Origin of the sequence: Dyella sp. SG562 (assembly GCF_011759495.1) — a bacterium.
Lineage (GTDB): Bacteria > Pseudomonadota > Gammaproteobacteria > Xanthomonadales > Rhodanobacteraceae > Dyella_D > Dyella_D marensis.
In genome coordinates, this window is sequence record NZ_JAAOYS010000005.1 from 287,719 (window position 1) to 344,108 (window position 56,390).

52 protein-coding genes, 1 tRNA gene and 1 pseudogene (2 of these 54 only partly in view) are annotated in these 56,390 nt (G+C 66.6%); 21 read left to right on the forward strand and 33 right to left on the reverse strand.

Features of this window, described 5'->3' with window-relative positions; translation table 11 throughout:
- The 4 genes in view from FHW84_RS12120 to prmB are tightly spaced (at most 46 nt apart) and all read right to left on the reverse strand, a layout consistent with a single transcriptional unit that may run on beyond the window.
- Positions 1–956 carry the 5' portion of a D-glycerate dehydrogenase gene (locus FHW84_RS12120; protein ID WP_167255790.1) on the reverse strand. Its footprint begins 49 nt before the window's first position, so only the first 956 of its 1,005 coding nucleotides appear in the window; it begins with the start codon at positions 954–956; its stop codon lies off the left edge, out of view.
- 46 nt (positions 957–1,002) lie between these two features.
- The gene (gene aroC / locus FHW84_RS12125) at positions 1,003–2,091 is read right to left on the reverse strand and encodes a chorismate synthase (RefSeq protein WP_167255792.1); all 1,089 of its coding nucleotides are present in this window, start codon (positions 2,089–2,091) and stop codon (positions 1,003–1,005) included.
- A 31-nt stretch (positions 2,092–2,122) separates the two neighbouring features.
- Positions 2,123–2,677, reverse strand: a complete 555-nt coding sequence (locus tag FHW84_RS12130; RefSeq protein WP_167255794.1) for a GNAT family N-acetyltransferase — start codon at positions 2,675–2,677, stop codon at positions 2,123–2,125.
- Between the two features lie 3 nt (positions 2,678–2,680).
- Entirely contained in the window at positions 2,681–3,604 is a 924-nt protein-coding gene (prmB, locus tag FHW84_RS12135) for a 50S ribosomal protein L3 N(5)-glutamine methyltransferase (RefSeq protein ID WP_167255796.1), read from the reverse strand.
- A 174-nt stretch (positions 3,605–3,778) separates the two neighbouring features.
- Between prmB and asd the strand changes: the two genes are divergently transcribed.
- Positions 3,779–4,621 (forward strand): archaetidylserine decarboxylase, encoded by an 843-nt coding sequence (gene asd / locus FHW84_RS12140; RefSeq protein WP_167255798.1) that lies wholly within the window; start codon positions 3,779–3,781, stop codon positions 4,619–4,621.
- 137 nt (positions 4,622–4,758) lie between these two features.
- A complete protein-coding gene (locus FHW84_RS12145) occupies positions 4,759–5,199 on the forward strand; it encodes a hypothetical protein (RefSeq protein ID WP_167255800.1) in 441 nt (146 codons plus the stop codon).
- A 111-nt stretch (positions 5,200–5,310) separates the two neighbouring features.
- On the opposite strand, the gene FHW84_RS12150 is transcribed toward FHW84_RS12145, so the two are convergent.
- A complete protein-coding gene (locus FHW84_RS12150) occupies positions 5,311–6,810 on the reverse strand; it encodes a transglycosylase SLT domain-containing protein (RefSeq protein ID WP_167255802.1) in 1,500 nt (499 codons plus the stop codon).
- A gap of 178 nt (positions 6,811–6,988) precedes the next feature.
- Between FHW84_RS12150 and FHW84_RS12155 the strand changes: the two genes are divergently transcribed.
- Genes FHW84_RS12155 through greB form a run of 3 tightly spaced genes read left to right on the forward strand, consistent with a single transcriptional unit; the run spans position 6,989 to position 10,252 of the window.
- Entirely contained in the window at positions 6,989–8,485 is a 1,497-nt protein-coding gene (locus FHW84_RS12155; protein WP_167255804.1) for a helicase HerA-like domain-containing protein, read from the forward strand.
- 10 nt (positions 8,486–8,495) lie between these two features.
- Positions 8,496–9,758, forward strand: a complete 1,263-nt coding sequence (locus FHW84_RS12160) for a hypothetical protein (RefSeq protein WP_167255806.1) — start codon at positions 8,496–8,498, stop codon at positions 9,756–9,758.
- Entirely contained in the window at positions 9,755–10,252 is a 498-nt protein-coding gene (greB, locus tag FHW84_RS12165) for a transcription elongation factor GreB (RefSeq protein ID WP_167255808.1), read from the forward strand. The genes FHW84_RS12160 and greB overlap by 4 nt, the downstream gene beginning before the upstream one ends.
- Positions 10,253–10,451: 199 nt before the next feature.
- Here the strand turns inward: greB and FHW84_RS12170 are convergent, their stop codons facing one another.
- The 6 genes from FHW84_RS12170 to FHW84_RS12195 form a co-directional block, all read right to left on the reverse strand.
- A complete protein-coding gene (locus FHW84_RS12170) occupies positions 10,452–11,042 on the reverse strand; it encodes a hypothetical protein (protein ID WP_167255810.1) in 591 nt (196 codons plus the stop codon).
- 116 nt (positions 11,043–11,158) lie between these two features.
- Complete coding sequence (gene phnD, locus FHW84_RS12175; RefSeq protein ID WP_167255812.1) at positions 11,159–12,178, reverse strand: phosphate/phosphite/phosphonate ABC transporter substrate-binding protein; 1,020 nt, start codon at positions 12,176–12,178, stop codon at positions 11,159–11,161.
- A 73-nt stretch (positions 12,179–12,251) separates the two neighbouring features.
- Positions 12,252–13,076 (reverse strand): DUF3025 domain-containing protein, encoded by an 825-nt coding sequence (locus FHW84_RS12180; protein WP_167255814.1) that lies wholly within the window; start codon positions 13,074–13,076, stop codon positions 12,252–12,254.
- A gap of 6 nt (positions 13,077–13,082) precedes the next feature.
- Entirely contained in the window at positions 13,083–14,447 is a 1,365-nt protein-coding gene (gene rimO, locus FHW84_RS12185; protein ID WP_167255816.1) for a 30S ribosomal protein S12 methylthiotransferase RimO, read from the reverse strand.
- A gap of 83 nt (positions 14,448–14,530) precedes the next feature.
- Positions 14,531–15,517, reverse strand: a complete 987-nt coding sequence (locus tag FHW84_RS12190) for a phytanoyl-CoA dioxygenase family protein (RefSeq protein ID WP_167255818.1) — start codon at positions 15,515–15,517, stop codon at positions 14,531–14,533.
- Between the two features lie 45 nt (positions 15,518–15,562).
- The gene (locus FHW84_RS12195; RefSeq protein ID WP_167255820.1) at positions 15,563–16,204 is read right to left on the reverse strand and encodes a DUF6348 family protein; all 642 of its coding nucleotides are present in this window, start codon (positions 16,202–16,204) and stop codon (positions 15,563–15,565) included.
- A 97-nt stretch (positions 16,205–16,301) separates the two neighbouring features.
- Between FHW84_RS12195 and FHW84_RS12200 the strand changes: the two genes are divergently transcribed.
- Together FHW84_RS12200 and FHW84_RS12205 are read left to right on the forward strand one after the other, a co-directional pair.
- A complete protein-coding gene (locus FHW84_RS12200) occupies positions 16,302–16,970 on the forward strand; it encodes a dienelactone hydrolase family protein (RefSeq protein ID WP_167255823.1) in 669 nt (222 codons plus the stop codon).
- Positions 16,967–17,443, forward strand: a complete 477-nt coding sequence (locus FHW84_RS12205) for an HIT family protein (protein ID WP_167255825.1) — start codon at positions 16,967–16,969, stop codon at positions 17,441–17,443. Before FHW84_RS12200 ends, FHW84_RS12205 begins: the two co-directional genes overlap by 4 nt.
- Here FHW84_RS12205 and FHW84_RS12210 read toward each other — a convergent pair.
- The gene (locus tag FHW84_RS12210; protein WP_167255827.1) at positions 17,422–17,916 is read right to left on the reverse strand and encodes a hypothetical protein; all 495 of its coding nucleotides are present in this window, start codon (positions 17,914–17,916) and stop codon (positions 17,422–17,424) included. The two genes, FHW84_RS12205 and FHW84_RS12210, sit on opposite strands and share 22 nt — an antisense overlap.
- Positions 17,917–18,037: 121 nt before the next feature.
- On the reverse strand, positions 18,038–18,604 hold the full coding sequence (dcd, locus tag FHW84_RS12215; protein WP_167255829.1) for a dCTP deaminase: 567 nt from the start codon (positions 18,602–18,604) through the stop codon (positions 18,038–18,040).
- A 355-nt stretch (positions 18,605–18,959) separates the two neighbouring features.
- Here dcd and FHW84_RS12220 point away from each other — a divergent pair, with 355 nt between their 5' ends.
- Positions 18,960–19,559: a hypothetical protein gene (locus FHW84_RS12220; RefSeq protein WP_167255831.1), complete on the forward strand. Its 600-nt coding sequence runs from the start codon at positions 18,960–18,962 to the stop codon at positions 19,557–19,559.
- 45 nt (positions 19,560–19,604) lie between these two features.
- Here the strand turns inward: FHW84_RS12220 and FHW84_RS12225 are convergent, their stop codons facing one another.
- Together FHW84_RS12225 and apbC are read right to left on the reverse strand one after the other, a co-directional pair.
- Positions 19,605–19,871, reverse strand: a complete 267-nt coding sequence (locus tag FHW84_RS12225; RefSeq protein ID WP_167255833.1) for a hypothetical protein — start codon at positions 19,869–19,871, stop codon at positions 19,605–19,607.
- Entirely contained in the window at positions 19,868–20,962 is a 1,095-nt protein-coding gene (gene apbC, locus FHW84_RS12230) for an iron-sulfur cluster carrier protein ApbC (RefSeq protein ID WP_167255835.1), read from the reverse strand. The genes FHW84_RS12225 and apbC overlap by 4 nt, the downstream gene beginning before the upstream one ends.
- Before the next feature lie 158 nt (positions 20,963–21,120).
- On the opposite strand from apbC, the gene FHW84_RS12235 reads away from it, so the two are divergent.
- Complete coding sequence (locus FHW84_RS12235) at positions 21,121–21,567, forward strand: DUF2147 domain-containing protein (RefSeq protein ID WP_167255837.1); 447 nt, start codon at positions 21,121–21,123, stop codon at positions 21,565–21,567.
- A 111-nt stretch (positions 21,568–21,678) separates the two neighbouring features.
- Here FHW84_RS12235 and FHW84_RS12240 read toward each other — a convergent pair whose 3' ends face one another.
- From FHW84_RS12240 to FHW84_RS12250, 3 genes are read right to left on the reverse strand one after another with little or no spacing between them, the layout of a single operon-like run.
- Entirely contained in the window at positions 21,679–22,491 is an 813-nt protein-coding gene (locus tag FHW84_RS12240; protein ID WP_167255839.1) for a DeoR/GlpR family DNA-binding transcription regulator, read from the reverse strand.
- Entirely contained in the window at positions 22,488–23,108 is a 621-nt protein-coding gene (locus FHW84_RS12245; RefSeq protein ID WP_243868080.1) for an HAD family phosphatase, read from the reverse strand. Before FHW84_RS12245 ends, FHW84_RS12240 begins: the two co-directional genes overlap by 4 nt.
- A gap of 14 nt (positions 23,109–23,122) precedes the next feature.
- Positions 23,123–24,283: an MFS transporter gene (locus tag FHW84_RS12250; RefSeq protein ID WP_167255843.1), complete on the reverse strand. Its 1,161-nt coding sequence runs from the start codon at positions 24,281–24,283 to the stop codon at positions 23,123–23,125.
- A gap of 243 nt (positions 24,284–24,526) precedes the next feature.
- On the opposite strand from FHW84_RS12250, the pseudogene FHW84_RS12255 reads away from it, so the two are divergent.
- The 4 genes and pseudogenes from FHW84_RS12255 (at position 24,527) to nth (ending at position 28,571) form a co-directional block, all read left to right on the forward strand.
- A pseudogene (locus FHW84_RS12255) lies at positions 24,527–25,065 on the forward strand (metal-dependent hydrolase).
- 29 nt (positions 25,066–25,094) lie between these two features.
- Positions 25,095–27,197, forward strand: coding sequence for a methionine--tRNA ligase (metG, locus tag FHW84_RS12260; protein WP_167255845.1), 2,103 nt, complete (start codon positions 25,095–25,097; stop codon positions 27,195–27,197).
- A gap of 61 nt (positions 27,198–27,258) precedes the next feature.
- Positions 27,259–27,867, forward strand: coding sequence for an RnfABCDGE type electron transport complex subunit B (locus FHW84_RS12265; RefSeq protein WP_167255847.1), 609 nt, complete (start codon positions 27,259–27,261; stop codon positions 27,865–27,867).
- Positions 27,864–28,571: an endonuclease III gene (gene nth / locus FHW84_RS12270; protein WP_167255849.1), complete on the forward strand. Its 708-nt coding sequence runs from the start codon at positions 27,864–27,866 to the stop codon at positions 28,569–28,571. Before FHW84_RS12265 ends, nth begins: the two co-directional genes overlap by 4 nt.
- 100 nt (positions 28,572–28,671) lie before the next feature.
- Here the strand turns inward: nth and FHW84_RS12275 are convergent, their stop codons facing one another.
- From FHW84_RS12275 to FHW84_RS12290, 4 genes are all read right to left on the reverse strand, one after another.
- Entirely contained in the window at positions 28,672–29,151 is a 480-nt protein-coding gene (locus tag FHW84_RS12275; protein ID WP_167255851.1) for a hypothetical protein, read from the reverse strand.
- A gap of 84 nt (positions 29,152–29,235) precedes the next feature.
- Positions 29,236–30,765: a SulP family inorganic anion transporter gene (locus tag FHW84_RS12280; protein WP_167255853.1), complete on the reverse strand. Its 1,530-nt coding sequence runs from the start codon at positions 30,763–30,765 to the stop codon at positions 29,236–29,238.
- Positions 30,766–30,778: 13 nt separating this feature from the next.
- Positions 30,779–31,459 carry a carbonic anhydrase gene (locus tag FHW84_RS12285; RefSeq protein ID WP_167255855.1) on the reverse strand — a complete coding sequence of 227 codons (681 nt, stop codon included), beginning with the start codon at positions 31,457–31,459 and terminating at the stop codon, positions 30,779–30,781.
- Positions 31,460–31,632: 173 nt separating this feature from the next.
- Positions 31,633–31,977, reverse strand: coding sequence for a hypothetical protein (locus tag FHW84_RS12290; RefSeq protein WP_167255857.1), 345 nt, complete (start codon positions 31,975–31,977; stop codon positions 31,633–31,635).
- Between the two features lie 329 nt (positions 31,978–32,306).
- On the opposite strand from FHW84_RS12290, the gene FHW84_RS12295 reads away from it, so the two are divergent.
- Positions 32,307–33,725, forward strand: a complete 1,419-nt coding sequence (locus tag FHW84_RS12295; RefSeq protein WP_167255859.1) for a porin — start codon at positions 32,307–32,309, stop codon at positions 33,723–33,725.
- A 117-nt stretch (positions 33,726–33,842) separates the two neighbouring features.
- Here the strand turns inward: FHW84_RS12295 and FHW84_RS12300 are convergent, their stop codons facing one another.
- Positions 33,843–35,219, reverse strand: a complete 1,377-nt coding sequence (locus FHW84_RS12300; protein ID WP_167255861.1) for a porin — start codon at positions 35,217–35,219, stop codon at positions 33,843–33,845.
- 197 nt (positions 35,220–35,416) lie between these two features.
- Between FHW84_RS12300 and rnt the strand changes: the two genes are divergently transcribed.
- The 6 genes from rnt to phoU all read left to right on the forward strand — a co-directional run bounded on the left by rnt (position 35,417) and on the right by phoU (position 41,084).
- A complete protein-coding gene (rnt, locus tag FHW84_RS12305) occupies positions 35,417–36,085 on the forward strand; it encodes a ribonuclease T (RefSeq protein ID WP_167255863.1) in 669 nt (222 codons plus the stop codon).
- Positions 36,086–36,330: 245 nt separating this feature from the next.
- Positions 36,331–37,365 carry a phosphate ABC transporter substrate-binding protein PstS gene (gene pstS / locus FHW84_RS12310; RefSeq protein ID WP_343203598.1) on the forward strand — a complete coding sequence of 345 codons (1,035 nt, stop codon included), beginning with the start codon at positions 36,331–36,333 and terminating at the stop codon, positions 37,363–37,365.
- A gap of 173 nt (positions 37,366–37,538) precedes the next feature.
- Positions 37,539–38,558 (forward strand): phosphate ABC transporter permease subunit PstC, encoded by a 1,020-nt coding sequence (pstC, locus tag FHW84_RS12315; protein ID WP_167255865.1) that lies wholly within the window; start codon positions 37,539–37,541, stop codon positions 38,556–38,558.
- A complete protein-coding gene (pstA, locus tag FHW84_RS12320; protein ID WP_167255867.1) occupies positions 38,558–39,430 on the forward strand; it encodes a phosphate ABC transporter permease PstA in 873 nt (290 codons plus the stop codon). Before pstC ends, pstA begins: the two co-directional genes overlap by 1 nt.
- Positions 39,423–40,229, forward strand: coding sequence for a phosphate ABC transporter ATP-binding protein PstB (gene pstB / locus FHW84_RS12325; protein ID WP_035322032.1), 807 nt, complete (start codon positions 39,423–39,425; stop codon positions 40,227–40,229). The genes pstA and pstB overlap by 8 nt, the downstream gene beginning before the upstream one ends.
- Positions 40,230–40,352: 123 nt before the next feature.
- Entirely contained in the window at positions 40,353–41,084 is a 732-nt protein-coding gene (gene phoU / locus FHW84_RS12330; protein WP_167255869.1) for a phosphate signaling complex protein PhoU, read from the forward strand.
- Between the two features lie 121 nt (positions 41,085–41,205).
- Here the strand turns inward: phoU and sugE are convergent, their stop codons facing one another.
- The 4 genes from sugE to rnr all read right to left on the reverse strand — a co-directional run bounded on the left by sugE (position 41,206) and on the right by rnr (position 45,275).
- Complete coding sequence (sugE, locus tag FHW84_RS12335) at positions 41,206–41,529, reverse strand: quaternary ammonium compound efflux SMR transporter SugE (protein ID WP_167255871.1); 324 nt, start codon at positions 41,527–41,529, stop codon at positions 41,206–41,208.
- 172 nt (positions 41,530–41,701) lie between these two features.
- Positions 41,702–41,983, reverse strand: a complete 282-nt coding sequence (locus FHW84_RS12340; protein WP_167255873.1) for a hypothetical protein — start codon at positions 41,981–41,983, stop codon at positions 41,702–41,704.
- The gene (rlmB, locus tag FHW84_RS12345) at positions 41,980–42,726 is read right to left on the reverse strand and encodes a 23S rRNA (guanosine(2251)-2'-O)-methyltransferase RlmB (protein WP_167255875.1); all 747 of its coding nucleotides are present in this window, start codon (positions 42,724–42,726) and stop codon (positions 41,980–41,982) included. The genes FHW84_RS12340 and rlmB overlap by 4 nt, the downstream gene beginning before the upstream one ends.
- The gene (rnr, locus tag FHW84_RS12350) at positions 42,723–45,275 is read right to left on the reverse strand and encodes a ribonuclease R (protein WP_167255876.1); all 2,553 of its coding nucleotides are present in this window, start codon (positions 45,273–45,275) and stop codon (positions 42,723–42,725) included. The genes rlmB and rnr overlap by 4 nt, the downstream gene beginning before the upstream one ends.
- A 138-nt stretch (positions 45,276–45,413) precedes the next feature.
- On the opposite strand from rnr, the gene FHW84_RS12355 reads away from it, so the two are divergent.
- Positions 45,414–45,498: transfer RNA gene (locus tag FHW84_RS12355), tRNA-Leu, on the forward strand.
- Between the two features lie 107 nt (positions 45,499–45,605).
- On the opposite strand, the gene FHW84_RS12360 is transcribed toward FHW84_RS12355, so the two are convergent.
- The 6 genes in view from FHW84_RS12360 to FHW84_RS12385 are tightly spaced (at most 60 nt apart) and all read right to left on the reverse strand, a layout consistent with a single transcriptional unit that may run on beyond the window.
- The gene (locus FHW84_RS12360; RefSeq protein ID WP_167255878.1) at positions 45,606–45,875 is read right to left on the reverse strand and encodes a hypothetical protein; all 270 of its coding nucleotides are present in this window, start codon (positions 45,873–45,875) and stop codon (positions 45,606–45,608) included.
- Positions 45,876–45,917: 42 nt separating this feature from the next.
- A complete protein-coding gene (locus FHW84_RS12365; protein ID WP_167255880.1) occupies positions 45,918–47,039 on the reverse strand; it encodes an acyltransferase in 1,122 nt (373 codons plus the stop codon).
- 38 nt (positions 47,040–47,077) lie between these two features.
- On the reverse strand, positions 47,078–49,189 hold the full coding sequence (locus tag FHW84_RS12370; protein WP_167255882.1) for a hypothetical protein: 2,112 nt from the start codon (positions 49,187–49,189) through the stop codon (positions 47,078–47,080).
- 60 nt (positions 49,190–49,249) lie between these two features.
- Complete coding sequence (locus FHW84_RS12375; protein ID WP_167255884.1) at positions 49,250–51,790, reverse strand: hypothetical protein; 2,541 nt, start codon at positions 51,788–51,790, stop codon at positions 49,250–49,252.
- Positions 51,787–54,468, reverse strand: coding sequence for a zeta toxin family protein (locus FHW84_RS12380; protein WP_167255886.1), 2,682 nt, complete (start codon positions 54,466–54,468; stop codon positions 51,787–51,789). The genes FHW84_RS12375 and FHW84_RS12380 overlap by 4 nt, the downstream gene beginning before the upstream one ends.
- A protein-coding gene (locus tag FHW84_RS12385; RefSeq protein ID WP_167255888.1) for a hypothetical protein crosses the window boundary here: on the reverse strand, positions 54,461–56,390 show its 3' portion. The gene runs 818 nt beyond the window's last position; the window shows 1,930 of its 2,748 coding nt (coding positions 819–2,748); its start codon lies off the right edge, out of view — the gene reads right to left on this strand; it ends in the stop codon at positions 54,461–54,463. The genes FHW84_RS12380 and FHW84_RS12385 overlap by 8 nt, the downstream gene beginning before the upstream one ends.

Below are 56,390 nucleotides of genomic sequence, written 5' to 3' on the forward strand. Positions count from 1 at the left end.
CCGGCGCGCGGTCCGTGGCCCAGCGCGGCCAGCACATTATCGGCGGCCAGGGCGGCCATGGCGCGGCGCGTATCCGCGCTGGCGCTGGCGATATGCGGGCTGAGCAGGACATTCTCGAGACGCAGCAGGTCCGCATGCAGCGCCGGCTCGCCCTCGAACACGTCCAGCCCCGCGGCCGCCAGCCGCCCCTCGCGCAGCGCGGCGGCCAGCGCCGCGTCGTCCACGATGCCGCCGCGGGCCACGTTCACCAGCACCGCGGTGGGTTTCATCAGCGCGAGTTCCGCCGCGCCGACGGCGTGGTGGCTTTCGCGCGAATACGGCAGCACCAGGATCAGGTGATCGGCGCGGCGCAGCAGTTCGGCCTTGTCGACCAGGCTGGCGCGGCATTCGCGCTCCACCGGCTCGGGCAGACGCGAGCGGTTGTGATAGAGCACGTGCATGTCGAAGCCGGCCGCGCGGCGCGCGATGGCCTGGCCGATGCGGCCCATGCCCAGGATGCCCAGCGTCTTGCCGTGCACGTCGACGCCCAGCCAGTCGTCGAAGCGCATGCCGCCCTGCCACTGCCCCGCGCGCAGCCAGCGTTCGGCGGCGCCGACGCGGCGCGCGGCTCCCAGCATCAGCGCCCAGGCGTAGTCGGCCACGGTCTCGTTGAGCACGTCGGGGGTGTTGCAGGCGAGGATGCCGGCGCGGGTCAGCGCCGGCACGTCGAGGTTGTTGTAGCCCACCGCCAGGTTGGCGATCACGCGCAGGCGCTGGTTGCCTTCCACCACCGCCGCGCCCACCGGGTCGGCCAGGCCGATGATGGCCCCATCCACGCCGGACAGGTGCTCGCGCAGCGCTTCCGGCGCATGCCGGCGCTCGATCGCCTCGGCCTGCACGTCGACGTATTCGGACAGCCGCGCCAGCACTTCCGGAAACAAGGGGCGCGACACCCACACTTTCTGTCTTGCGCTCATGTACTCACATCAGTCTTGCCGCGCCGGCGGTGCACGCAAAGCGCGCTCACGCCAGGCGCGGACTCACCTCGCCCACGTCGCCGCACTGGGCGCGATGGCGCAAGGCGTGGTCCATCAGCACCAGGGCCATCATGGCCTCGGCGATCGGCGTGGCGCGGATGCCCACGCAGGGATCGTGGCGGCCCTTGGTGACCACCTCGACCGGTTCGCCTGCCAGGTTCACGCTGTGGCCGGGAATCAGAATGCTCGACGTCGGTTTCAGCGCGATCGAAGCGGTCACCGCCTGCCCCGTGCTGATGCCGCCGAGGATGCCGCCGGCATGGTTCGAGGCGAAACCGGCGGGGCTCATTTCGTCGCGATGCTCGCTGCCGCGCTGGGCCACCGCGGCGAAGCCGTCGCCGATCTCCACGCCCTTCACCGCATTGATCGACATCATGGCGGCGGCGAGGTCGCCGTCGAGCTTGCCGTAGATCGGCTCGCCCCAGCCCGGCGGCACGCCCTCGGCCACCACGTTGACGCGCGCGCCGACGGAGTCGCCGGACTTGCGCAGCGCGTCCATGGTCTTCTCAAGTTCGGGCACCTGCGCCGCGTGCGGCCAGAAGAACGGGTTCTGCTCCACCGCGTCCCAGTCGAAACCCTGCGGCGCGATGCCGCCCAGTTGCGCGAGATAGCCGCGCACGCGCACGCCGTAGCGCTCGGCCAGCCATTTCTTGGCGATCACCGCGGCGGCCACGCGCATGGTGGTTTCGCGCGCGGACGAGCGCCCGCCGCCGCGCGGATCGCGGATGCCGTACTTCTGCCAGTAGCTGTAGTCGGCGTGGCCGGGGCGGAAGGTGCTGACGATGTCGCCGTAGTCCTTGCTGCGCTGGTCGGTATTGCGGATCAGCAGCGCGATCGGCGTGCCGGTGGTGCGGCCTTCGTAGACGCCGGAGAGGATCTCCACGTCGTCCGCTTCGCGCCGCTGCGAGGTGTGGCGGCTCTTGCCGGTGGCGCGCCGGTCGAGGTCGGCGCGGAATTCGCTCTCTTCGATCGGCAGCCCCGGCGGGCAGCCGTCGATCACGCAGCCGATGGCCGGGCCATGGCTCTCGCCGAACGTGGTGACGGTGAAGATCTTGCCGAAGGAATTGCTGGACACGGGGCTTTTCCTGGGGGCTAACCGGCCAAGCTTAGCGTGTACGGGCCGCCGGGTCTGCGCCGGCGCGCCATTCGCGCGCCAGCAGGGCGAACACCAGGTCGTCCGCCCATTCGCCGCGCAGCCAGTAGCTTTCGCGGAAATGCGCTTCCTGGCGCATGCCCAGCGAGCACAGCAGCGCCACGCTGGCGGTGTTGCGCGGATCGACCGAAGCGGTGGCGCGGTTGGCGCCGCGGGCGAAGGCCCAGTCCAGGGCGGCGCGCAGCGCTTCGGCGGCATAGCCCCTGCCCTGATAGGGCGGTGCGATGGTGATGCCGAGTTCCACGCCGCCTTTCTCATCTGCGGCCAGGCCCAGGCCGAGGTCGCCGATCAGCTCGCCGCTGTCGCGCAGGCGGATGGCGCGCTGCCACCAGTGGCCCGGCGCGGGTTCGGCGGCCAACGCCTCGATCCATTCCGCCGCCTCATCCAGCGAGGCGGGCTGCCAGCCCTGGTAGCGCGCGACCTCGGGGTCGCCGCGATAGGCATACAGCGCCGCGGCGTCGCCAGAGGCCAAGGCATCCAGGCGCAGGCGCGGCGTCAGCAGGTCCACGGCTCAGCCGTGGCGGGCGCGCGCCGCGGCGCGGATGGCGTCGGCGTGCTCGACCAGGTCGCGGCGCTCCAGCGCGAACACGCCCATGGCGCCGACCTTGAACTCGATCCACACGAACGGGACTTCCGGCAGCAGCTCCACCAGCGCGTGCTCGCTCTCGCCCACTTCGACGATCAGCAGGCCGTCCTCGCTCAGGTATCCGGCCGCTTCGTCCAGCATGCGCAGGCACAGGTCCAGGCCGTCTTCGCCGGAGGTCAGGCCGAGCTTGGGCTCGTGGCTGTACTCGCCCGGCAGCGCGGCGTATTCGGCTTCGGTGACATAGGGCGGGTTGGACACGATCAGGTCGTAGACGCGGCCCTTCACGCCGTTGAACAGGTCGGACTTCACCGCCTCGACGCGCCCTTCCACGTGCTGGAACACGATGTTCTCGCGCGCCAGCGACAGCGCGTCGTCGCTGACGTCGACGATGTCGACCCGCCAGTCCGGGTTGTACTCGGCCATGGCGATGCCGATGCAGCCGGAGCCGGTGCACAGGTCGAGCGCGCGCTCGACGTGGCGGTGCTCCAGCCACGGCTGGAAGCCGGATTCGATCAGCTCGGCGATCGGCGAGCGCGGCACCAGGGCGCGGCGGTCGCTCTTGAACTTCAGCCCGGCGAACCAGGTTTCGCCGACCAGGTAGGCCACCGGCAGGCGCTCGTTGATGCGGCGCTCGATCAGCGCCAGCACGCGCTCGCGCTCTTCGCCGGTGAGCTTGCCGGCGCCGTAGGCCGGCGGGATGTCCGGCGGCAGGTGCAGGCTGGCCAGCACCAGGTGGGTGGCCTCGTCGATCGGGTTGTCGTGGCTGTGGCCGAAAGTCAGCCCGGCGGCCGAGAAGCGGCTGGCGCCGTAGCGGATGAAATCGATGATGGAGGCGAGTTCGGCGGTCACGGCGGCCAGGGTCTGCGGCTGGAGGATCGCGAAGTATAGCGGGCCGGGGAACGGGGAACGGGGAACGGGGAACGGGGAACGGGGAACGGCAAGAGCATCGCAGCCACGGCGTTCATATCAACCCACCTGTTCCCCATTCCCTGTTCCCCGTTCCCTACCCGATATACTGGCCGAATGACTTTCAAAGTGCTCCTGCAATACCTCCTGCCCCACCGCGCGCTGTCGCGGGTGGTCTACTGGGCCACGCGCTGGACCTTCGTGCCGTGGAAGAACTTCCTGATCGGGCAGATCGTGCGCCGCTATCAGGTGGACATGGCCCAGGCCGCCCAGCCCGATCCGTTCGCCTACCAGCACTTCAATGCCTTCTTCACCCGCAAGCTGCGGCCGGACGCGCGCCGCGCCGATGCCGACCCGCAGGCTCTGCTCAGCCCCGCCGACGGGCGCATCAGCCAGTCCGGCCGCATCGTGGACGGGCGCATCTTCCAGGCCAAGGGCCAGGAATACACCTCCGCCGAACTGCTGGGCGACGAGGCCGCTGCCGCGCCGTACCGCAACGGCCGCTTCGCCACCATCTATCTGTCGCCGCGCGACTACCACCGCGTGCACATGCCGCTGGCCGGCACGCTGAAGGAAACCGTGCACGTGCCGGGGCGCATCTTCAGCGTGGCGCCGTTCGCGGTGGAGGCGATCCCGCGCCTGTTCGCGCGCAACGAGCGCCTGGTCTGCCACTTCGAGAGCGAGCGCGGCCCGTTCGTCGCCGTGATGGTGGGAGCGATCCTGGTGTCGTCCGTGGCCACCGTGTGGGACGGCCTGGTGATTCCGCCGTACGCGCCGGCGATCCGCCGCAAGTCCTTCGCCGGGCAGAACATTTCGCTGGAGCGCTTCGCCGAGATGGCGCGCTTCAACATGGGCTCGACGGTGATCCTGCTGCTGCCCGACGGCATGGCGGAATTCGACGAGCTGCAGCCGCAGCAAGTGGTGCAAGTGGGCCAGCGTCTCGGTCGCTGTACGAACTGACGCACAGATCCGAGTGACGCTTTTCGTCGTTTTGTGACTTTTTTGGCGCAAGGCGAAGCGAGGCGTCGCTATCCTCACCCGTATTCGCCGCAGCGCGCAGCCGCGCCGCATCCCGAATCCGCGACCGGAGGAACCGCATGCGCATCGTCAGCCAGATCATCGCCCTGAGCCGCAGCCGGCAGCTGGGTCGTCAGTTCCGCGAGATCGAGCGCATCGTCGACAGCCTGCCACGCCGCACGCGCGTCCAGCTCGGCACGCTGACTCTCCGCGAGATCGGCCAGGCCTCGCGCAGCGAGTTCCCGCATCTCTATGGCACCTCGCCGGAACAGCGCTATCTGCCCTGGGGCGAGGGTACCGACGTCGGCTATGCGCGCGCGCGGTCGGACAATGCCGAAGTCGCCATCCGCGGCGTGGCGCTGTGGCTGGCGGTGGCCTACCACGAGACCAAGGATTCCCCGCACCTCAAGCTGCAGCTGCAGCACCGCCATCTGCTGAAGGTGCTGCATGGCTTGAAGGAAGCCCACCGCAACGGCACCGAGGCGGCGCCGACCCGCGGCAACAGCCTCGCCGCGGCGTAAGCAACGCTGGCGTAGGTTGGGGTGAGCCGCAGGCGAACCCCAACATCGAGCGCCACGCATCGTTGGGGTTCGCCTGCGGCTCACCCCAACCTACGTCCCATTACGTCCGGCTCAGCGGCACGCGGGCAGTTTGAGCGTCTGCCCCGGCTTGATGTGCTGCTGCCTGATGCCGTTGAGCTGGGCCACTTCCTGCACGTCCGAGCAGCCGAGCTTGCGCACGATGCCGGCCAGGGTGTCGCCGCGCTTCACCGTATAGCTGCGCGACTTCGACGGCGCGGAACGCGAAGGCGTCGGATCCGGCGTCGAGGCCACCACCGGCACCACCGCGGTATGCAGGTCGTTGGCCAGGATCGGCCAGGGGCCATCGGCGCAGCGCGCCGCATAGGACGGCTCGATCAGCTTCGGCACCACCAGCTTGGTGCCCTGCGGCAGCGCCGCCTGCGGATCGACGCGCGGATTGAGATTGCGCAAGGTGCGGAACCAGCCGCTCTCCATGCCGCCGGCCGAACCCAGGCACACCGTGAGCTCGCTCAGCGAGGCCGGCCGCTTCAGCACCACGCTGCCCGGCACGCCGTCCACCTTGGGGAAGCGCAGGTTGTAGCTGTCCGGATGCAGGAACAGCCACGCGGCCGCCAGCACCGCCGGCACGTAGTCGCGGGTTTCCTGCGACAACTGGTTGTAGATGCGCGGGTCGTAGAAGCTCACCGAAGTGTCGTCGCCGACCAGACGGCGCATGCGGCCCTCGCCGCCGTTGTAGGCGGCCAGCGTCACTTCCAGGTTGTTGTTGAAGATGCCGAGCTGCTCGTCCAGGTATTCGGCGTTGGCGCGCGCGGCCAGCGCCGGATCGAAGCGCTCGTCGAAGCCGCCGTCGCTGCTGAGGCCGAAGCGCAGGCCGGTGGCGTACATGAACTGCAGCGGGCCCGCCGCGCCGGAGCGCGACACCGCATGCACCTTGCCGCCGGACTCCTTGGCCATGATGCCGAACAGCACCGCCTCGGGCAGGTCGCGGCTCTGGTAGGCCGGCCACATCTGGTAGCGCATGTACTGATAATTGACGTAGGCGTCCATCAGGTTGGAGCGCCACTGGGTCAGCCACATCTCCAGCGCCGCCTTCACCGGGCCGTTCATGGCGATCAGCTCCGACAGCTTCTGGCCGTGCAGCAGGGTCACGCTGCGCTGCGCCTGCGGCAGGCTGGCGGCGCCGGTCTTGCCGGTGCCGGCGCTGCCCTCGGGCGTCTGCTCGCCGCTGACCTCCACGTCGTCGCCGAGCGAGAAGCTGCCGTCCTTCAGGCGCAGCAGGCGGTCGTACACGGCGAAGAAGCGCTGCGGATCGCAGCCCGGGCTGCTGCCGCACTGCGCCGAAGCGCGCTTGAGCTGCTCCAGCGAGGTGGACAGCGTCTGCTGCGAAGCCTGCGCGTCGCCGGCGCGCGCCTGCTGCAGCGCCGTGTCGTAGCCCTTGCTGGCCTGGTCCAGCTGCGCGTACAGCGCGTTCACCTGGGCCGAGGGCGCCGCCGCCTTGGTGCCGCCGCCGCTCGCGCAGGCGCTCAGCGCGGCCAGCGCCGCGAACAGGGGAAGCAGGCGCAGGGAGCGCGCGGAAGCGGTTGACGGCATGGGGAAAGTCGCGTGTCGAAAGCGACGACAATAGCTTGAGAGCGGGGAACGGGGAACAGGGAGCGGGGAACATGCGGGTCGATATGAAGGATGGGGCTGCGACGCTCCTGCCGTTCCCCGTTCCCCGTTCCCCGTTCCCTGCTCCTACAATCGCCGCGCCCCTACCGGACGGACCCTCATGACTGACATCCTCATCGGCCGCAACGACAGCGCCACCGTCAACCTCGACCCGCATTACGGCAACCGGCACGGCATGATCGCCGGCGCCACCGGCACCGGCAAATCGGTCTCGCTGATGGTGCTGGCCGAAGGCTTCTCGCGCCTGGGCGTGCCCTGCTTCCTGGCCGATGCCAAGGGCGACCTCGCGGGCCTGGCGATGGCCGCCGGCGAGCCGGGCGACAAGCTCAAAGCGCGCCTGGCCAAGCTCGACCTGAAGGACTGGAAGCCGCAGGCCAATCCGGTGATCTTCTGGGACATCTACGGCAAGCTCGGCCACCCCGTGCGCGCCACCATCAGCGAGATGGGCCCCACCCTGCTCGGCCGCATCCTGGAATTGAACGACACCCAGGAAGGCGTGCTCGAAGTCGTTTTCAAAGTGGCCGACGACAACGGCTGGCTGCTGCTGGACCTGGCCGACCTGCGCGCCCTGCTCGGCTTCGCCGCCGAACACGCCAAGGACATCTCCACCCAGTACGGCCTGATCAGCACGCAGAGCATCGCCGCGATCCAGCGCGCGGTGCTGAAGCTGGAACAGGACGGCGCCGACCAGTTCTTCGGCGAGCCGGCGCTGGAGCTGGCCGACCTGATGCGCCAGGACATGAGCGGCCGCGGCGTGATCAACGTGCTGGCGGCCGACCAGCTGATCCTCAAACCCCGCCTGTATTCCACCTTCCTGCTGTGGCTGCTGTCGGAGCTGTTCGAGCAGCTGCCGGAAGTGGGCGACCTGGAGCAGCCGAAGATGGTGTTCTTCTTCGACGAGGCGCACCTGCTGTTCGACGACGCCCCGGCCGCGCTGCTGCAGCGCGTGGAACAGGTGGTGCGGCTGATCCGCTCCAAGGGCGTGGGCGTGTATTTCTGCTCGCAGAATCCGGACGACGTGCCCGGCAATATCCTCGGCCAGCTCGGCAACCGCGTGCAGCACGCGCTGCGCGCGTTCACGCCGCGCGACCAGAAAGCGGTGAAGGCCGCGGCCGAAACCTTCGCGCCGAATCCGAAGCTCGACGTCACCGACGCCATCACCAAGCTCGCCGTCGGCGAGGCCCTGGCCTCCACTCTGCGCGACGGCGGCGTGCCCTCGCCGGTGGAACAGGTGCTGGTGGCCTCGCCCACCGCGCGCATCGGCGCGATCACCGAGGCCGAGCGCGCCACGGTGCGCCAGCGTTCGCCGGTGGGCGCCAAGTACGACACCGCGGTGAACCGCGAATCGGCGGCCGAGATGCTGGCGGCGCGCGCGGGCGAGAAAGTCGCTTCCGCCACCCCGGCCGGCAAGGGCGCGCCCGCCGCGGCCGAAGGCCCCGGCTGGGGCGACGCGGTGCGCGACGTGCTGCTGGGCAACGGCCGCCGCCAGGGCGTGATCGAGGCGATGGCCAAGTCGGCCACGCGCAGCATCGGCTCGCGCCTGGGCACGCAGATCGTGCGCGGCGTGCTGGGCAGCATCTTCGGCGGCAAGCGCTGAGCGCGGCACCATGCCGAAGATCCCCACGGTCGCCGCCGACAAACCCTTTGCCGAACGCCTGCCCGCGGCGTTCGCCTATCCCTTGCGCGGTGCCGCGCTGGCCAGTTGCGCGGCGATGGCGCTGGCGCACCTCGTCGTCGGTCTGCTGCCGGCGCTGCTCGGCGGCATCTGCACCCTGGCGATATGGGCGGCCACATGGCGCTACGCCGCGGACTGCATGCTGCACACCGCCAACGGTTTCGCCGACCCACCGGACGTCAGCCTGGGCGGCAATGAATCCTCCGGCTGGGCGCTGACTGCAATCCACCTGTTCCTGGCCGCGCTGTGCATACTCGCGGCGGTGTTCTTTCCGCGTGCGCTGTGGCCGATCCTGCTGGTATCGGTGCTGATTCTGCCGGCGATCGACATGACGCTGGCATTCGAGGGCAACCTCGCCGACGCGCTCAATCCGCTGCAGATGCTGCGCGTGATCGGCGGCTTCGGCCTGGCCTACCTGATTCCCGTGACGATCAACCTTATCGTGGCGGGGCTGATCGTGCTGGCCGGAGCGGCCACCGGTGTGCTGCCGCGGCTGGTCGCGCAGCCGCTGTATGCGTTCGCCTACACCTATCTGATCGTGCTCGGCTTCCATCTGATGGGCGCGATGATCCACGAGCGCCACGAGCAGTTCGGCATGGCGCCCGAGGCCGAGCGCCTGGTCGCCGCGAGCGGCCAGGACGAGGACAGCCGCCTGCTCGCCGCCGTGCAGCAGCGCGCCGCGGAACAACCGCGGGCCGCCATCGACATGCTGGTGGGCCGCCTGCAGGACCGCAGCGCGCCGGCCTCGCTGCACCTGGCCTATCGCCAGCTGCTGCGCCAGGAAGGCCTGCGCGAGGCCTTGCTGGTGCACGGGCAGATCTGGACCGCCGCCCTGCTCGCCAATAACGAAGGCAAGCGCGCGCTGGGACTGGTGCAGGAATGCATGGAGATCGATCCGGCCTTCCTGCCCGACGACCCGGCCACCGCCGGCCCACTGGCCGAACTGGCCGCACGCATGGGCATGAGCCGGCTCGCGGTGAAGCTGTGCAAAGGCTATCTTTCCAAGTGGCCGCGCACGCCCGAAGCGCCGCGCATCGGCCTGCTCGCCGCGCAGCAGCTCGGCCTGCGGCTGGACCAGCCCGCCGAAGCGCTGGTGCTGCTGCGCAAGCTCGCCGCCGCATTTCCGGACCACCCGGTGCACGCGGAACTGCTCGCCCTGGAACGACAACTGCTGGATACCCCTCAAGCCCGATGAGCCGCTGGCGCCCACCTTCCCCTTCCTCGACCGCGATCATCACCCGCGAAGGCTTCGAGAAGCTCAAAGCCGAACTGGACCACCTCTGGCACACGCTGCGGCCGGAAGTGGTGAAGGCGCTCGCGGCCGCCGCGGCCGAAGGCGACCGTTCGGAGAATGCCGAATACACCTATCGCAAGAAGCAGCTCGGCGAGATCGATCGCCGCGTGCGTTACCTGAGCAAGCGGATTCCCGCGCTGAAGGTGGCGGAAGGCGCACCGGCGGATCGCGCCGTGGTGTTCTTCGGCGCACGCATCGAGCTGGAGAATGTGGACAGCGGGGAGACGGTGATCTATCGCATCGTCGGCCCCGACGAGACCGACGCGAAAGCCGGCTGGATCAGCATCGATTCGCCGATGGCGCGGGCGGCGCTGAAGAAGCGCGTGGACGACGAATTCGACGCGGAGCTGCCGGGCGGGCGTACGCGGTTTGCGATTGTGTCGGTGGGGTACTGATACGCCCTACCGAGCCGGCGCGACATACATCGAAGCCGTCATCCCGGCGCAGGCCGGGATCCAGTAACGACACCGCTCGGTCGTCGGCACAACGCTGAAAACAGCTGTTTGACGTAGCGACCACGACCCAACGTGGTCGCCACTGGATCCCGGCCTGCGCCGGGATGACGATCAAAAGCGAAACGCCGCGCTTCCGCGGTTACTTCGCCCCTTCGCTCATCTGCGCCGCAATCTGCTGCTGGTGTGACTCGAAGAACGCCACATTGGCCGGATTCACCTTCGACTGGTCGATGGTCTTGGCCAGGTTGGGATCGCTGCGCGCCTGCACCGCCAGCGCCGCGTTCATCAGCGCGAGATTGGCCAGCAGGAATTCCTTGGGCGTGAAGCCGTGCTTCTGCACCAGCGGCGCGAGCTTGCTGTCGCCGCCGACCGCGTAATTGGCCAGATCGTCCAGGTTGCGCACCTTGGCGGGATCCGGCGCCGGCTGCGGGCGGATGTCCTGCGCACGCGCTTCCTTGGTTACCGCCATCAGGCGGCCGAGCACGTCTTCGTTGAGCGTGTAATTCCTGATCGCCAGCTGGTCGGCGGCGGGCAGTTCGGGACCGCTCGCGCTCGCCGGTGACTGGCCGGACTGGCGCTGCGGCGCCGCCTGCGGCTGCGGTGCCGCTTGCGGGCGGGGGCTGGCCTGCGCCGAGGCCGACAGCGGCGACAGCGCGGCGGCGCCCATCATCGAGAGCGCGAACAGCCAGCGCATGGAGGCGCCGCGGCGGCGGGCGTGGTGCTGAGTCATGCGAGATCTCCTGGTGGCATGAACGCCTCACCCTACGGATAAAGGATGAACCTCACCTGCCCAGGCGGGCTGAGCAAGATTGAATTTCCGACGCCGGGAAAGGGGGTTCCCGGCTCTCAATGCGCCTGCAATTGCTGCAGCACCTGCTTGTGATCCGCCTCGATCTGCCGCAGCCGCGCATCGCGCGCCGCGTCGCTGACCCAGCGCCCGTGCTGGGCCTGCTGCCGCTGCAAGGTGTATTCCATGTCCGAGAACGGACGCAGCACCAGGCTGTTGGCGGGTACGAAACCGGCGAGATCGGGAATGCGTGCCAGGTTGTCGCGCTCGCGCTCGCCCGCCGTGCCGCCGCCCTTGCCGTAGCCCAGCATGAAATCGGTCAGCTGCTTGCGCAGCTTCGGCTCCATGCCGGCACGCACCACCAGCACGCCGGAGGGAATCAGGCTGGAGCGCCAGATCACCTTCAGCTGCGCGGCCTGGTCGGGGAAATTGCGGCGGAACAGGTCCAGGTCCGGGTTGTTGCCGCTGCACACATCCACTTCGCCGTTGACCACGGCCAGCGCATTGTTCTGGTGATTGCCCACGCGCACGCGGGCGAAGAAGGTGTCGGAGTTGAGTCCGCGCGGCGCGAACACTTCGGCTTCCGGCGCGACATAGCCGGTCACCGACAAGGGCTCGCCGCGCGCATAGCGCCAGCGGCCGGGATGCGCCAGCAGGCCGCTCAGGTCGTGGATGGGGCCGTCCGCGCGCACCACCAGCAAGGCCACGTTGCCCTTGGCGCCGTCGCTGCGCTCGAACTGCGCGAACACGCTCATCTGCTGGCGCAGCACCGCTTCGATGGCCAGCCGGCCGGACAGGAAGGCGATATCCACGCGTTGCTCGCCGATCGCGCCGGAAAGGCCGGCATAGCTGCTCACCGAAACGGTGGTGATCGGATGGCCCAGCCGCTTTTCCAGGTCGGCCAGCAGCGGACGCCACTGCTCGCGCGATTCCGCCGCGCTGCCGATCGGCAGGATGCCGAAGCGGATCGGCTCCGCCGGCACGGCTTCGGCCGCCGGCGCGGCGAGCGGCAGCCAGCAAACCAGTCCGAGCAGCCAGGATCCGATCCAGTGCCAACGCCCCGACGTTCCGGCTGTCATAAGAACCGCCCCCGATTTGCCCCCGGCGTTTATATAGCCGCGAAACCCATGCGCCGGCAATTGCCGCGACAGTTCATGACGGCGGCGAGGCGGCGGCCGGCACCGGCGGCGGATAGCGTCGCCCATGGCGCAGGGGCTGGTAGCACTCGGCGCCGCGGTGAAAAGCCTCGCTGCCGTTGTGCGCATGCCAGCCGGGAATGCCGGACAGCGGCAGCGGGCGCAGTTCGAGCGGATCGCGCAGCAGCGTGCCGTCCGCGATGCCGGCGGCGCAGCGCTGCGCCAGCGCGGCCTCGCCCCGGTCGCCGCAGGCGAACACCAGGGCCTTGCCCACCAGCAGCTTGCCGTCCGTCAGCGCGTGCTCCAGCAGCGCATGGCCGAACACCTCGGCATGGATCGAACCGTCCAGCCAGGCCTCGCGGCGGCGCCAGAACAGGCCGTGCCAGTCGTGCGCGTCCCACAGCGCCAGCAGCGAAGGATCGCGCACGGCCACCAGCACGCCGGCTTCGTCGAAATGAGTGAGCGCGTATTGCGGCCGCGAGCGCGTGCGCGGCCCCATCTGCGCGATCCCGGCCACCTGCTGCGCATTCAGCGCGCGCTTGATCCCCGGATAGCGCAGCCAGGCCAGCGCATTGAACAGGTCGTGCCAGTTGGCGGCGCGCGTGGCGATGGCGCCCTGCGTGTGGATGCGCTGCTCGTAGTGCAGGCCGTCGTCCAGCACGGCGCGCGTCTGCGCCACGAAGCGCTCGCGCTGCTGCGGCGGCAGCAGCGCATCGAGCCGGGCGACGTCGGGCCAGTCAGGCCCGCACAGCAGGTCGGCGTACTCGCGCCAGGCCGCCAGCGGCGGCCGCTGGAACACGGCCGGATCGACCGAGCCGCGCGCGGGCGCCACGTAGCGCATGGGGAATCAGCCGGCGAGGCGCGCGTGCAGATCGTGCTCGTCGGCGGCTTCGACCACCACGTCGACGAACTGGCCCGGCTTCAGCGGCTGGCCGGGTTTGGCCGGGTCGAGCGCGATGCGCACCAGGCCGTCGATCTCCGGCGCGTCGGCGGCGGAACGCGCGACCGCGCCGTGCGCGTCGGCTTCGTCCACCAGCACCCGGATGGTGCGGCCGATCTTGCGCTGCAGCTTGGCCGCCGAGATTTCCGCCTGCACCGCCATGAACTGCTCCAGGCGGTCTTCCTTCAATTCCTCGGACACCGCGCCCGGCAGCTCGTTGGCCTTGGCGCCGTCCACCGGCGAATAGGCGAAGGCGCCGACGCGGTCCAGTTCCGCCTCGCGCAGGAAATCCAGCAGCTCTTCGAATTCGGCGTCCGTCTCGCCGGGGAAGCCGACGATAAACGTGCTGCGGATGGTCAGGTCCGGCACCGCCTTGCGCCAGTTGCGCACGCGCTCCAGCGTCTTGTCGATGTTGCCCGGGCGCTTCATCAGCTTGAGGATGCGCGGGCTGGCGTGCTGGAACGGGATGTCCAGGTACGGCAGCAGCTTGCCGTCCGCCATCAGCTGCATCACTTCGTCCACGTGCGGATACGGGTAGACGTAGTGCAGGCGCGTCCACACGCCCAGCTCCGACAGGCCTTCGCACAGCTCGGTCATGCGCGTGCGCCAGCTCCTGTCGCGCCACTGGCGCTCGGCGTACTTCAGGTCCACGCCGTAGGCGCTGGTGTCCTGCGAGATCACCAGCAGTTCCTTCACGCCGCCCTTCACCAGGCGCTCGGCTTCGAGCAGCACTTCGTCGACCGGACGCGAGACCAGGTCGCCGCGCATCGAGGGGATGATGCAGAAGCTGCAGCGGTGGTTGCAGCCTTCCGAGATCTTCAGGTACGCGTAGTGCTTCGGCGTGAGCTTGATCCCGACCGAGTCATCGCCTTGGGCGCCAAGGCGCCCAAGCGGAATGATGTCCAGCAGCGGATTGCGCTTCGGCGGCAAGGTGGCATGCACCGCGTTCATCACGCTGGCGTAGTCCTGCGGACCGGTAATCGCCAGCACGTCCGGATAGGCCTCGCGGATCAGCTCCGAGCGCTTGCCCAGGCAGCCGGTGACGATGACCTTGCCGTTCTCGTGCAGCGCCTCGCCGATCGCATCCAGCGACTCCTGCACCGCCGCGTCGATAAAGCCGCAGGTGTTGACCACCACCGCATCGGCCGCGCCGTAGCTGGGCACGATCTCGTAGCCTTCGACCTTGAGCTGGGTAAGGATGCGCTCGGAATCGACCAGGGCCTTGGGGCAGCCGAGGCTGACGAAACCGATCTTCTGGGTGGCCTGGGACATGACCTGGGGACCGTTAAGAGGTTGGCAAACCGGGAATTATAGCCGAACCCGCCTGCCCCGTCCGGACCGGTTCCCCACCGCGGTCAGGACTTCCATTCCTCGGTATAGGCATAGCGCGTGGGCCGCAGCGACATGTACTGCACCACGCGCGGGCGCCGCGCCCGGTTCGGGCTGCTGCCGTGCGGCAGCAGGTGGTGCCAGATCACCATGTCGCCGCGGTGGGCGGCGATCGGCTGCAGGGCCAGGGTGCGGCGCGCATGGTCGTTCGGATTCACGCCGGCCGGAACGGTCTTCAGCCACTGCTTCAGCTCGCGATGGAAGCCCGGCACGCAGCTGAAGGCGCCCTGGTCGGGCGCCACGTCGGCGAGATAGAGGATGCCCTGCAGCTCCAGATGGTGCGGTTCGGCCAGCGTGGAATCCCAGTGCAGATGCGGGCCGGGAAACATCCATTCGGGGCGCTCGGGCGGATTGAAGCCGACCTGGTCGACGGTGACCCACAGGTCCTCGCGGCCCCACAGCTGCGCATGCGCCTTGTGGATGCGCGGCGAGCGGCGGTTCGCCACCACCGCCGGATGGTGCAGCAGCGGCACCCAGATCGAGTGGCCGAGCGACGGGCGGTACCAGGACTCGGGATCGTCGCGGTCCATGCCGAGAAAATCGTAGATGGCCGCTTCGGTGGTCCGCGCCGCTTCCGGCGCAATGGCGTTGCGCAGGATGACGTAGCCGTGCTCGTCCCAATGCGCGAGGTCGTCGGCGCTCAAGCCTTCGACGTGGTCGAGAGCGCCGACTTCCGCGCCGACCGCCTCGCCCGCCAGCGCGCGCCGCAGGCGATCGACCGCCGCTTCGTCCAGCTCGCCGCCATGGCGCTCGCCGATCCACGCTTCGAACTGCGCGAAGCTCGGCTTGTGCTGATGCAGGTAACGCAGGGTTTCCAGCACGTTGAGGCGCAGGCCGGCGAGCAGGGTTTTCACGACGTCCTGCGGCAGCGGCGCCACCGAACCCGGCGCGCACTGGCAAGCCCAGTACGTGTGCAACTGCTCGATACCCAGGCCTGCCGCCGTTTCGATCATCGTGCCCCCGACACTTCACAGATGTTTCCGCTGCGCCGCGGCGCTTCAATAATCGCGAATATCCAGCGTGATGAAGCAGCGCGCGCTGTAGCCCGGCCCGCCCGACTGCCAGGCCAGCTGGGCCAGCAGGCGGTCGCCGCCCGGCCAGGGCTGGTTGTCCAGCAGTGCTTCGGCCAGCACCGCGCCATCGTCGGCGCGGCGATAGAACAGGCGGATCCAGTGCAGCTCGCCGCTCAGCGACTCGTTGCGCAGCGCTTCGTGCAAACCCTGCAGCAAGCCATCCGGAGCGGCCACGTCGTCGCGGCTCATCGCCAGCGGGCCGACGAAGATGTCCCAGCTGCGCAGGCCCAGTTCCCAGTTCTGCAGTTGAAGGCGCCGGTCGTCGGTGACGTACCAGCACGAGGCCAGCAGGACGTACAAGGCATTGCGCTCGAACGCCTTCAGCGCATCGCGCATGCCCGCGTCGCCGCGGCTCTGGCCGGCGAAGCTTTCCTCGATATGGCGCTCTTCGCTGATCACCACGTCGACGTCGAGCCGGCCCGGCGCGTCGCCCGCGCCTTCGTGCCAGGTGGCGCGGATGGCCGGGAAATCACCGTCGGTGACCAGCCATTCCTCGTCCGGTTCGAGTTCCACCTCGTGGCGCTCGAACAGGCGCAGCAGGTCGGTTTGCACGGATTGGCCGTTCATCGAAACATCCTTGAAAATAAGCCGCGATAGCCTCTCATAAATGCAGGGCCGCTCCCATCCGCCTAAACTTGCCGCTTTGCGGCAGCGAGAAAGCGTCATGGGCCAGAACATCAACCTTCCCACCTCCGGCACCCAGTGCATCGGCGCCTATCTGGCCAAGCCCGAAGGCAAGCCCAAGGGCGGCATCGTGGTGATCCAGGAAATCTTCGGCGTGAACGCGCATATCCGCAGCGTCGCCGACCGCCTCGCCGCGGCGGGCTACGTTGCCGTGGCGCCGCATTTCTTCGATTACCTGGAGAGCGGCGTGGAGATGGACTACAACGCCGACACCATGGCGCGCGGCAAGGCGCTGGTGAACGAGCTGGGCATGGATCGCGCCGTCGAGGCCGTGGGCAGCGCGGCCGCATCGATCGCCTCCGCCGGCAACATCGGCACCGTGGGCTTCTGCTGGGGCGGCACGGTGGCGCTGCTGGCGGCGATCCGGCTGGGACTGCCCTCGGTGAGCTACTACGGTGCGCGCAACCTGCCCTATCTCGACCAGCCGCCGCAGGCGCCGGTGATGTTCCACTTCGGCGAACTCGACAGGAGCATCCCGCCGGAGATGGTGGCCAGGCACCGCGAGAAACTGCCGCAGATGGAGATCTACACCTACCCGGCCGACCACGCCTTCAACCGCGACATCGGCGCGCAATACCACGAGCCCAGCGCGACGCTGGCCTGGGACCGCAGCATGGGTTTCTTCGCGCGCGAACTGGCCGGCGCATGAGCGGGCACTTCGCGCTGGACGGCCGCCTCGCCGCCGACACCCGCCACGTCGCCAGCCTGCCGCTGTGCGAGCTGCTGCTGATGAACGATGCACGCTTCGCCTGGCTGGTGCTGGTGCCGCGCAAGGCCGGCATGGTGGAGATCGCGGACCTCGCGGACACCGAGCAGCGCACGCTGTGGAGCGAAGTGAATCAGGCGGCGGCCGCGCTGCGCGCTTGCGCGCCTTGCGACAAGCTCAACCTGGGTGCGCTGGGCAATATCGTGCGGCAGCTGCACGTGCACGTGGTGGCGCGGCGCGAAGGCGATGCGGCCTGGCCGGGACCGGTGTGGGGCAGCGGTGCGGCGCAGGCGTATGCGCCGGAGGCGCTGGCCCAGCTCATCGCCAACCTGCGCCAGCGGAAAATAAAAAAGCCCGCGATCGCTCGCGGGCTTCTTGCCGGACCGAAGCGCGCTCAGCGCTGCGACGGATCGTAGCCGCCGCCGCTCGCTTCCTTGCCCTTCAGCTCGTCGTTCATCTTGACCGGAGCGTGGTAGTCCTCCAGCGCGCGCGCCTTGGTCTCCACCGGGTTGATCTTCTTCAGCGTGCCGCCGTCGTCGTAGTACACGGCGAAGCCGTAATCCAGCTGCATGCGCGCCATGAACTCCAGATGCGCCTTGCGCACCTTGGACTCGTCGCTGGGAGTGAGCAGCACGGTCTTGGGCAGCTTGCCCTGGTCCTTCAGATAGGCGAAGTGGCTGCCGGTGTCGAGCGCCGAGAGCACCGCGCCGTCGACCACGAACTGGCCGCTCTTGTAGGCCTCCACCGTGGCGTCGAACTGGCCCTGCATCTGGGCCGTCTTGATGGCCTCGTCCTTGGTGGCGCCGCGATGGCAACCGGCCAGGACCAGCATGCTGCCCAGCAGGACGGCGGCAGCGCTGCGGCTGAGTAGCGTGGATAGACGAATCATGTGCATCTCCGGCAATTCAATTCAGGTGAAGACAACGAAGCGAGTGTAGCGCCGGCCCCCTGGCCTGCACCGGCGCGGGGCGACGGCCGTTCAGCTGCCGCCCCGCGCGAATTCCTGCGAATCAGGTGCGCGGCAGCGTGACGCCGAGCTGGCCCTGGTATTTGCCGCCGCGGTCGCGGTAGCTGGTCTCGCATTCCTCGTCGGATTCGAGGAACAGCATCTGCGCCACGCCTTCATTGGCATAGATCTTGGCCGGCAGCGGCGTGGTGTTGGAGAACTCCAGCGTGACGTGGCCTTCCCACTCCGGCTCCAGCGGCGTCACGTTGACGATGATGCCGCAGCGCGCGTAGGTGCTCTTGCCCAGGCAGATGGTCAGCACGCTGCGCGGAATACGGAAGTACTCCACCGTGCGCGCCAGCGCGAACGAGTTCGGCGGGATGATGCACACGTCCGCCTCCACGTCGACGAAGCTGGTCGGGTCGAACGCCTTCGGGTCGACGATGGTGGAGTTGATGTTGGTGAAGATCTTGAATTCGCGCGCGCAGCGCACGTCGTAGCCGTAGCTGGAAGTGCCGTAGGAGACCAGCTTGTTGCCGTCGCGGAGCTTGATCTGGCCCGGCTCGTACGGCTCGATCATGCCCTTCTGCTCGGCCATGCGCCGGATCCACTTGTCGGATTTGATGCTCACTCGGACTCCCGTTGCGATCTGCTGGTCCGGCCGCGCGCGAACGCCGGGCCGAAAGCGGAAAAACATAGCGGATCGCCCTGGGTCCCGCCAGTCGCGGCGGCGGGCCGGCGGATTTGCCGGCGACCGCTCCGGCGATGCGGGACGCTGCCGCGCACGAGGCCGATCATCGTCAGCCAGCCGCAAGCCAGGAAAGACAAACCACTGATTCGAAGAGATTTTCAGAACAGACCAATCGAAACCCAGGCTGAGCGCCGGCTAAATCCGCCCTGCCCGCGTCCGTCAACACGCCCTCCGGCCTCCCGTTCTCCGCAGCACCCGGGCACGCAGTTCCACCATTCCAAAGAGGAGAACGTCCATGCAGCATCGCATCAGCTTCCGCCGTCTCGCGCTCGCCGGCTTCATCGCCGCCGCCTTCGGCGCCGCTGCCCACGCGCAGGAGGCACCGGTCAATCAGGACGTGCAGCGCAACGTCAACCAGCAGCAGCGCATCGAGAACGGCGTCAAGGATGGCCAGCTGACCACCCGCGAAGCCTCGCAGCTGGAACAGGGCCAGGCCCACGTCGACCGCATGGAGCAGCGCGACCTGAAGAAGGGTCCGCTGACCAGCCAGGAACAGGCCCAGATACAGCACGCCGAGAACGTGCAGAGCCGCGACATCTACCGCGACGCGCACAACGGCCGCACGCAGAACCCCGACTCCGTTTCCTCGCGCCGCATGGCCGCCGACGTGCAGCGCAACGTCAACCAGGAGAAGCGCATCGACCAGGGCGTGCGCAGCGGCTCGCTCAACGACAACCAGGTGGCGCACCTGCAGGGCCGCGAGGCGCACGTCGACCACGAGGAGCACAACGCCGGCGCCAACGGCCATGTGAGCCGCGGCGAGCAGCGGCATATCCAGCGCACGGAGAATCGCGACAGCCGGGCGATCCATCGGCAGAAGAAGGCTGGTGGCTGATCCGGATGACGGAGACACGACGGGCGCCGCGAGGCGCCCGTTTTTTTATGCGGCGAGTATGGCGAACGGGCGGGACAACGCGGCGCGGATGCGTTCCACGTGGCCGGCATCGCCGAGCAGGGCTTCCGCCGAACAGCCTGCGCCGCGACCCGAGGCGTTCCATTGCGCGACCGGCTTGTCCGGGAATTCCAGGCTGGACACCAGCCGGCCGGCGCAGGTCGGGGTGAGCGCAGCGAACCCCAACAGCCCCGTACCGCGGTCGCCATGTTGGGGTTCGCTGCGCTCACCCCAACCTACGCCGTGGCTGGTCATGCCGTCGGCGTGCCCTGCACGATGATCTTGCCCAGCCCCAGCGACTTGTTGCGCGGCTGGCGCGACAGGCGCCCCGCCGCATTGCGCGCGATCTGGCGATAGCGCGCGGCCAGGTCGGAATCCGGAATCGCCGCCACGGTGGGCGTGCCGCTGTCGGCCTGCTCGCGGATGCGGATGTCCAGCGGCAGCGAGCCCAGATAGGCCACGTGGTACTGCTCGGCCATGCGCGCGCCGCCGCCCTCGCCGAAGATCGGTTCCTCGTGCCCGCAGTTAGTGCACACGTGGGTGGCCATGTTCTCCACCACGCCCAGCACCGGCACCTCGACCTTCTCGAACATCTTCAGCGCCTTGCGCGCATCCAGCAGGGCGATGTCCTGCGGCGTGGTGACGATCACCGCGCCGGCCACCGGCACCTTCTGCGACAGCGTGAGCTGGATGTCGCCGGTGCCGGGCGGCAGGTCGATCACCAGATAGTCGAGCTGCTCCCAGCGCGAGTCGTTGAGCAGCTGCATCATGGCCTGGGTGACCATGGGGCCGCGCCAGATCATCGGCGTCTCTTCGTCGACCAGGAAACCGATCGACATCGCCTGCAGGCCATGCGCCTGCAGCGGGGTGATGGTCTTGCCGTCCGGCGATTCCGGCTTGCCGCCGATGCCGAGCATGCGCGGCTGGCTGGGGCCGTAGATGTCCGCATCGAGCACGCCGACCTTGGCGCCCTCGGCGGCCAGCGCCAGCGCGAGGTTGGCGGACACGGTGGACTTGCCCACGCCGCCCTTGCCCGAGGCGACCACGATGATGTTCTTCACGTTGGGCAGCGGCGCCAGCGTGCCCTGCACCTTGTGCGCGTAGATGCGGCTGCCTGCCGACACCGCGGCGGCCTCGATCGCCGGGTCCGCTTCCAGCGCCTGCTTCGCCAGCGCGGCGATCGCGTCCACGGCGCCCGCGGCGGGATAGCCCAGCTGCAGGTCGACCGAGACGCGCGCTCCGTCCACGCCCACGGCGCGCAGGCTGTCGGCGAGCGGCGCGCCGGTGTGGGGGTCGATCGTGTCGCCGAGGATGCGGCGTACCAGGGCTTCGCTTGCCTGCGTCATGGAAGGGATTTGCTGCGGGAGAGAGCGGCCATTATGCCAGCCCATGGCCCCATTACTGAGCTGCCGCGGCCTCCAGGCCGAGCTTGCGCATTGCAGCTTGACGGGCCGGCGGGGCCTCGTCAGGCTCCGTCCATACCGTTTCGTATGGGAGGGACTGCATGAAGCCTTTGATCCGCCTCGCCACCGCCGCCGGCCTGCTCTTCGCCGCCGGCGCCGCCCTGGCCGCCAGCAACTCGCCGGTGGGCACCTGGAAGACCATCGACGACAAGACCCACCAGCCCAAGTCCATCGTGGAGATCACCGAGGTCAACGGCGAGCTGCAGGGCAAGGTGCTGCACGTGCTGCAGTCCGACCATGGCCCGAACCCGAAGTGCGAGGAATGCGACGGCGCGCGCAAGGACCAGCCGATCGAAGGCATGGTGATCATGTGGGGCGTCAAGCAGGACGGCGACGAGTGGGACGGCGGCAAGATCCTCGATCCCAAGAACGGCAAGACCTACAAGGTCAAGCTGAAGGTGCTGGAGAACGGCGCCAAGCTCGACGTGCACGGCTACATCGGCTTCTCGCTGATCGGGCGCAGCCAGGTGTGGGAACGCCAGGAGTGAGCGGCTTTCGTCGCCCCTGGGAATAGGGAATCGGGAATAGGGAATAGAGAATCGGAGCGCGCCCCGCAAGTATTGCGGGGCGCGCTTTTTCTATTCCCGATTCCCGATTCCCTATTCCCGATTCCCAGCCTCCGCACGATGCACCGTCACGCCGCGGGCGGTGTAGGCCGCCCGCGTCGCCTTGTCCACCTCGTGCTCCACCACCAGGTGCTGTACCTCGCCCAGCTCCGCCACGCGATGCGTGGCCACCGTGCCGAGCTTGTCGCTGGTGACCACCACCGCGGTCTCGCCGCTGCACTCGACCATGGTGCGCTTGAACAGCACTTCCTCGCTGTCGAAACCCCACAGGCCGCCGTCCAGGTCCAGCGCGCAGGCGCCGGGAAAGCACAGGTCCGCGCGGATGCCCTGCAGCGACTTCACCGCCTGCGCACCCACCGCGCCGCCGATGCGCGCATCCACGCGGCCGCCGACCAGCAGGATCTCGAAACCCTCGCGGTCCATCAGCGCCAGCGCCACGTCCGGCGCATTGGTCACCACCGTCAGGCCGCTGCGTTCGGGCAGCGCCGCGGCGATGGCGGTATTGGTGGAACCGGCGTCGATCAGCAGGATCTGCCCCTGCCGCACCAGCGTCGCCGCCTTGCGCGCGAGCGCCTGCTTGCGGCCGGCGTGTTCGGCGCGGCGCTGCTTCAGCGGCTGCACGGTGACGGTGAGCGGCAGCGCGCCGCCGTAGACGCGTTTGCACAGGCCCTGCGCGGCCAGTTCGCGCAGGTCGCGGCGGATCGAGTCCTCCGACACCTGGAACTCCGCCGCCAGCTCCGCCGCCACCACGCGGCCGCGGCTGCGCAGGCGCTGCAGGATCCATTGCTGGCGTTCCTGCGGCAGCGCCTCCGCGGGGATGCTTTCGCTGGCGATGCTGCGGCTCATGCGGCGGCCCTGGCGTCGACCAGTCCCTGCGCCGCGAGCCAGTCGCGCAGGCCGTCCGCACCCTGGAACCACCACGCATGCATGCCGAGCGCGGCGGCCGCGTCGACGTTGCGCCGTGCATCGTCGATATAGATGCTGCGCGCCGGCTCGATGCCGTAGCGCTCGAACAGCCGCTGGTAGATACGCGGATCGGGCTTGATCAGGCGCTCCTCGCCCGACACCACGATGCCTTCGAACCAATGCAGGAAGTCGTACAGCTGCAGCGCGCGCGGGAAGGTTTCGTTCGACCAGTTGGTGAGCGCATACAGGCGCACGCCGCGCGCCTTGAGCTCCGCCAGCAGCTCCACGCTGCCGGCGATGGGGCCGGCCAGCATTTCTTCCCAGCGCTCGCGGAACGCATTGATCAGCGGCGCCTGTTGCGGATGCCTGGCGCAGAGTTCGGCGATCGCCTCGCTCCATGGCCGGCCCGCATCCTGCTGCTCGTTCCACGGCCCCGTGCAGACCTCGGCGAGGAAATGCTCCATCGCCGCCTCGTCGTCGAACAGCTGGCGGTACAGATGGCGCGGATTCCAGTCGACCAGCACGCCGCCGAGGTCGAACACCACGGTATCGATCATTGCATCACCTTTGTTCATCGCCGCACGATCCGCGCCGAAGCGGACACCACCACCAGCAGCCCCGCCACCACGGCCATCGCCACCGGCAGGCTGCTGATCTTCGAAAGAAAGCCGATCAGGGCCGGCCCGCTGAGCAGGCCGACATAGCCGAGCATGGTCACCGTCGCCAGCGCGACCGCCGGCGAGGTGCCCGGCAGGCGGCCCGCGGCGCTGAACATCACCGGCACGATGTTGGACGCGCCGATGCCGACCAGCACGAAGCCGAGCAGCGCGGCCGGCGCCCACGGCACCATGGAAACCAGCGCAAAACCGGCCGCGGCGATGGCCGCGCCCGCGCGCACCGTCCACACCGTGCCCACCCGCTGCACCAGCCGGTCGCCGGCGAGGCGGCCCATCGCCATGGCGATGGAGAAGCAGGCGTAGCCGACGCCGGCGGAGCTGGCCGCGAAGCCGCGGAAGTCGCGCAGGAACACCGCGCTCCAGTCCAGCATCGAACCTTCCGCCATGAAGCTGACGAAGCACAGCAGGCCCAGCAGCAGCACCAAGCCGCGCGGCATGCCGAACGCCGCATGGCCTTCCGCCTCGCCGGCGCCGGGAAGCAATCCATCGCGCAGGAAGAACACCAGGGCGGCAAGCAGGGCCGCGACCGCCGTCGCGCACCAGGCCAGCGCAAGGCCCGTGGCGAGCAAGGCGCTCATCACCGCCGCGCCGGTCAGGCCGCCGACGCTGAAGAGTCCGTGGAAACCGGACATCAGCACGCGGCCGTCGAGCTTCTCCACCTCCACCGCGTGCGCATTCATGGCGACGTCGACCACGCCCAGCATCACGCCGAAATAGGCCAGCGCCGCGGTAAGCGCGATTGCGCTCGGTGCCAGCGCCAGCGCCGGCAAGGCCAGGCACAGCAGCAGGCCGGAGGCGACGATCACCCGGCGGTTGCCGTAGCGATGGCTGAGCCAGCCCACGAACGGCATCGACGCCATCGAACCGCCGCCGAACACCAGCAGGATCAGCCCCAGCTGGGCGTCGTCCAGGCCCAGCCGCGACTTGGCGTACGGCACCATCGGCGCCCACGCCGACATGCCGATGCCGGAGACCAGGAAGATCAGGCGGGTGGACAGCGTGGCGCGGCCCAGGGATACGCGGCCGCCCAGGGCGCCGTCGGTGCTTGCTTTCATGCGGTGTTGCTCGGGGTCAACAATGGGGATAAATGTATACAATCGTGCATAAACAAGCAAACGGCGAAAGTGCGCGACGCTTAAGCCCCTCTCCCCTTGGGAGAGGGGTTGGGGTGAGGGTACGGGCGGAGTGGGGCGCCGCACTCCGCCCGTACCCTCATCCGGCTGCCGCCACCTTCTCCCGGAGGGAGAAGGGCTCTACCTTGGAGGACTAGGGAAATAGCGCAGCTCACAAGGAACGTCATGCCCACCATCCTCACCCACGCCGCCGTCCCCCTCCTGCTCGGCGCCGCCGCCGGCAGGCGCGCGGTATCGCCCCGCCTGCTCGCCGCCGGCGCCATCGCCGCCATGCTCCCCGACGCCGACGTGCTCGCCTTCAAATTCGGCATCGCCTACGCCGACAGCTTCGGCCATCGCGGCGCCACGCATTCCATCGGCATGGCGCTCGCACTCGGCGCCCTCGCCGCGCTCGCCCATCGCCCTTGCGGACCAGCGCGTGGCGCGCCTTCGCGTTCGTCGGCCTCGCCGCCCTCTCGCATCCGCTGCTGGATGCGCTGACCGACGGCGGCCTCGGCGTGGCGCTGGCCTGGCCATTCGCCAGCGAGCGCTTCTTCTTCCCCTGGCGGCCGATCGCGGTGTCGCCGATCGGCGCGCGCTTCTTCAGCGCGCGCGGCCTGTCGGTGCTGGCTTCCGAACTGCGCTGGGTATGGCTGCCCTGCGGCCTGGCGGCGCTCGCCATGTGGCTGGTCCGGCGGCGTGCCGATGGCGCCCGCGTGCCATAATCCTCGATCCCTCCGCCAGCCGAGCAGCCATGTCCCGCCGACTCCTCGTCACCAACGCCCTGCCCTATGCCAACGGTCCGCTGCACCTGGGCCACATGGTGGGCTACATCCAGGCCGACATCTGGGTGCGGGCGCAGCGCATGCAGGGCGACGAGGTGTTCTACGTGTGCGCGGACGACGCGCACGGCACGCCGATCATGCTGGCGGCGGAAAAGGCCGGCGTGGCGCCGGAGACCTTCATCGAAGGCGTGCAGCTGAGCCACGAGGCGGATTTCGCCGCCTTCGGCGTGGCCTTCGACCATTACCACTCCACCCATTCGGACGAGAACCGCGAGCTGGCCTCGCTGATCTACACGCGCCTGCGCGACGGCGGCTATATCGCGCGCCGCACGATCCAGCAGCTGTTCGATCCGGAAAAGACCATGTTCCTGCCGGACCGCTACATCAAGGGCACCTGCCCCGTGTGCGGCACGCCGGACCAGTACGGCGACAACTGCGAGAACTGCGGCGCCACCTATGCGCCCACCGACCTGATCAACCCGTATTCGGTGATGTCCGGCGCCACGCCGGTGCTGCGCGATTCGGAGCATTACTTCTTCGAGCTGGCCAAGTTCGAGCCGCTGCTGCGCGACTGGTTCGGCGGCAAGCTCACCGATGGCGCGCCGGTGGCCAACAGCGGCGTGATCGCCAAGCTGCGCGAATGGCTGGATGGCGGCCTGAAGGACTGGGACATCTCGCGCGACGCGCCCTACTTCGGCTTCCCGATTCCCGACGCACCGGGCAAGTTCTTCTATGTCTGGCTGGACGCGCCGGTCGGCTACCTGGCCAGCTTCCAGGCGCTGTGCGCGAAGACCGGCACCCGCTTCGAGGATTTCCTCGCGCCGGACAGCCGCGCCGAGATGCACCACTTCATCGGCAAGGACATCATCAACTTCCACGGCCTGTTCTGGCCGGCCATGCTCAAGGGCGCGGGCTTCCGCACGCCCACCGCGCTGCACGTCAACGGCTACCTCACCGTCAACAACGCGAAGATGTCCAAGTCGCGCGGCACCTTCATCAAGGCGCGCACCTACCTGGACGTCGGCCTGCATCCGGAATTCCTGCGCTACTACTTCGCCTCCATGCTGGGCGACACGCCGGTGGACGTGGACCTGGACCTGAAGTCGTTCGAGGAGCGCGTCAATTCGCACCTCGTCGGCAAGTGGGTGAACATCGCCAGCCGCACCGCCGGCTTCGTGCAGAAGTTCTTCGACGGCCGCCTGGCGCCCGCCTTCGGCAAGGAAGAAGCGGAGCTGTGGCGCGAACTGATGACGCACTACGACGAAGTGCCGGCGTTGTACCGCCAGGGCGAGTTCGCCGAAGTCACGCGCAAGTTCGTGCAGATCGCCGACCTGGTGAACGGCCATATCGCCGCCAAGGCGCCGTGGAACATCGCCAAGGACAGCACGCGCAAGCAGGAGCTGCACCAGGTCTGCTCGTTCGCCATCGCCGCGTTCCGCCTGCTCGCCGGCCTGCTCAAGCCGATCCTGCCGGCCACGGTGGAAAAGGCCGAGCGCTTCCTCGACGCGCCGGTCACCGGCTTCGACGACGCCCGCGCCGAACTGCACAACCACACCATCCATGCCTTCGAGCCCCTGCTCGGCCGCATCGACCCGAAGCTGATCGAAACGATGGTGGAGGCGTCGCGCGACTCGCTGGCTCCGCCCGAGCCGGCCGCCAAGCCGGCCAGGGCCATCAAGAACGAGACCAAGAAGGACAACGGCAAGACCATGAGCGACACCACCAGCACCGGCACCGCAGCCACCATCGGCATCGACGACTTCGCCAAGCTCGACCTGCGCATCGGCAAGGTCACCGCCTGCGAGTTCGTCGAAGGCTCCGACAAGCTGCTGCGCTTCGAACTGGACGCCGGCCCGCTGGGCGCGCGCCAGATCTTCTCCGGCATCCGCGCCGCCTACGGCGAACCGGAGAAACTGCTCGGCCGCAACGTGGTCTTCATCGCCAACCTGGCGCCGCGCAAGATGCGCTTCGGCCTGTCGGAAGGGATGATCCTTTCCGCCGGCGACGGCGGGGACGACCTGTTCCTGCTCGATGCGGATCAGGGCGCGAAGCCGGGAGCCACGGTTCGCTGAGTTCCGCCGGAAGAACGGGATGCCTCATGCCCGTTCTTCCGCTTCGTTCAAGCCCGACGCCATGAACACCCTCGCTGACCGCATCGACACCCTGCTGCCGCAGACGCAATGCGAGAAATGCGGCTACCACGGCTGCCGTCCGTATGCGGAAGCGATCGCGCGCGGCGAAGCGCAGATCAATCAATGCCCGCCCGGCGGCGCGGCCGGCATCCGCAAGCTGGCGGATCTGCTCGGGCGCGAGCCGCTGCCGCTGAATCCCGACAACGGCGTGGAAAAGCCGCGCACGCTGGCGCGCATCGTCGAGGCGGACTGCATCGGCTGCACCAAATGCATCCAGGCCTGTCCGGTGGATGCCATCGTCGGCGCGGCGAAAGTGATGCACAGCGTGATCGCGGACGACTGCACCGGCTGCGAGCTGTGCGTGCCGGCCTGCCCGGTCGACTGCATCGTGCTGGAGCCGATGCCGCTGGCGCAGGTGGAAGACCTTGCGCATGCCGACCGGGCGCGCGCGCATTTCCAGCGCCGCGAGGCGCGCCTTGCGCGCGAGCGCGAAAAACAGGCGGCCGAGCTGGCCGCGCGCAAGGCGCAGCTCGGCGCGGCGGTGAGCGACAACCCGGTGCTGGCCGCGCTGGCCCGCGCCAAGGCCAGGCAACAGGAACCCAAACCGTGAAGCGAGCCGACGTCGTCGAGCTGTTCTCCCGCCTGCGCGAACTGGATCCGCACCCCACCACCGAGCTGGACTACACCACGCCGTTCGAGCTGCTGGTGGCGGTGGTGCTGTCGGCGCAGGCCACCGACGTGGGCGTGAACAAGGCCACGCGCAAGCTGTATCCGGTGGCGAACACGCCGCGGGCCATCCTTGACCTGGGCGAGGAACAGCTCAAGCGCTACATCAGCACCATCGGCCTGTTCAACGCCAAGGCCAAGAACGTGATCGCGCTGTGCCGCATCCTGGTCGAACAGTACGCCGGCGAAGTGCCGCAGACGCGCGAGGCGCTGGAAGCGCTGCCGGGCGTGGGCCGCAAGACCGCCAACGTGGTGCTCAATACCGCGTTCGGGCACGCCACCATCGCGGTGGACACGCATATCTTCCGCGTTTCCAACCGCACGGGCCTTGCGCCGGGCAAGGACGTGCGGGCGGTGGAGGACAAGCTGGAGAAAGTGGTGCCGCCGGAGTTCAAGCAGGACGCGCACCACTGGCTGATCCTGCACGGGCGCTATGTGTGCAAGGCGCGCAAGCCGGATTGCCCGCAGTGCGTGATCCGCGATCTGTGCCGGTACAAGGACAAGACGCCGGCGGAGTCCGGGAAGAAAAAAGCGCCGGCCAAGAAGGCAGCGGCGAAGAAGACCGCATCGCGGCGTAGGTTGGGGTGAGCCTGAGGCGAACCCCAACCATGCGACCGCGCTGCGGCCGTGCGGACGTTGGGGTTCGCCATAGGCTCACCCCAACCTGCGCCAGATATTTCGCGCATATTCAAAGCGTCCACACGCAGACACCGCCGCGCCGCGTCGCCACCGCGGCCATGCCCTTCGAGCGCAGCCTGGTCTTGCAGGTCGGGCACACCAGGTGCGAACCGTTCGGCTGCAGGATCGACTTCAGTCCGCCCTCGTAGCAATGCACGCACAGGTCGTGCGGCACCGCGCCGGACTCGCGGCTGGTCTTGAAGCGATACACCAGGCCGCCCTGCGGCAGCTGGTGCAGCACGTAGCGTTCGCGCTCCATGCGCGCCTGGCGCACTTCTTCTACCTCGCGCGCCAGCGCATCGCGCTCTTCCAGCAGTGCGCCATAAGCCAGCTGCATCGCGGCGAGTCGGTGCTGGATCTCGGCCATGGCGCCGTACAGTTCCGGCGCCTTGGCCCGCGTCTCGTCCGGCGACAGCGCGCCGGCCATGTCGCGGGCGATATCCGAACCGGTCTTGATGGCGCCCAGCGCCGCCGTGATGTCCGCGAGCATCGATGTACTCCCCTTGCGCTGGTCAAAGAAGCCCCGCGGACGCGCCTGGGCATCCGCGGGGTGTGGCAAAACCGCATGAAGCGATCAGGCCGCCTTGGCCGGACCTTCCACGCGACGCTCAAGCTCCATCCAATCCACCACCAGCTCGCAACCCCTGGACTTGGCGTTGCGGGCCCAGTCGCGCAGCAGCTCGAAGCTGGCCTGGTCGACATGGTGCAGGTCGTCCATCACCACGTGCAGGCGCGTGTTCGGCGGCACCTGTTCCAGCGTGCGCGCCATCGACGGCACCTTCAGGAAGGTGGCGATGCCGGTCAGGTGCAGCTTGGCCGCGCCGGGCTCGTCGTCGTGCTCGGCCAGGTTCACCTTCAGGCGCGAAGACAGCAGGGCCAGGCGGAACAGCGACAGCGCGAAGCCCACCAGCACGCCGGCCAGCAGGTCGGTGGCGACGATGGCGAAGGTGGTCGCCAGGTAGATCGCGGCGGTGCCCTTGCCGTAGGCGGCGAAGCTCTTCACCTGCTTGAAGTTGATCATCTTCACGCCGGTAAAGACCAGGATGCCGGCCAGGCAGGACACCGGCGTCATGCGCATCAGCCACGGCAGCAGCAAGGCGAACACCAGCAGCCAGGCACCATGCATCATGGTGGCCATGCGCGTGGCCGAGCCGGCCTGCACATTGGCCGCGCTGCGCACGATCACGCCGGTCATCGGCAGCGCGCCGAACAGGCCGCACAGCGTATTGCCCACACCCTGCGCGGTCAGTTCGCGGTCGTAGTTGGTGCGCACGCCGTCGTGCATGCGGTCCACCGCCGCCGCCGACAGCAGCGTCTCCGCGCTGGCGATGAAGGCGAAGGTCAGCGCGGCCACCAGCAGCGAGGGTTCGAGCAGGCCGCCGAGATCGGCGAAGCTGGGCAGCGAGATCGCCGACAGCAGGTTGGCCGGCACGTCGACCTTGTTGACGTTCACGCCGTTGAACTGCACGAACGCGGTCACCGCCACCACGGCCAGCAAGGCGCCGGGCACGAAACGCAGCTTCTGCGGACGCAGTTTTTCCCAGCCCAGCATGATCGCGATGGTGGTCAGGCCCACGCCCAGCGCGGCCAGGCCGGTGCCTTCGCCGGAGAACGCATCGGCCAGTCCACCCGGCAACGCGGCGAAATTCTCCAGGCCGCGCGCCGCCGGCTTGGCGTCGATCAGCACGTGCGCCTGCGAGGCCACGATCAGGATGCCGATGCCCGACAGCATGCCGGCGACCACCGCCGGCGAGGTCATGCGGAACCAGATACCCACGCGGCACAGGCCCGCGGCGATCTGGATCAGGCCGGCCAGCAGCACCACCGGACCGAGCGCCGCCACGCCGTGTTCGCGCACCAGCTCGAATACCAGCACGGCCAGGCCAGCGGCGGGGCCGCTGACCTGCAAGGGCGAGCCGGCGATGGCGCCGACCACGATGCCGCCGATGATGCCGGTGATCAGGCCGGCTGCCGGCGGCATGCCGGAGGCGATGGCGATGCCCATGCACAAGGGCAGCGCCACCAGGAACACCACGATCGAGCCGAGCATGTCACGGCTGAACAGGCCACCCGAAAAGTACTTCGAGAACACATGGGAACTCATGGCAGGCTGCTCCTTAAGCCGTCGACGCGGAAGCGGCGAAACGCGCGTGCGGCGTCGCGTCCGGCACTTCGCGGGTGCTCGGATCGATCAGCACGAAGTGGCCGCTATGCGCGTCGAACGCACGCAGTTCCGCCTGCGCGATGTCGTACAGCCAGCCGTGGATGCTCACGCTGCCGTTGGCCATCGCGGCGGCGACCGCGGGCAAGGTGCGCAGGTGTTCGAGCTGGCCGACCACGTTCTCTTCGGTGACGCGGCGCAGCGCTTCTTCGCCTTGCAGGTCCGGGCTGTTTTCGGCCACGACATAGCGCGCCACGTCGGCATGCTTCAGCCACGCAGCGACCGACGGCATGTGCGCGACCTTGGCCGGCGCCAGCAGGCCCTTCATGGCGCCGCAGTCGGAATGGCCGCAGATCACAATGTGCTTCACCTGCAGCACCTTCACCGCGTACTCGATCGCGGCGACCACGCCGCTCACGTGCTGCGCGTACGGCGGCACGATGTTGCCGATATTGCGGTAGACGAAGATCTCGCCCGGCAGCGCCGAGAAGATCATTTCGGGCATTACGCGCGAATCGGCGCAGGTGATGAACAGCGTATGCGGGCTCTGGCCGGTGGCGAGCTTCTTGAACAGCTCGCGCTGTTCCGGAAAGACCGTGCGGCGGAAGTGTTCGAAGCCTTCGAGCAGACGTTCCATGGGTAAATCTCCCTAGCTGTGGGGAAACGGGCGGCAAACGGGCCGCCAAAAATTCTTCGATGGGGATGGGCCTCGCGCGGACACGGCAAGGCATCGGCAGGCAAGCTGCCGCAGGCGCGCAGGGACCTCAGCCGCGGACGCTCAGGCGCCGCGACGGAAAGCGCGCAGGGAGATCAGGCGTTGGGAGGGGGGCAGATCAGCCCGACCACGTGCTCGTGCACGTCGGGCACCGGGCCGATGGCCACGGAGGGAGCGCGGTCGTGCCACACGGACCACTCCATCGTCTCGACCATGATGTCGTCCAGACACTGGTCGTCGATGGCGCAGGCGCCGGCAAGCGCGTCGGAGCCGTCTTCGCCGTCGTCGGCGAGATCCTGGGCGAGGTCTGCGTCGACCACGGCCGCCACGGCGGCGCGTCCGTCCTTGCCCATGCTCTGCGCCGTCGACGCGAACGTCACCAGCACGCCGAACAGGCATGCCAGGAACAGGACGAGGACGCGGGAGTAGCGGGTACGCATGACGTAGGAAGATACGGGCTCGCGCGGCGATGCTCAAGCCCTTGCAGCGCACAAATTTCGATCAAGCTGAATATGGACGTCCATTTCATTCAGCGCCGTGAAGCCAAAAACAAGGCTTTTTCTTCAAGTTCGACCCCTGGCAAATCGGCTGCGCATGGCCAGGCCGTCACAAAACCGACATCCATGGCCCCTAGGCTCGCCGCCCCGCATGCCGCAAGAAATTGCGCGCAGGCATCCGCCGAGGCGGCGCCGGGCATCCAGGGACGGGAATCCATACGGCGCCGCGCGCATTCGCCACGCGGCCTACGCCGCCCGATTCCTGGACGACCATGAAGAGAAAAAAACTCGCCTCGATGCTCTGGACCGTGGGCGCCGCCGCGCTCTCGGAAACGGCAGCCGCCGCCACGCTGGACCTGTACGTCGACCGCAAGACCCAGCAGATATTCGCCGAACCCGGCCCGGGCCGCGTCAAGCTGGGCACCTTCATGCAGGTGGATGAAAGCAGCACCGCGGCGCCGGCAGCACCGGCAAGCACGCAGGCGGCCACGCCCTCCTCCGCCATCGCCGCCGCGCCGGCGGCGGAAGCGAAACCCGCCAAGCCCGCCGAGAAGAAGTGGTACGACCGCATCGCGCTGCGCGGCTACACGCAGCTGCGCTACAACCAGGGCCTGGGCGGCGATGCGGCGGACCTGCGTTCGCCCGGCGACCGCTTTATCGGCGACAACCAGGGCTTCGGCATCCGCCGCGCGCGCGTGGTGATCAGCGGCGATCTCAACGATCGCGTGTCGATCTACCTGCAGCCGGATTTCGCCAGCACGCCCACCGGCTCCACCACCAGCAACTTCGCCCAGCTGCGCGATGCGTATGCGGACATCTACTTCGACAAGGACCGCGAATTCCGCGCGCGCGCCGGCCAGTCGAAAGTGCCTTACGGCTGGGAAAACCTGCAGTCCAGCCAGAACCGCATCACGCCGGACCGCGCCGATGCGCTGAACTCCGGCGTGCGCGACGAGCGCGATCTGGGCGTGTTCTTCTACTACACCCCGAAGCACGTGCAGGAGCGCTACCAGTACCTGGTGAAGTCCGGCCTCAAGGGCTCGGGCGACTACGGCGTGCTGGGCCTGGGTTTCTACAACGGCCAGGGCGCCAATCGCGCCGAGCAGAACAACAGCCTGCACACCGTGCTGCACGTCAGCTACCCGTTCAAGTTCGCCAGCGGACAGTTCTTCGAAGTGGGCGCCGACGCGTACAGCGGCCGCTTCAAGATCGCCACGCCGGCAGCCATCACGGTCAACGGCCGCAGCTTCACGCCGAAGGACACCGCGCCGGTGAACGGCTCGATCGACCAGCGCGTGGCCGTGCATGCCATCTACTACCCGCAGCCGTTCGGCCTGCAGGCGGAATGGACGGTGGGCCGCGGCCCGGAACTGGATCTAGCGCGGCGCCAGATCCGCACCAGGTCGCTGCGTGGCGGCTATGTGCAGGCGATGTACAAGGTCGACGGCGGCAGCATCGGCACGCTGTTCCCCTACCTGAAGTGGCAGACCTATCGCGGCGCCTCGAAATTCGACACCAACACGCCGCGCATGCTGGTCGACGAGACCGAGATCGGCGTGGAGTGGCAGCCGAACAACGCGGTGGAGCTGGCGGTGGCCTACGCCAATATGCGCCGCACCAACGTCAGCGCCGCGCCGTACCGCCGGATCGACGGCGATCTGCTCAGGGTGCAGCTGCAAGTGAACTACTGAATCCGGGCCGCTTCGCCACAAACCGGAAACTTTCTGGCTGCCGCAAAAAGCAAACGGCGGGCTTGAGGCCCGCCGTTTTCCGTCCTTGGGTCGAACTCCCTTCCGATAACCGGTGAATCAATAGGACAGCACGCCCCAGAAGCCGATTTCGTCCGTCTTGTACTCGAACGCGCGGATCGGTCCTTCCAGCTTGTCGTGCTTCCACGCGAACGCCAGGCGCAGGTTCTTCAGCGCGTCGTACGAGACGCCGGCGTTGTAGTAGGTGTCCTTCAGCTTGCTCTGCGGGCCGGACACGCCCCACCACTTGTAGTCCACGCGGTCGTAGCGGGCGAACAGGGCCCACTGCGGCGCGAAGGAGTAGTCGCCGAACAGCGAGTAACCCTCGGACTTGTCGCGCACCACGGCCGGAGCCGGCACCACGCCGTTGTACTTCAGGACGTCGTCCCAGTTCTTGGCGGTGAAGTATTCGGCGCCGACGCCGAAGGTCTTGTCGCGGTAAGCAACGAGCGCGTCGCCGCGGGTCGCGTTCTGCGTGGCCGCGCCGTTCTGCACCTTGTTGCCGCGCTTGCCGTCGTAGCCGCCGATGGCGATGACCATTTCCTGGATCGGCTGGTAGCCGAAGCGGCCTTCCACGTCCACGCTGTCGGAGCGCGACGGGTTGCGGAAACCGCGGCCGTTGACCACCGACAGCTGGTAGTTGACGGCGTTGTCGCCGGTGGTCGCACCCAGGGCATGGATACCCCAGTCGGACGAGTTGCCGAACGAGCCCACGCCGGTCGGGGCCACGCCCACGGTGCCGCGGCCGCCGTCGATGCTGCGGTCGATCAGGGTGTTCTCGATGAAGCGGTAGCCGTACCACTTCTCGGCGAACGGAATCCACGGCATGTCGGCCGCACCGAAGCGCACCGTGAAGAGCGGGTCGAACGTGCCCTGCACGTAGGCCTTCTTCACGAACAGGCTGGTCTGGCTCAGCGTGGACTGGTAGTTGAAGTCGGTGGTCAGGTTGGCCGACCAGGTGTCGTCGAACTTGTGGTCGACGGTCAGGTAGAAGCGCTTGACGTCGAAGCCGGTGCCGTTGACCGAGCCATGGCCGTCCTTGCTGACGAAGCCGCCGGTCTTGCCCTTTTCCTTGTGGTCGGCATTGGTCAGGTCGAAGAACATGGTGCCGCCGATCTTCGTGTTGTTCACGAACTTGTCGATCGTGGACATCTTCTTGTCGGACGCGGCCTGCGCCTTCTGCACGGCTTCGAGGTTCTGGCCGGTGGACACGTTGATGTCCGACTGGGCGTCAGTACGCTCTTCCAGCGCGATGACCTTGGCCTGCAGCTCGGCGAGCTGGGCCTTCAGCGCTTCGATCTCGGCGTTCTGGGACGCCTGCGAACCCTGGCTGGAGGTCTGGGCGGCCTTGCCCTTCGTCGCCGGCTCCGCGGCCACGTGGAAACTGACTACGCCCAAACCGGCAGCAATCGCCACCGCGAGCAACTTAGAACGCATGGATGTTCTCCGGATGTTGGTAGACATTGCCTGGACCGCCCCCTCTCGATCGGCACGGCCAACCAGGTAATGGCCGGCAGCATGCGGTCGGCGTTTTACGATTCCGTGCTACTTGCGTGACAAAACGAAGACACCGGTACGGCCGGCTGCAACAAACCGCCCCCCGCCCGCCCCGGGCCGGCTGATATGCTTGTTCGATGGATAAACCGGAAAACCTCAGCAACAGCATGTCCAGCCGGCTGGCCGACCGCTTCCGCGGCTTCCTGCCGGTGATCGTCGACGTGGAGACCGGCGGCTTCGACGCCGAGCGCGACGCCCTGCTGGAAATCGCCGCCGTCACCCTGGACATGGACGCCGAGGGCTACCTGCGCCCCCGCCCGGCGGTGTCGGCCCACGTGGAGCCGTTCCCCGGCGCCAACATCGACCCGCGCGCGCTGGAGATCACCGGCATCGACCCGGACAACCCGCTGCGCGGCGCGCTCAACGAGCGGGCGGCGCTGGACCACATCTTCAAGGAAGTGCGCGAACGCATGCGCGACGCGGACTGCCAGCGCGCCATCCTGGTCGGCCACAACGCCGCCTTCGACCTGGGCTTCCTCAATGCGGCCGTGCGCCGCACGGGCCACAAGCGCAATCCGTTCCACCCTTTCAGCTGCTTCGACACCGCCACGCTCGGCGGCCTGGCCTATGGGCAGACGGTGCTGAGCAAGGCCGTGCAGGCCTCCGGCCACTTCTTCGATACGCGCGAAGCGCACTCGGCCATCTACGACGCCGACCGCACCGCCGACCTGTTCTGCGCCATCGTCAACCGCTGGCGCAGGCTGGAGACCTTCGAACGCGAGCACATCGGCCTGGATGTGCTCTAGGGCGCCTTCGGCGCCGGGAACGGGGAACGGGGAACGGGGAACGGGGAACGGGGAACGGAATAGAGCCCGGACACCTTAACTATAGGCGCGGCCTGCAATTCCCCGATCCCCGCTCCCCGTTCCCCGCTCCAATATGACAAGTTGTCATATCGCTGAAACATTCAGCTCATTTCATTGCAACACGGCGCGCATGAAATAGCGGTCGGGCGGGAATCCCCCGTGACCCTTATCACTAAGGAGCAACCGTGTTGACCTCTAGCAAATCTTTCTCCCGTATCGGCACGTCCGCTGTGTTCGCCGCGGCGTCGCTGTTCGGCATGTCGGCCCACGCCACGGATATCACCGGCGCGGGTTCGAGCTTCGTCTACCCGGTGCTCTCGAAGTGGTCCGCTGGCTACTCCGAAAAGACCGGCAACAAGCTCAACTACCAGTCGGTCGGTTCGGGCGCCGGCGTGGCGCAGATCAAGGAAGGCACCATCGATTTCGGCGCCACCGACGCCCCGCTGAAGGCCGAGGACCTCGCCAGCTTCAAGCTCGGCCAGTTCCCGGTGGTGGTGGGCGGCATCGTGCCGGTGGTGAACATCCCGGGCATCAAGGCCGACCAGGTCAAGCTCGACGGCGAGACCCTGGCCGACATCTTCCTGGGCAAGATCACCAACTGGAACGACCCCAAGATCGCCGCGCTGAACGCCGGCCTGGCTCTGCCGGCCAAGAAGATCACCGTGGTGCACCGCTCCGACGGTTCGGGCACCTCGTTCAACTTCACCAACTACCTGTCCAAGGTCAGCAAGGAGTGGGCGGACAAGGTGAAGTTCGGCACGGCCGTCGAGTGGCCGACCGGCGTGGGCGGCAAGGGCAATGAAGGCGTGTCGCAGTACGTCAAGCAGATCCCGGGTTCGATCGGCTACGTCGAATACGCCTACGCGAAGAAGAACACCATCGCCTGGGTCGACCTGAAGAACTCCTCCGGCCAGTTCATCGTGCCCAGCGCCGACAGCTTCGCCGCTGCCGCCGCCACCGCCGACTGGGCCAGCGCCAAGGACTTCAACGTGATCATGACCAACGCCCCGGGTGCGCAGGCGTGGCCGATCACTGCCACCACCTGGGTGGTGATGTACAAGAGCCCGAAGAACGCCGAGCACACCAAGGTGGCCTTCGAGTTCTTCAAGTGGGCGCTGAACAACGGCCAGTCCGACGCCGCCTCGCTCGACTACGTGGCCCTGCCGGCCACCCTGGTGCAGAAGATCGAAGCCTACTGGGCCTCCGAGTTCAAGCACTGATGAAAACCGCGGCGGGTTGTAAAGCAACCCGCCGCCACCGGCACGGAAGCCGAGCGCAGGACCGGGCCGCCCCATCGCAGGATGGGGCGGCCTGCTGCTGAACAGCGCCGACGCGGCGCCCAATCCATCGACCGGGCGGCCCAGCCGGCCGGCGTTGCCAGGAAAGCGAAACCATGCAAGCGAACGAGGCCGCGTCAGCGCCCTTTTCCACCCAGGAAGTCCGCGCTCGCCGCGACGCACGGGACGACCGCCTGTTCGGCTGGCTGCTCAAGGGCTGCGCCCTGCTCGTCCTGGCCAGCCTGCTCGGCGCCGCCGGCGCCACCTTGTGGGGCGGACGCGATGCCTTCGCGCACTTCGGCCTGGGCTTCCTCACCAGCAGCGAGTGGAATCCCAGCGACGACGTCTACGGCGCCCTGGTGCCGGTGTTCGGCACGCTGATCACCTCGTTCATCGCCCTGCTCGTGGCCGTGCCGATCAGCTTCGGCATCGCGCTGTACCTGTCGGAAGTGGCGCCTCCGTGGCTGCGCACCCCGGTGTCCTCGGCCATCGAACTGCTGGCCGGCATTCCTTCGATCATCTACGGCATGTGGGGCCTGTTCGTGTTCGCGCCCTTCTTCGCCGACCACGTCAAGCCCTGGCTCACCAATTACCTGGGCAACCAGCCGGACGACGGCAAGGTGTCCTGGGTGGCCGCGCATGTTCCCTTCATCGGCCGCATGTTCGGCAACGACAACCCGTTCGGCGGCAGCGTGCTCACCGCGGGCATCGTGCTGGCGATCATGATCATCCCGTTCATCTCCTCGGTGATGCGCGAAGTGTTCCAGACCGTGCCCACGCGCCTGAAGGAGTCGGCCTATGCGCTCGGCTCCAGCACCTGGGAAGTGGTGTGGGACATCGTGCTGCCGTACACCCGCTCGGCGGTGATCGGCGGCATCTTCCTAGGTCTAGGCCGCGCGCTGGGCGAGACCATGGCGGTGACCTTCATCATCGGCAACAAGATGAAGCTGTCGCCCTCCCTGCTCGATCCGGGCGCGTCGATCGCCTCCACCATCGCCAACCAGTTCGGCGAGGCCGCCGGCCTGCAGAAGTCCGCGCTGATGGCGCTGGCCTTCCTGCTGTTCGTAGTGACCTTCATCGTGCTGATGATCGCCCGCCTGATGCTGCGCCGACTCGCCCACAAGGAGGGCCGCTGATGTTGTCCTCCTCGCTCTATCTGCGCCGCCGCGTGAAGAACGTCATCGCGCTGGGCCTCAGTTCCGTCGCCACCCTGATCGGCCTGGTGTTCCTGGCCTGGATCCTGTGGGAGACACTGCGCCAGGGCATCGGTGCGATCAACTGGAACCTCTTCAGCAAGATCTCGGTGTACCGCGAGAACGGCGGCCTGGCCAACGCCATGGTCGGCAGCCTGATCCTGGATCTGCTGGGCATCGCCATCGCCACGCCGATCGGCGTGCTGGCCGGCACCTGGCTGGCCGAATACGCCAACCGCACGCGGCTGGGCGAATCGATCCGCTTCCTCAACGACATCCTGCTGTCGGCACCGTCGATCGTGCTGGGCCTGTTCGTCTACACCATCGTGGTGCTGCCGACCACCGCCCTCACCCACGGCGATACCACGTTCTCCGGCCTGGCCGGCGGCATCGCGCTGGCGCTGATCGCCCTGCCGGTGATCGTGCGCACCACCGACGAAATGCTGCGCCTGGTGCCGTCCACCCTGCGCGAGGCGGCGCTGTCGCTGGGCATCCCGCAGTGGAAGCTGACCATGCAGATCCTGATGCGCGGCGCGCGCTCGGGCATCATCACCGGCGTGCTGCTGGCGCTGGCGCGCATCAGCGGCGAGACCGCGCCGCTGCTGTTCACCGCGTTCGGCAACAACTTCCTGACCTTCAACCCGATGGACAAGATGCCGAGCCTTCCCCAGGCGATCTACGAGTACACCAAGGACCCGGATCCGGCGATCAACGCGATCGCCTGGGCCGGCGCCTTCGTCATCACCATGTTCGTGCTCGCGCTGAGCCTGCTTTCCCGCCTGATCCTCTCCCGCAACAAGGTGTCCCATGACTGAGTCCGCCGCCGCCGGCATTCATCCGCAGCCCGCCGCCGCGCTGGCGCCGACCAAGCTGCGCGTGCGTGACCTGAATTTCTACTACAACGGGTTCCATGCGCTGAAAGGCATCAACATGGACATCCCGGAGAAGAAGGTCACCGCCATCATCGGTCCCTCCGGCTGCGGCAAGTCCACCCTGCTGCGCATCTTCAACCGCATCTATGCGATCTACCCGAAGCTCGAAGCCAAGGGCGAGATCATGCTCGACGAGGAGAACATCCTCGACACGCGCTATTCGATGAACAAGCTGCGCAGCAAGGTCGGCATGGTGTTCCAGAAGCCGGTGCCGTTCCCGATGACCATCTTCGAGAACGTGGCCTACGGCATCCGCCACCATGAGCGCCTGTCGCGCGCCGACATGGAGATCCGCGTGGAGCAGGCGCTGCGCAGCGCCGCGCTGTGGGACGAGGTGAAGGACAAGCTCAAACAGAACGCGCTCGGCCTCTCCGGCGGCCAGCAGCAGCGCCTGTGCATCGCCCGCGGCATCGCCCTGAAGCCCGAAGTGCTGCTGCTGGACGAGCCCACCTCGGCGCTGGACCCGATCGCCACCGGCCGCATCGAACAGCTGGTGGAAGAGCTCAAGAGCGAGTACACCATCGTCATCGTCACCCATAACATGCAGCAGGCGGCCCGCTGTTCGGACCTCACCGCGTTCATGTACCTGGGCGAGCTGATCGAGTTCGACCGCACGGAACAGATCTTTACCAAGCCCGGCAAGAAACAGACTGAGGATTACATCACCGGACGTTTCGGTTGATGTAAGCCGGGAACAGGAAACGGGAACCAGGGAACATGCAAGTGAGCCGCAAGCTTCACTCCCGCATCAACCCACAGGTTCCCCATTCCCTGTTCCCCGTCCCCCTATAACAGGACCCGCCCCATGACCGGCACCTCGAAAGAACACATCATCAAGAGCTACGACGACGAACTCGCCCGCCTCACCGGCGAGATCGTGCGCATGGGCGAACTGGCCGTGACGCAGCTGGAATCGGCCATCGACGTGGTCGAGCGCCGCGACGAGCGCGCCGCCCAGCGCGTGGTCGCCAACGACGACGCCATCGACCAGCTCGAACAGGAAATCAGCCACGACGTGGTGCGCCTGCTGGCGCTGCGCGCGCCGATCGCCGGCGACCTGCGCAACGTGTTCGCCGCGCTGCGCATCGCCGCCGACATCGAGCGCATCGGCGACTACGCCGCCAACGTGGCCAAGCGCTCCATCCCGCTGTCGATGGTGGCGCCCATCGCCCCCACCAACGGCCTTGGCTACCTGGCCGAGCTGGCCGCCGGCGAAGTGCGCGAAGTGCTGGTGGCCTACCGGGACCGCGACGCCGAACGCGCCTACCAGGTGTGGAAGGACGACGCCCTGCTGGACGAGGCCTACACCGGCTACTTCCGCCAGCTGCTCACCTACATGATGGAAGACCCGCGCAACATCACGCCGTGCACGCACCTGCTGTTCATGGCCAAGAACATCGAGCGCATCGGCGACCACGCCACCAATATCGCCGAGAACATCTGGTTCCAGGTGCACGGCGAGCCGCTGACCACGCAGCGGAGCAAGCGCGACTTCACCTCCAGCCCCGAGATCACCAAGCTGGGCGATCGCGAGTAAGGCGGGCCGCTTTTTCGTTGCGTAGGTTGGGGTGAGCCACAGGCGAACCCCAACATGCGATGCGCCCGGCCACGTTGGGGTTCGCCTGCGGCTCACCCCAACCTACGCCGGATGACGCCGATCAATGCGCGCCGCCGGTGAGCTTCAGGCCGATGATCCCGACAAAAATCAACGCCACGCACAACAACCGCGCCGGCGTCGCCGGATCGCCGAACAGCACGATGCCGAGGATCACCGCGCCGACCGCGCCGATGCCGGTCCACACCGCGTAGGCCGTACCGATCGGCAAGGTCTTCACCGCCAGCGCGAGCAGGACGATGCTGACAGTCATCGCCGCCAACGTGCCCACGGTGGGCCACGGGCGGGTGAAGCCTTCGGTGTATTTCAGGCCGATTGCCCAGCCGATCTCGAACAGGCCGGCGAGCACAAGATAGATCCAGGGCATGATGGACTCCTTGGGAGCCGATCGACGCATGCCTTGCGCATGCGGACCGCATCCCACGCTGCGGGGCCGTCCCCGCGGGTGAGGATACGAGCGGGGCCGTCCCCGCAAGCCGGCGGAAGGCCGGAGCCCGCGCATTCTACCAAGCCGCGCGCTCCGCCTTCTGACTCGCCATTCAGCTGATGCGCCGCTCCACGTCCTTCAGCTCGCGCCGCACGCGCGCACTGTTGGCGATGCCATAGATGCCGATCACCATCCAGGCCAGCTGCATCACGAAGGCCGATGCATTGAAGCTGCCGAACAGCAGGGACAGCATCACGCCCAGCGCGCCCAGCACATTCATCAGCTGGTACACCAGCCCGTTGCCGTGCAGCTTGCGCGCCTGCAGCAGCAGGAAGGCCAGCAGCACCAGCACCACGCCGAGATAGCCGGCCCAGTCGTGCCACAGGATATTCATCGTTTCGCACTCCTTTGGCGCAGCGCCTCGAACAGCACCACGCCGGTGGCGACGGAGACGTTGAGGCTTTCCATCGAGCCTGGCATAGGGATGCGCGCCAGGAAGTCGCAGATCTCGCGCGTGAGGCGGCGCATGCCCTCGCCTTCGCTGCCGAGCACCAGGGCCACCGGGCCCTTCAGGTCGATGTCGTAGATCGAGGTTTCGGTGTCGCCGGCCAGGCCGGTGATCCACACGCCGGCGTCCTTCAGCGTGCGCAGCGCGCGCGCCAGGTTGGTGGCGGCCACCAGCGGCACGCGGTCGGCGCCGCCGGCCGAGGCGCGGCGCACCACCGGCGTGAGGCCGACGGCGCGGTCCTTCGGCACCACCACCGCGGTGACCTTGGCCGCCGCCGCGCTGCGCAGGCAGGCGCCGAGGTTGTGCGGGTCGGTGACGCCGTCCAGCACCAGCACCAGCGCATCCGGCCCGGCCTGCTCCAGCAGCTCGGGCAGGTCGCCCTCGTTCGCCATCGGCGGCGCCTCGTAGCGCGCGACGACGCCCTGGTGGCGCGCCTCGCCCGCCACTTTGTCCAGCTGCTCGCGCGGACGGTGGTGCACCGGAATGCGCAGCGCCTTGGCGCGCTCGGCCAGTTCATGCACGCGCGCATTGCGCTGGCCGTTCTCGACCAGCACTTCGCGCACGCGTTCGGCGTCGTTGCTCAACGCGCCTTCGACCGGGTTGATCCCGACGATCCAACTCTCGCTCATCGCTTGCCTTTAGGTTTCGCGGACGGACGCCCGCTCTCGCGCGGTGCGCCGGCCTTGCTCTTGCCGGCCTTGGCGCCACCCGCGGTTTTCGCCTTGGCGCCGCCCTTGGAGAAACGCGAAGGCGGCGCCGCATCGCGCGCATTATCGCGCGACGGCGCCGTCTTGCGCTCGCCGCCCGCGGGAGGCTTCGGCAGCTTGGGCAGCGAATAGCGCTCGCCGGCCTGCGCGTAGTCGTAGGCGCGCGCGGCGCGCGGCGGCACGAAGGGCTCGCTCTTGCCGACCAGGCGGAAGTCGATCTTGCGGTCCTCCAGGCTGGCGCGCAGCACCTGCACGCGCACGTGGTCGCCCAGGCGGAACTGCGCGCCGCTGCGTTCGCCCTTCAGCAGGTGGCGGATCGGGTCGAAGTGGTAGTAGTCGTTGGACAGCTGGCTGATATGCACCAGGCCGGACACCTTCGACTCCTTCAGCTCCACGAACAGGCCGAACGAGGTGACGCCGGTAACGGTGCCGTCGAACTCGCTGCCCACGTGCTTGGACATCCACGCGCACTTGTAGCGCTCGTCCACGTCGCGCTCGGCTTCCTCGGCGCGGCGCTCGCGCTGCGAGCAATGCAAGGCCATCGCCGCCATCTGCGCGGGGCTGTACACGTAGTCGGCCGGCTTGCCGCCTTCCACCGCATAGCGGATCGCGCGGTGCACCAGCAGGTCCGGATAGCGGCGGATCGGCGAGGTGAAATGCGCGTAGGCCTCCAGCGCCAGGCCGAAGTGGCCGCGGTTGTCCGGCTGGTAGGCGGCCAGGCTCTGCGCGCGCAGCAGCACCGACTGCACCAGTTCGCGCTCGGGGCGGTCCTTGACCATGCGCAGCACGTCGGCGAAATCGCCGGGCGTCACTTCGTCCAGCGGCGGCAGGCGCAGCTTGAACTCGCGCAGGAACTGCTGCACGTCCTCGTACTTCTCTTCCGGCGGCTGCTCGTGGGCGCGGAACAGCGCGGGGATTTTCTTCTTCTCCAGGAACATGGCCGCCTGCACGTTGGCGGCGATCATGCATTCCTCGATCAGCTTGTGCGCGTCGTTGCGCTCGGTGGCGCCCATCGCCACCACGTCGCCGGTGTTGTCCAGGCGGAACTTCACCTCCGGCGTCTCGAAGTCGATCGCGCCGCGGCGCTTGCGCTGCGCGGCCAGCAGCTTGTACAGGCCGTGCAGGTTCTCCAGCTGCGGCAGCACGTCGGCCAGCTCGTGGCGCGCGTCCGCATCGTTCAGGCCGATCGCCTGCCACACGCGGTCGTAGGTGCAGCGCGCATGCGAGTACATCACGGCGCTGTAGAACTTCGAGCGGATCACTTCGCCCTCGTCGTCCACCGTCATGTCGCACACCATGCACAGGCGCTCGACCTTCGGATTGAGCGAGCAGATGCCGTTGGACAGCGTCTCCGGCAGCATCGGCACCACGAAGCCGGGGAAATAGGTGGACGTGCTGCGCTCGTAGGCCTCGCGGTCCAGCGCGCTGCCCACCGGCACGTAATGCGAGACGTCGGCGATCGCCACCACCAGGCGGTAGCCGCCGCCGCGCTTGGGTTCGGCGTAGACGGCGTCGTCGAAGTCGCGCGCGTCGGCGCCGTCGATGGTCACCAGCGGCAGCGAGCGCAGATCCACCCTGCCCTCGCGCTCGGCGGCGGTCACCTGCGGCTCGACCTGGGCGGCCTCGCGCGTCACTTCCGGCGGCCATTCGCGCGGCAGGTCGTAGCTGGCGATCGCCATCTCCACCAGCAGCGAAGGCTCCAGCCGCTCGCCCAGCACGGCCAGGATGTTGCCCATCGGGCCGCGGTGCGGCGTCGGCGGGTCGGTGATTTCCACCACCACGATCTGGCCGTTGCGCGCGCCCTGGTTCTGGCCGGGCTTGATCATGATGTCCTGGTGCACGCGGCGGTCGTCCGGCGCCACCATGGTCACGCCGTTCTCCATCACCACGCGGCCGACCAGCCGCGGCGAGCGGCGCTGCAGCACTTCGACGATGGCGCCCTGCTTGCGGCCGCGCCGGTCCAGGCCGACCACGCTGGCCAGCACGCGGTCGCCGTGCAGCACCTGGCGCATCTGCTGCGGCGACAGATAGAGGTCTTCGGTGCCGTCGTCCGGGCGCAGGAAACCGTAGCCCTCGGCATTGGCCAGCACCTGGCCGGCGATCAGGTCGAGCTTGTTGCTGGGCGCATAGCCGCCGCGGCGGCCGAGCAGCAGCTGGCCGTCGCGCACCATCGCGCCCAGGCGCTTGCGCAGCGCGTGCAGGTCGTATTCGTCGTGCAGCTGCAGTGCTTCGGCGATGCGCGCCTCGCTCAGCAGCTCGCCGCGCTCGGTGAGCAGGGCGAGGATCGCCTCGCGGCTGGGTATCGGGCGCTCGTAGCGCTGGGCCTCGCGCTCGGCGTGCGGGTCGGACGCGCCGCGCGCTGCGTCGGCGCGCTTGCGCGGCGCGGGCGCCGCCTTGCCGGCCTGCGCCGGGCGGTTGGCGGTCTTCGGTTTGCCGGGGCTAGCCGGCTGGTCCTGTTTTTTTCGGGTCACTTATCAGCCTTGATGAAAGGCGCTGCGTCGGTCCGACGAAGCGCGATGAAGAATCGGTAAAAGAATAGTTGACAACCCACAGCTCCATCCCTAATCTACGCGGCTCACGCAGCTCGCTTAGCGCGGCGCGGGACACCTGCCCAGGTGGCGGAATTGGTAGACGCACTAGTTTCAGGTACTAGCGGGTAAAACCGTGGAGGTTCGAGTCCTCTCCTGGGCACCAACACATCGCATAGCTGCTTGGTTTATTCGGCATCTGGCGTAATTTTGACGGGATGGGCGCCTAACAGGGCGCCCTTTCTGTTTGGGCGGTCGCCAGAGATTGTAGCCTCAAGCCTGAGGAATCGTCTCCCAATGCGCCCCAGCCCACCTCAGGGCATGCCGCTCCGCCCTCTCCCTGGTCCCGTAGTAGTGATACGTCTCGGGCTTGTAGATGCTGATGCCTTGCGGGCAGAAGTGCAGCACCCAGCCGTGGTCGATGCGCTTGCTGATCTTGAGGAATGGCACGGTACGGACAGGGCTGACCAGCCTGCCCGTCCACAGGTCGAGAAGATCAAGGCCGCAGCTGACGCGCTCCCATTCGATGAGGATGTCGGGCATCGGCGCAGGCTACGCCGGGGCGGTCTCAGGGGGTGCGAAGCGTCATGCGACCGCTGGCTTGGCTTCCCTAGTGGCAATCCGCTTACCCCAGTCCATGCCGGGCTGCTCGATGAGCCTGAAAGTCACGGTCGCGATAGCCGCAATGATCGCCAGCGAGAACAGCAGGCAGATGAAGTAAGCGATGGCCTGGTGCTCTGGAAGCTTGGCATAGACCCAGTTGTAGGCGCCTGCCTTGCCTAGCTTGTAGAGCACGGTGGGATGGACAAGGTAGAGGCTGAAACTGACCTTGCCGAGGTATCGCGTGACTGGATTGGACAGGAGCCGCGAGGGATGCAGGGCCATGGCGAGGCAGAGGATTCCGAAGGGAAGCCCCCACAGCATGTCCCAGGTTGGCCGAAGGCCGCGGGTCCAGAAGAACATGTAGAGGCCACTGCTGGCGTACATGGTATAGATACCGGCGATACCGGCAACACAGAGCGCCCAGCAGATCATGCGGGCATGGCGAGCATCGACCGCCGAGGCGATAGCCCGATGAATGTGGAAGAACAGCATGCCCCATATGAAATACGGGAGCTGGGCAACCACGTTGTGATAGACGAAGCTCGCTTGGTAGTTCTCAAGCGGCTTGAGGTCGATGGTCGTCGCCGTGGAGACAAGGATCGACAGGGCCAAGATGAAGGCTGTTCGCGTGAGGCTTTTGCATGCCATCAGGCATAGCGGGAAGATCACGTAGAACAGCATCTCAACGCCAATCGTCCACGAGGCCGGGACAATGCCTTCCGTCAGATGTGGGACGAGATTGAAGGCGAACAAGGCGTTCATAGCCACATCCAGTGGCGCGAACGTCACTCCATCCTCAAGCCATACATTGATGAGCTGGAAGACCAGCACCGCATAGAACAGTGGGGCAATGCGGGCGAAGCGCCGCAGGAAGTACGGACCAAGCTGTGACTCGTTCGACAGCTTGCCCCAATATCCGTACGCAAGGCTAAATCCGCTGACGACGAAGAACAGAGGGACCCCGAATCCAAAATGGGTCTTAATGAAGCTGAGACTATCCGGCACGGTGGCGCCACCCGAGCCGATGAGGTGGAAGAAGATAATCGAGACGGCCGCGTAGGCTCGCAGTGATTCGATGCCATCCAGGCGAGTAGTAGCCTTCATCCCCTGATCCATTCCAAGCGTCAGGGGATGATTTTAGCTTAAGCGACGATCCATAGCGTGCCCGTGATAGCCACAAGGCGGGCCTTCGTGGATGTGGCGACGGATAGCGAGCCAGAGCCACCAATGGTATCGCCAGGCCACGGGTACACCAGAATGGTATTGCCAGACTGATTCCAGATAATCCACTCCTCGCCAGCACGGTTGCCGGTGTTCTGAGGCAGCATGACGCCGGAGTTCGCAGCGCCACCATTCACGTAGTTGAAGGGCTTGGTCAGCTGGAGCGCCGTACCAGAAGTCGTGCCAGTGGCGGTGATGGCATAGGAAACGCCAGGCTGGAACGCTTGGGCACGGATGGGCTGAGGGGTGTCCCATCGACCACCCGAGACTGTGGTGTTCTGATCCAGCTGCAAGGCGGCCGACGTAGCGCCACCTCCAGGGTTCTGGTTGACGAGATAGGTGGTAGCGCCCGCCATGAGGTTGGGGCCGACGACCGAAGTAGGGTCGTTGACCGCAATGCCTACACCACCCGTGGCCGTCGAATTCAGCGCGCGGTTGTTCCAGACCTTGGAATTGGCGCCGTAGCATTGGATATAGAAGCCACTGGAGCCAAGCGTTGAATTGTTGACCGTGTTGTCCACGATCAACGTCTGCTGGCTTGCTCCGCCTGCATCGGTCGTAACGATGATCGGCGCTGCGCCCGAACCGATCCTGTTCATGGTATTGCCGCGGATATCGATCACGCTGGATCGCTGCACAGTAATGCCATTCCAGACACGACCACCACCACCCGTTCCCGTGGCCGTGTTGGCTTGGTCGATGAAGTTGTCCAGGATCTTGATATTGGTGCAGAACGAGGTGTTGCCGAGCGGCGCGACATAAACGGCTGACGTAGCGGAGCTATAGAAACGACATCCCTGGACGAGAAGCGTATCGGCTGTGAAGGGGCCGTTGTTGTAGGTGTCTACTGCGTTGAAGTTGACGCCACCGTTGGCATTGATGGTGGTGCAGTTAACCACCGTGATGCGTGCCGGTCCTTCCCAAAAGTCATACGCACAGTTAGAGATGTTATTGCACCATCCGTCTTTAACCAGGACATCGACACACGACATGCTGGACACGACATCAGCCATGTTCGTGCAATAGGATCCGATAACCTGCAAGTTGCTGAGTTTGCGTGAACCGATGAAGTGACCGTTCCAAGCCGACGACGGCGAGCATCGAGGATTGATGAAGGTCACATTGCTGTCGGTGACCGAGGACGCTTGCCAGTTCACGTTCATGAAAATGGCATAGCCCCAGTCAACACCATTGAGAGTGAGCTTCTGGAAGCTTGCCAGCGCCACCGGAACGACTGATGCGCCCTGATCGAACTCGATGATGATGTTGCTAGGGTAGTATAGCGGCTTTGACACTAGAGCCGTACCAAGGAACTTGACGCGGCTTGCACCCGAAGCAAGAGCGCTATTGATGGCTACGGAGTCGTCATGGACGCCATCGCAAACGGCGCCAAAATCCTTGATGCTCACGGTGTCGCCAAGCTTGGACTGCACCGTGCGAACCTGGGCGCCTGTACCAACCTGGGTGAAATTGAGCTTGGAAGCCTGCACGCCAGCGGTATTGGATACATTGGCGTCGATGATACTTCCGGCGCCAACTCCGCTACCACCCGTGTTGACGAGCGACAGACCATCCTGCGCCCAGCCGAGCAGGCTACCTGGCAGTGGAATAGGAAGCTTGCTAGTGGGTGACGGGAAAAGGCCATCAGGCATCGTCAACGCTAGGCTGATCGAATGAGCCAACTGCTGAATCTGCATCACGATGCGGTCGGCCATGTCCTCATGCATCGTCGGGAAGAACGAACCTTGATTCGTGAAATCCGTAGGCTGATCGATGGGAATCGACCGAGACACGAGAAGGTTCGTTCCAGTCGGAACTACATTCGTGGTCGATAGGGTGAATCCACCCTGATCTCCAGCGCCTACGATGGTGTAGTCCGAATTAAGAACCAGCGTCGTAGAAGTTCCGGTCGTCGTATTGATGAGCGATACGGTTGGATCGGAATCGCTGAAAATGCGGAAGTTGCACGGAAATGGACCATTCGTCCCGGTGCCGACGAACGTGTTTGACGAAGTGTAGGTCGAGATGGTCACGGCATTCCCCAAAAGAAAAGGCCGCCCGGAGGCGGCCTATGGATGTGCGATGCGGAGGGTTCAGCGAGCTGCGGAGCTTAGGTCTGGAGCCCGGTTGGGCGTGCCTTGGTCAGGCTCCCACCAGTTCGTGCGCTTCTGCTGCCTTGCCTTGGCTTTCATGCGGTTGAGATAGCCAGGCGAAAGTTGGTCGGAAAGCTGGTTGAAGATGAGGTGATCCATCGCGGCCTTGGTGTACCAAAGCGATGCGCCGGGAACGTAGGCTTTCAGAGCATTGACGGTACTTGGCCCAGTGGGACGGATCTGCTTCATCAGGTCAGCATTGGGGTCCGTGGTGCTAGCCACGGCCTGCTGTCCAACGTTGAGCAACGTCGAAGCATCGGCCACCAAGGGGCCGGCTACCTGTTCGGCGAGGGTGGACCCGTGCGAGCCGTAGGTGTTGACCAGGAAGTCCCCGTAGAGACCAAGGCCGCCGCCCGTTGTGAGAGCAGCTACCCAGTTCTTCCAGCCGTCCTTGTTGCTGAGGTTGAGCGTCCGTGGATCACGTCCTGACACGATATCTTTGATGCCATTGGCGACGGCGCCAAGGATGGTCGTTGACGCAATGAGTGCGGCCAAGTAAGCAGCCGATCCTCGCTTGGTCTCGAAGGCATGGAGCGCTCGGTTCAAGTGCTGCTCGGTCAGCTCGAAACTGAACGACTTGAACAGTGCAAAGCTCTTCGAGATGAAGCCGGCAATGCCATCCGCAGGCTTGTCCGCGCCGAGTCGAACGCGGGTACGCACGCCAGGCTCGATCACCGCCCTATCCTGCTCGCCGATCACGAAACCCATCAGGTTAGAGGCCGCACGATCCTTGGCGATGCGCGGATCTTCGTTTGTCACCTTGGCGACATCGGCATCAGGAATCCGATAGATGCTGTCCGGCGTCAGCATGGTGTGGTTGCCACCCCAGTCATCGGCCTGTGCTAGACGCATGACATCCCAATCGTCCTGGGTGATGCCCGACCGCTTCAAGAAACGTTGGTCGGCATCATTGAGCTTGTCCAGCGTATCGAAGTCACGAACCGCCTTGCCTACCTGGTCCATCATCCCGTAGCTAAAGGCGCGGCGCCTTGCCTCCGTGGCATAGGGCAGAAGCGTGACCTTGAGGAAGGTGTTGGACAGTTTCTGAGACCATCCATGCGATCCAATATCGCCACCGTAGCGGGCGAGCTGCTGGGAGTATTCGCGGACCATTAGGCCGGCGGATTCAGCAATGGCTCGCTCGGATTTATCGGCTGGATTGAGCGCGCGAAGCTCATTCAGGAACATCTTGTAGGACGGAATGCCGTTGACGTGGGCCGTCAGGTGCATCGTTCCATAGTCGGCGATGGACGAGATCAGCGTGCTGCCAAGCTTGAGCACGTTGAGGTCACGCCAGACCTGGAGAGCTTTACCGTGCCAGCTCTCCGGCGGCGGCGCACCGTTGCCAGCCTGGAAGTTGTAGAGGCGTTCGGCGAACTTGGCCTGTTTGTCCGCGACTCCCTTTCGGCCCGGATTGTCGATCTTGGCTTTAGCCGTCTCCTGATCCAGGAAATGGGCGAACTGTCGGTCAGCGTTGGGGCCGAACTGTTCTACGAGAGCGATATCGCGCGATAGGCGACTGATATGACCCATCATCGCGTCCATGACACCACGCTCGGAGAACTTGCCCATAGCCGCCATGTAGGCTTCGGCGTCCTTGAGGTGGATTTGACGCTCGGCCCGGTTACGGTTGGCCTTGATGCCGCCACCGGGAGCGCGTTCGCCGCCAATGACCTTGTTGGCGCCACCAGTAGCGACTGACGTCCACGCTTCGTCCAAAAGGCCACGCATCTCGGCATCGGTGTACGGCCTGCCGTCCTCATGGGTATACCGAGACCGATCCATCAGCGGCAGCATGAAATCGGTCCAGGCCTGCCGGCCTGCCTTGATAACCCTTGCATCGCTCCACGAATGCGGCATGCCCCAGTTATCTAGGCGGCCGATGTCACCGCCGGCCGCATTGAAGCGCTGGCGGAGCGATTCGGCGGCATCGTGGAAATCGGCGGCGGCGTCCTGAAATGCTTTTGGAGTCGTCTTGTCGCCATGGAGTGCACGAACAAGCGTGGCCTCGGATAGCTTGTCCCTCAGAAGATGCAGGAACTTACCGCCGGCCACATTCCAGCTCTTGGACATGAGGCGAGACGCGTTGGCCTCGATACCGCGACGCGATGCCTCTACCGAGATGACGTTGTTCTTGCCATCGGCCTTGCTGGCGAGCATGCGCTCCAGCGCTTCAATGCCATTCTTGTCGTACCCGGAAGCCACCTGTGCGTCGATGTAGTTGCGCATGCGGTCATGAGCAAGGATAGCTTGGGCCGTGCGTAGACGCTTCACCGCGGCCTCGTGGCTGATACTCTGTGCCGCGTCCACGGCGGCGCGCTGTAGCTGCTCCGGCGCGCTCAATTGCCGCCAGCCCACAGGATCGGCGCCGGCAAGCTTGCGCATACTGAGGCGGATACGGTTCTCGATGTCTCGCGTTTCACCCACCGTCGCGGATCGTCCAAGCGCCAGATTGACCGCCTGGATGCACTCCTGCCTCATAGGTCACTCCCGAAACGCAGGAAGCAGGCTACGGCCGCCTGGATGGCGGAACCTGTCTGCTCGGCTTGGCGTACTTCGTCGTCAGCGGCGCGCATCGCGTCAGCCGCCGTGGTGCCGTCATCTAGCTGGACGTCGGGGGATTGCTCGGCGATGGTGCGGGCGCGTTCAACGTCTGCAACTCGCGCCGGATCGAGGCCAGCTTGCGACTTAGCCGCCGCATCTCCGTTAGCGTCTGCGCGCCCTGCTTCTCCAGCTCGGCGATTCGTTCCTGCTTCTCCAGCAGTTGTCGTCTGGTCAGCGCCACGGGCTGGATTTACTTCTGAGCTTCGCGGGCGAGCTTGAGTATTTCCAGCGGCGGTGTCGCCAGCCATTCCTCCGGCGTTTTTCTCGCCCTGACTTCCGGCGGCAGCATTGCCAGGTCGTTCTCGTGCTCCTGGAGAACCTTGCGGTTCAGATTCTCCCCGTAGGCCTGCGCCCACGGACTCACGGCCGGCTGCTCGGAACCCTGCGCGAGTCTGGTCGGAGATTCGACCTGCGCGGTGTTCTTCTTCCAAGGCAGCGTTAAGCCTTTCATGGAGGCCATTTTCATCGATCCTTGGGATGTCTTCAAGTGCCGCAAGCCGGCCATTTCCCCTGCCGTGGCTGTTGTCGTAGACCTCAATCTGAACGCGGTCATCGTCCTTGTACTTGGCGGCCAGCGCATCTATCACCCCGCGCACCCCCGTGTGCGTCTTGGCGTGCTCAGCCACGGGTACCGTGCGGCCTGATCCGAATGTGCCGGACTGCCTTTCAGCGCGCGGCAGAGCGCCATTCACGAGCGCATCGACTGGCTCTCGGTAGGTGTAGAGGATCTTCACCTTGCGGCCAGCATCAAGCGCCTGCTGGACCTTCTGCTCGGCGGACCCCAGCGTGTTCATGTTGGTGTCGTAGATGATTTCAGGGTTCTCGCCGCTCTTGGCGAGTGCTTCGCCCAGGCCCGTGGTCTTGCCCGCACCCGTACCACCGGCCGTGAACTGAACTATCGGGTCCATGCCTTCGGGGGTCGGCTGGGCCAGCTTTTCAGCGTAAAGCCGCTTCACGAAGTCGGAGGCCGGCTCGTGGACCGGTGCAGATCGGGTCCGGTCAGCCAGGTAGTCCGGGGACAACTCGCGGGCGATGTCGGTGTTGAGCACGCGGCCACCCATGGAGTCGGGCAGATTGACGTATTCGGATACCGCTGCCGGATGATCTTCCAGCTTCCGATTGAACTTTGCCGTTACCTGGTCATCCGTAGGCTTGGCGGCGGCATCAATCTCGGCGGCAGGTATCCCGGCCTCTTGAAGCCCGGATCGCATGATGTCCGATGCGCGAGCCTCTGCCGTGCTCGATGGGGCAATACTTTCAGCGATGCCGCGAAGCTCGGGGTCAGAGTCAGTCTTAGCCAGCTTTTCTCGTAAGCGGGCGGCATTGTTCCGGGCGGCAATCGCCTGCCTGTGGGACTCCATTTGTGCCCGGATTTCAGCAAGCCTATTCTCTGCGAAGGAAAGCTCGTCGGGCGTTAGCTGGTTCTCCGGAGCCTGGGTGATGTTGTTGTCTCGGGCATGGTACTGCTGCCTAAGAAGGTCTTCTAGGTCGGCCGCCTCGCTACCAAGGTCAGACAAATCGCCTTTCGATCGCACCCCTTGCGCCACTTCATCTAGGGCCGCAAGACGGTTATCTATAACGGTGCCAACCTCCGCCATCGTCCTTGGCGCCGGCTCCGGCCGCGGCACGAAATTGGCATCCCTAACCACCGGGCCGACATCGACCGGCTGACCATCCGTAAGCTGGTCATGGGCCAAGTCCATGGCATCCACATGCGCGCCGGCTGCGGCAGGGTCAGCAGGAACGCCAGGGGCGGCGTCAATCACGTTCTGGTTGTTCTTGGTCGCAAGGGCTGAATCGATCTCGTCGGCCGAGGGCTTGGGCGTTTCCCGAGCGTGCGGTAGCAGATGGAAGGCGCCGCCAATCACCGCATCGGCAACGAGAGACGACGAATCGTTCCACTCCTGCTGCGCGGCCTGGGCCTCGTAGCCATGGGCGCGGAGGACGGCAGAATCCAGGCCGCGAGCACTTGCACCAAAAGCTACGTTGAGGCCAGCGCCTGACAGGACGCGAGAAATGGTCGACGTGCCGAACGAGGACAGGCCGCCCGAGGCAAGGAGCGAGGCGCCAGTAATGCCGCCAGATTCAGCCGCCGTAGCGGGGTCTACGCCCTGGGACTCCAGATCCTTGGCACGCTCAAAGCCGGACGTGCCAGCAGCGATGGGCAGGCCAGCCCCTGGAGCGATGACGTTGCCCACGGCCACGCGGGTAAGCACATCGCCTACGCCATAGAGCGTGTTTCCTACCCAGCCCGTCGTCTGCGGATCCGGGCGGTAATAGTCCGCAGCGGACTGCCGAATCTGCTCAATGCTGGGATGGATGATCGGGTTGAGGATGTCCTTGGGTGAGAACAGGCCGTCATCGGGATTGACCTGGCCTTCGGTGGCGGCGCTGCCGATACCAAGTACCGCACCCGTCGCACCCCCAGGAATGCCCGCCGCACCCTTGTACCAGCCAGTGAAGACACCCGGCTTGATCGACTCCTGGATGGGTTCGGGATTGTCCCCATAGAGCCGGTCGTAAGCCGCCTGCTGGGATGGCGTCAGATCACTCATCGGTGTAACCCGAGTTCACCAGAGGGATGTTCTGGACTGCGCCTTGAACGGCATTCGCCGCGGATCCCGCCTTGGCGCCCACGCGGCTCAGGAAGCCCGGACCCTTAGGTGCCGGCTTGAAGTCAGGGTCGATGTGGATCGTGACCGGACGGCCTTGCTTATCCTTGAGCGGTGAGGTTCCGTTGCTCAGGAAATAGACGTTATCGCCAGCCGGATCGATGTTGTAGCCCCACACATCGTTTCCAGATGCACCAGGCACGTTGTCCTTGATCTTTTCCCACTGCGCCTGTGCAGCATCCTGGAAGTGGTTATAGTCCATGCCATATGGCGGGATGACCTGGTGTCCGTTCCACGTCCCGATGTTGCCGATAGCCGCGCGCGCGGCCTGCTGGGCAATGCCGTCGTCGTAGGTACCATCAGAGATGCCCTTCTTGGCCGCCAGACCGGCGTACATCGCACGGTAAGCCTGGTAGGTCTGCACTTCCGTCTCGGGGTTGCCACGGAACGCATCGCCAATCAAAGCGCCCCAGGTGGCACGCAAGCCCGTTGCTCCACCATCCGGCGGCATGGCGAACTTAGTAGCCCCATTCTCGTCCTTATCGGCCTTGCTCGGATGCAGGAGCGCTTCGCCATCCAACATGGTCTGCGAGATGGTCGGAGCATCCATCGAGACGGCAGAGTGGAAAACGCCATCCGGCTGGATCGTGGCCGCCCTACCCGCCCCCATGATCTGTCCGGCAATCGCCGTAGTCGGCGAATCCTTCTGAAGATCGCTCACCACAAGGCGATAGTTGGCCGGGTCCATCGAGGTGGACAGCGAGCCTAGGAAAGACGCTTTGTTGCGCGACGACATGCCTCCAACTGCCGCAGACAAGGCCGCATTCTCGTTCTTGGAGAGCAGTGCATAGGGCGTCAGGTAGGTCTGCGACAGCGTGTTGGCCGCCCCAACCCGGTTGGCGATGGACGACGCCAGTGCCTGCGGGCTACTCATATCCAAATCCTGCACGCCGGCCATATTCGCGGTGCGCGCCCAGCCCATCGGGTCAGTGTTGCGTCGCTGGTTGACGGTCTCGATGGCCTTAGTCAGGGCATCGTAGTTCGACTGTTTGACCGCGAAATTCTCCTCGCCAGCCGTTGGCTGGTTGGCGGCAAGAAAGTCGGCCTGCTGGGACACAGGCAGCGTGTTGACCTTCTGATAGGCCGCGGCGAACTGCTGATCGGCTTGGTACGCGCCGTAGCGGTACATGCCCTGGACATCGCCATAGGCACGAGTGAAGTCGCCTTGCGTGAGCGGATTACTGACCTCCTGCCCCGTCCTAAAGGTCGCAGTGTCATCGTTCACGCGTTGCTGGATGACCGCGCGGTTCTCTACCTGGACCTTATTCACTTCCTCACGGGCGCGGTTATAGAGCTGGACGACATCGGCGGTCTTGAGCTGGTCGACAGTGAAGTTGCCGGACTTACCTAGCTGGCCGACCTCACCGGAGGCGGGCGCGTTCGGCACGACCAGTCCACCGCCGGCCATACTCACTGGAGGGTGCGTATCGGGAATCTTGCCCTGCCCTAGTGCGGCATTCACACCGGTCGCGATTTGCGCCTGCGAGTACGGATTGCTTCCGTTCTCATGGGTGATGATTGCGTTCGTCAGCGACGTAAGCTGCGCCGGATTGTTCAGGTTGAGCTTATCGGTAGGCGACACGCCCATAGCGGCCGAGACAGCCGTGATGTAAGCCTGCGTGTTGTTCTCGTTTGGAGGTGCCCACTCAGAAATGAGCGACTGAACGGTGTTCGTGCCGCGATTGGCCTTGGTGACCGCGTTCAAGGCGGTGGCGCGAATGCCTGCCTCGGGCGTTGAGAAGGCTTCGTACTGCGTGTCCGGCGAGTCAACCTTGCCCTGCCACTGGATATCGGAGGTACGGATG

Excerpts from the sequence above, each read along its gene's own strand:
- asd (WP_167255798.1), top strand. The coding sequence starts at position 3,779 with ATGACTTTCAAAGTGCTCCTGCAATACCTCCTGCCCCACCGCGCGCTG.
- FHW84_RS12145 (WP_167255800.1), top strand. The coding sequence starts at position 4,759 with ATGCGCATCGTCAGCCAGATCATCGCCCTGAGCCGCAGCCGGCAGCTG.
- FHW84_RS12150 (WP_167255802.1), bottom strand. The coding sequence starts at position 6,810 with ATGCCGTCAACCGCTTCCGCGCGCTCCCTGCGCCTGCTTCCCCTGTTC.
- FHW84_RS12155 (WP_167255804.1), top strand. The coding sequence starts at position 6,989 with ATGACTGACATCCTCATCGGCCGCAACGACAGCGCCACCGTCAACCTC.
- FHW84_RS12160 (WP_167255806.1), top strand. The coding sequence starts at position 8,496 with ATGCCGAAGATCCCCACGGTCGCCGCCGACAAACCCTTTGCCGAACGC.
- greB (WP_167255808.1), top strand. The coding sequence starts at position 9,755 with ATGAGCCGCTGGCGCCCACCTTCCCCTTCCTCGACCGCGATCATCACC.
- FHW84_RS12170 (WP_167255810.1), bottom strand. The coding sequence starts at position 11,042 with ATGACTCAGCACCACGCCCGCCGCCGCGGCGCCTCCATGCGCTGGCTG.
- phnD (WP_167255812.1), bottom strand. The coding sequence starts at position 12,178 with ATGACAGCCGGAACGTCGGGGCGTTGGCACTGGATCGGATCCTGGCTG.
- FHW84_RS12180 (WP_167255814.1), bottom strand. The coding sequence starts at position 13,076 with ATGCGCTACGTGGCGCCCGCGCGCGGCTCGGTCGATCCGGCCGTGTTC.
- rimO (WP_167255816.1), bottom strand. The coding sequence starts at position 14,447 with ATGTCCCAGGCCACCCAGAAGATCGGTTTCGTCAGCCTCGGCTGCCCC.
- FHW84_RS12190 (WP_167255818.1), bottom strand. The coding sequence starts at position 15,517 with ATGATCGAAACGGCGGCAGGCCTGGGTATCGAGCAGTTGCACACGTAC.
- FHW84_RS12195 (WP_167255820.1), bottom strand. The coding sequence starts at position 16,204 with ATGAACGGCCAATCCGTGCAAACCGACCTGCTGCGCCTGTTCGAGCGC.
- FHW84_RS12200 (WP_167255823.1), top strand. The coding sequence starts at position 16,302 with ATGGGCCAGAACATCAACCTTCCCACCTCCGGCACCCAGTGCATCGGC.
- FHW84_RS12205 (WP_167255825.1), top strand. The coding sequence starts at position 16,967 with ATGAGCGGGCACTTCGCGCTGGACGGCCGCCTCGCCGCCGACACCCGC.
- FHW84_RS12210 (WP_167255827.1), bottom strand. The coding sequence starts at position 17,916 with ATGATTCGTCTATCCACGCTACTCAGCCGCAGCGCTGCCGCCGTCCTG.
- FHW84_RS12220 (WP_167255831.1), top strand. The coding sequence starts at position 18,960 with ATGCAGCATCGCATCAGCTTCCGCCGTCTCGCGCTCGCCGGCTTCATC.
- FHW84_RS12225 (WP_167255833.1), bottom strand. The coding sequence starts at position 19,871 with ATGACCAGCCACGGCGTAGGTTGGGGTGAGCGCAGCGAACCCCAACAT.
- apbC (WP_167255835.1), bottom strand. The coding sequence starts at position 20,962 with ATGACGCAGGCAAGCGAAGCCCTGGTACGCCGCATCCTCGGCGACACG.
- FHW84_RS12235 (WP_167255837.1), top strand. The coding sequence starts at position 21,121 with ATGAAGCCTTTGATCCGCCTCGCCACCGCCGCCGGCCTGCTCTTCGCC.
- FHW84_RS12240 (WP_167255839.1), bottom strand. The coding sequence starts at position 22,491 with ATGAGCCGCAGCATCGCCAGCGAAAGCATCCCCGCGGAGGCGCTGCCG.
- FHW84_RS12245 (WP_243868080.1), bottom strand. The coding sequence starts at position 23,108 with ATGATCGATACCGTGGTGTTCGACCTCGGCGGCGTGCTGGTCGACTGG.
- FHW84_RS12250 (WP_167255843.1), bottom strand. The coding sequence starts at position 24,283 with ATGAAAGCAAGCACCGACGGCGCCCTGGGCGGCCGCGTATCCCTGGGC.
- metG (WP_167255845.1), top strand. The coding sequence starts at position 25,095 with ATGTCCCGCCGACTCCTCGTCACCAACGCCCTGCCCTATGCCAACGGT.
- FHW84_RS12265 (WP_167255847.1), top strand. The coding sequence starts at position 27,259 with ATGAACACCCTCGCTGACCGCATCGACACCCTGCTGCCGCAGACGCAA.
- FHW84_RS12275 (WP_167255851.1), bottom strand. The coding sequence starts at position 29,151 with ATGCTCGCGGACATCACGGCGGCGCTGGGCGCCATCAAGACCGGTTCG.
- FHW84_RS12280 (WP_167255853.1), bottom strand. The coding sequence starts at position 30,765 with ATGAGTTCCCATGTGTTCTCGAAGTACTTTTCGGGTGGCCTGTTCAGC.
- FHW84_RS12285 (WP_167255855.1), bottom strand. The coding sequence starts at position 31,459 with ATGGAACGTCTGCTCGAAGGCTTCGAACACTTCCGCCGCACGGTCTTT.
- FHW84_RS12290 (WP_167255857.1), bottom strand. The coding sequence starts at position 31,977 with ATGCGTACCCGCTACTCCCGCGTCCTCGTCCTGTTCCTGGCATGCCTG.
- FHW84_RS12295 (WP_167255859.1), top strand. The coding sequence starts at position 32,307 with ATGAAGAGAAAAAAACTCGCCTCGATGCTCTGGACCGTGGGCGCCGCC.
- FHW84_RS12300 (WP_167255861.1), bottom strand. The coding sequence starts at position 35,219 with ATGCGTTCTAAGTTGCTCGCGGTGGCGATTGCTGCCGGTTTGGGCGTA.
- rnt (WP_167255863.1), top strand. The coding sequence starts at position 35,417 with ATGGATAAACCGGAAAACCTCAGCAACAGCATGTCCAGCCGGCTGGCC.
- pstC (WP_167255865.1), top strand. The coding sequence starts at position 37,539 with ATGCAAGCGAACGAGGCCGCGTCAGCGCCCTTTTCCACCCAGGAAGTC.
- pstA (WP_167255867.1), top strand. The coding sequence starts at position 38,558 with ATGTTGTCCTCCTCGCTCTATCTGCGCCGCCGCGTGAAGAACGTCATC.
- pstB (WP_035322032.1), top strand. The coding sequence starts at position 39,423 with ATGACTGAGTCCGCCGCCGCCGGCATTCATCCGCAGCCCGCCGCCGCG.
- phoU (WP_167255869.1), top strand. The coding sequence starts at position 40,353 with ATGACCGGCACCTCGAAAGAACACATCATCAAGAGCTACGACGACGAA.
- sugE (WP_167255871.1), bottom strand. The coding sequence starts at position 41,529 with ATGCCCTGGATCTATCTTGTGCTCGCCGGCCTGTTCGAGATCGGCTGG.
- FHW84_RS12340 (WP_167255873.1), bottom strand. The coding sequence starts at position 41,983 with ATGAATATCCTGTGGCACGACTGGGCCGGCTATCTCGGCGTGGTGCTG.
- rlmB (WP_167255875.1), bottom strand. The coding sequence starts at position 42,726 with ATGAGCGAGAGTTGGATCGTCGGGATCAACCCGGTCGAAGGCGCGTTG.
- FHW84_RS12360 (WP_167255878.1), bottom strand. The coding sequence starts at position 45,875 with ATGCCCGACATCCTCATCGAATGGGAGCGCGTCAGCTGCGGCCTTGAT.
- FHW84_RS12365 (WP_167255880.1), bottom strand. The coding sequence starts at position 47,039 with ATGAAGGCTACTACTCGCCTGGATGGCATCGAATCACTGCGAGCCTAC.
- FHW84_RS12375 (WP_167255884.1), bottom strand. The coding sequence starts at position 51,790 with ATGAGGCAGGAGTGCATCCAGGCGGTCAATCTGGCGCTTGGACGATCC.
- FHW84_RS12380 (WP_167255886.1), bottom strand. The coding sequence starts at position 54,468 with ATGAGTGATCTGACGCCATCCCAGCAGGCGGCTTACGACCGGCTCTAT.